At 45.1% G+C, this 57,671-nt stretch carries 48 protein-coding genes (1 of these 48 running past the window's edge); 20 read left to right on the forward strand and 28 right to left on the reverse strand.

Annotated features, from left to right (window positions below; translation table 11 throughout):
- Positions 1-167: 167 nt before the first annotated feature.
- The 3 genes from QUB35_RS09015 to QUB35_RS09025 all read right to left on the reverse strand — a co-directional run bounded on the left by QUB35_RS09015 (position 168) and on the right by QUB35_RS09025 (position 4,318).
- A complete protein-coding gene (locus QUB35_RS09015) occupies positions 168-2,264 on the reverse strand; it encodes a tetratricopeptide repeat protein (RefSeq protein WP_333141339.1) in 2,097 nt (698 codons plus the stop codon).
- Positions 2,265-2,282: 18 nt separating this feature from the next.
- Positions 2,283-3,227 (reverse strand): Rpn family recombination-promoting nuclease/putative transposase, encoded by a 945-nt coding sequence (locus QUB35_RS09020; protein ID WP_333141341.1) that lies wholly within the window; start codon positions 3,225-3,227, stop codon positions 2,283-2,285.
- Positions 3,228-3,382: 155 nt separating this feature from the next.
- On the reverse strand, positions 3,383-4,318 hold the full coding sequence (locus tag QUB35_RS09025; protein WP_333141343.1) for an NAD-dependent epimerase/dehydratase family protein: 936 nt from the start codon (positions 4,316-4,318) through the stop codon (positions 3,383-3,385).
- 261 nt (positions 4,319-4,579) lie between these two features.
- On the opposite strand from QUB35_RS09025, the gene dnaG reads away from it, so the two are divergent.
- Positions 4,580-6,607 (forward strand): DNA primase, encoded by a 2,028-nt coding sequence (gene dnaG, locus QUB35_RS09030; RefSeq protein WP_333141345.1) that lies wholly within the window; start codon positions 4,580-4,582, stop codon positions 6,605-6,607.
- A 410-nt stretch (positions 6,608-7,017) separates the two neighbouring features.
- On the opposite strand, the gene QUB35_RS09035 is transcribed toward dnaG, so the two are convergent.
- The 3 genes from QUB35_RS09035 to QUB35_RS09045 form a co-directional block, all read right to left on the reverse strand.
- On the reverse strand, positions 7,018-7,536 hold the full coding sequence (locus QUB35_RS09035; protein ID WP_333141347.1) for an SET domain-containing protein-lysine N-methyltransferase: 519 nt from the start codon (positions 7,534-7,536) through the stop codon (positions 7,018-7,020).
- A gap of 21 nt (positions 7,537-7,557) precedes the next feature.
- Positions 7,558-8,559 carry a DMT family transporter gene (locus QUB35_RS09040; protein WP_333141349.1) on the reverse strand — a complete coding sequence of 334 codons (1,002 nt, stop codon included), beginning with the start codon at positions 8,557-8,559 and terminating at the stop codon, positions 7,558-7,560.
- A gap of 295 nt (positions 8,560-8,854) precedes the next feature.
- The gene (locus QUB35_RS09045) at positions 8,855-9,370 is read right to left on the reverse strand and encodes a pentapeptide repeat-containing protein (RefSeq protein WP_333141352.1); all 516 of its coding nucleotides are present in this window, start codon (positions 9,368-9,370) and stop codon (positions 8,855-8,857) included.
- Between the two features lie 14 nt (positions 9,371-9,384).
- On the opposite strand from QUB35_RS09045, the gene QUB35_RS09050 reads away from it, so the two are divergent.
- Positions 9,385-9,978 carry a YraN family protein gene (locus tag QUB35_RS09050; RefSeq protein WP_333141353.1) on the forward strand — a complete coding sequence of 198 codons (594 nt, stop codon included), beginning with the start codon at positions 9,385-9,387 and terminating at the stop codon, positions 9,976-9,978.
- Between the two features lie 342 nt (positions 9,979-10,320).
- Here QUB35_RS09050 and QUB35_RS09055 read toward each other — a convergent pair whose 3' ends face one another.
- On the reverse strand, positions 10,321-10,710 hold the full coding sequence (locus QUB35_RS09055) for a hypothetical protein (protein ID WP_006632408.1): 390 nt from the start codon (positions 10,708-10,710) through the stop codon (positions 10,321-10,323).
- A 147-nt stretch (positions 10,711-10,857) separates the two neighbouring features.
- Between QUB35_RS09055 and queA the strand changes: the two genes are divergently transcribed.
- On the forward strand, positions 10,858-12,000 hold the full coding sequence (gene queA / locus QUB35_RS09060; protein ID WP_333141355.1) for a tRNA preQ1(34) S-adenosylmethionine ribosyltransferase-isomerase QueA: 1,143 nt from the start codon (positions 10,858-10,860) through the stop codon (positions 11,998-12,000).
- A 42-nt stretch (positions 12,001-12,042) separates the two neighbouring features.
- Here the strand turns inward: queA and rpmF are convergent, their stop codons facing one another.
- Both rpmF and QUB35_RS09070 read right to left on the reverse strand, forming a co-directional pair.
- A complete protein-coding gene (gene rpmF / locus QUB35_RS09065) occupies positions 12,043-12,216 on the reverse strand; it encodes a 50S ribosomal protein L32 (protein ID WP_006632406.1) in 174 nt (57 codons plus the stop codon).
- A gap of 176 nt (positions 12,217-12,392) precedes the next feature.
- The gene (locus QUB35_RS09070; protein ID WP_333141357.1) at positions 12,393-12,869 is read right to left on the reverse strand and encodes a TM2 domain-containing protein; all 477 of its coding nucleotides are present in this window, start codon (positions 12,867-12,869) and stop codon (positions 12,393-12,395) included.
- 479 nt (positions 12,870-13,348) lie between these two features.
- Here QUB35_RS09070 and acsF point away from each other — a divergent pair, with 479 nt between their 5' ends.
- The 5 genes from acsF to QUB35_RS09095 all read left to right on the forward strand — a co-directional run bounded on the left by acsF (position 13,349) and on the right by QUB35_RS09095 (position 17,537).
- The gene (gene acsF / locus QUB35_RS09075; RefSeq protein ID WP_190738830.1) at positions 13,349-14,425 is read left to right on the forward strand and encodes a magnesium-protoporphyrin IX monomethyl ester (oxidative) cyclase; all 1,077 of its coding nucleotides are present in this window, start codon (positions 13,349-13,351) and stop codon (positions 14,423-14,425) included.
- 105 nt (positions 14,426-14,530) lie between these two features.
- Complete coding sequence (locus QUB35_RS09080) at positions 14,531-15,118, forward strand: Uma2 family endonuclease (protein WP_333141360.1); 588 nt, start codon at positions 14,531-14,533, stop codon at positions 15,116-15,118.
- Between the two features lies 1 nt (position 15,119).
- Positions 15,120-15,542 carry a hypothetical protein gene (locus QUB35_RS09085; RefSeq protein ID WP_333141362.1) on the forward strand — a complete coding sequence of 141 codons (423 nt, stop codon included), beginning with the start codon at positions 15,120-15,122 and terminating at the stop codon, positions 15,540-15,542.
- A gap of 76 nt (positions 15,543-15,618) precedes the next feature.
- Entirely contained in the window at positions 15,619-16,143 is a 525-nt protein-coding gene (locus QUB35_RS09090) for a hypothetical protein (RefSeq protein ID WP_333141364.1), read from the forward strand.
- A gap of 14 nt (positions 16,144-16,157) precedes the next feature.
- On the forward strand, positions 16,158-17,537 hold the full coding sequence (locus QUB35_RS09095) for a site-specific DNA-methyltransferase (protein ID WP_333141366.1): 1,380 nt from the start codon (positions 16,158-16,160) through the stop codon (positions 17,535-17,537).
- Between the two features lie 121 nt (positions 17,538-17,658).
- Here the strand turns inward: QUB35_RS09095 and QUB35_RS09100 are convergent, their stop codons facing one another.
- On the reverse strand, positions 17,659-21,324 hold the full coding sequence (locus QUB35_RS09100; protein WP_333141369.1) for a CHAT domain-containing protein: 3,666 nt from the start codon (positions 21,322-21,324) through the stop codon (positions 17,659-17,661).
- A gap of 269 nt (positions 21,325-21,593) precedes the next feature.
- Here QUB35_RS09100 and QUB35_RS09105 point away from each other — a divergent pair, with 269 nt between their 5' ends.
- Positions 21,594-23,108, forward strand: coding sequence for a phospholipid carrier-dependent glycosyltransferase (locus QUB35_RS09105; protein WP_333141371.1), 1,515 nt, complete (start codon positions 21,594-21,596; stop codon positions 23,106-23,108).
- A gap of 18 nt (positions 23,109-23,126) precedes the next feature.
- On the forward strand, positions 23,127-23,588 hold the full coding sequence (locus tag QUB35_RS09110; protein WP_333141373.1) for a hypothetical protein: 462 nt from the start codon (positions 23,127-23,129) through the stop codon (positions 23,586-23,588).
- Here QUB35_RS09110 and trmB read toward each other — a convergent pair.
- The 4 genes from trmB to csaB all read right to left on the reverse strand — a co-directional run bounded on the left by trmB (position 23,539) and on the right by csaB (position 27,021).
- Positions 23,539-24,171, reverse strand: a complete 633-nt coding sequence (gene trmB, locus QUB35_RS09115) for a tRNA (guanosine(46)-N7)-methyltransferase TrmB (protein ID WP_333141375.1) — start codon at positions 24,169-24,171, stop codon at positions 23,539-23,541. The genes QUB35_RS09110 and trmB overlap by 50 nt on opposite strands.
- Before the next feature lie 159 nt (positions 24,172-24,330).
- Complete coding sequence (locus QUB35_RS09120; RefSeq protein ID WP_333141377.1) at positions 24,331-25,071, reverse strand: Uma2 family endonuclease; 741 nt, start codon at positions 25,069-25,071, stop codon at positions 24,331-24,333.
- A gap of 74 nt (positions 25,072-25,145) precedes the next feature.
- Complete coding sequence (locus QUB35_RS09125; RefSeq protein ID WP_333141379.1) at positions 25,146-25,961, reverse strand: Uma2 family endonuclease; 816 nt, start codon at positions 25,959-25,961, stop codon at positions 25,146-25,148.
- 13 nt (positions 25,962-25,974) lie between these two features.
- On the reverse strand, positions 25,975-27,021 hold the full coding sequence (gene csaB, locus QUB35_RS09130) for a polysaccharide pyruvyl transferase CsaB (protein ID WP_333141381.1): 1,047 nt from the start codon (positions 27,019-27,021) through the stop codon (positions 25,975-25,977).
- Positions 27,022-27,427: 406 nt separating this feature from the next.
- Between csaB and QUB35_RS09135 the strand changes: the two genes are divergently transcribed.
- Both QUB35_RS09135 and QUB35_RS09140 read left to right on the forward strand, forming a co-directional pair.
- Positions 27,428-27,742, forward strand: a complete 315-nt coding sequence (locus tag QUB35_RS09135) for a DUF2499 domain-containing protein (RefSeq protein ID WP_006632397.1) — start codon at positions 27,428-27,430, stop codon at positions 27,740-27,742.
- Between the two features lie 16 nt (positions 27,743-27,758).
- The gene (locus QUB35_RS09140; protein ID WP_333141384.1) at positions 27,759-28,178 is read left to right on the forward strand and encodes a lysozyme inhibitor LprI family protein; all 420 of its coding nucleotides are present in this window, start codon (positions 27,759-27,761) and stop codon (positions 28,176-28,178) included.
- A gap of 73 nt (positions 28,179-28,251) precedes the next feature.
- Here QUB35_RS09140 and QUB35_RS09145 read toward each other — a convergent pair whose 3' ends face one another.
- Entirely contained in the window at positions 28,252-29,115 is an 864-nt protein-coding gene (locus tag QUB35_RS09145) for a DUF4037 domain-containing protein (RefSeq protein ID WP_333141386.1), read from the reverse strand.
- Between the two features lie 267 nt (positions 29,116-29,382).
- On the opposite strand from QUB35_RS09145, the gene QUB35_RS09150 reads away from it, so the two are divergent.
- From QUB35_RS09150 to QUB35_RS09160, 3 genes are read left to right on the forward strand one after another with little or no spacing between them, the layout of a single operon-like run.
- Positions 29,383-32,043, forward strand: a complete 2,661-nt coding sequence (locus QUB35_RS09150) for a DNA polymerase III subunit alpha (protein ID WP_333141388.1) — start codon at positions 29,383-29,385, stop codon at positions 32,041-32,043.
- Position 32,044: 1 nt separating this feature from the next.
- Positions 32,045-32,833 carry an LAGLIDADG family homing endonuclease gene (locus QUB35_RS09155; protein WP_333141390.1) on the forward strand — a complete coding sequence of 263 codons (789 nt, stop codon included), beginning with the start codon at positions 32,045-32,047 and terminating at the stop codon, positions 32,831-32,833.
- Positions 32,817-34,415 carry a helix-hairpin-helix domain-containing protein gene (locus QUB35_RS09160; protein ID WP_333141392.1) on the forward strand — a complete coding sequence of 533 codons (1,599 nt, stop codon included), beginning with the start codon at positions 32,817-32,819 and terminating at the stop codon, positions 34,413-34,415. Before QUB35_RS09155 ends, QUB35_RS09160 begins: the two co-directional genes overlap by 17 nt.
- Here the strand turns inward: QUB35_RS09160 and QUB35_RS09165 are convergent.
- The 3 genes from QUB35_RS09165 to QUB35_RS09175 form a co-directional block, all read right to left on the reverse strand.
- Positions 34,392-36,482 carry a serine/threonine-protein kinase gene (locus QUB35_RS09165; RefSeq protein ID WP_333141394.1) on the reverse strand — a complete coding sequence of 697 codons (2,091 nt, stop codon included), beginning with the start codon at positions 36,480-36,482 and terminating at the stop codon, positions 34,392-34,394. The genes QUB35_RS09160 and QUB35_RS09165 overlap by 24 nt on opposite strands.
- 325 nt (positions 36,483-36,807) lie before the next feature.
- The gene (locus tag QUB35_RS09170) at positions 36,808-37,146 is read right to left on the reverse strand and encodes a DUF3593 domain-containing protein (RefSeq protein WP_333141396.1); all 339 of its coding nucleotides are present in this window, start codon (positions 37,144-37,146) and stop codon (positions 36,808-36,810) included.
- 297 nt (positions 37,147-37,443) lie between these two features.
- Positions 37,444-38,094: an ATP-binding protein gene (locus QUB35_RS09175; RefSeq protein ID WP_333141398.1), complete on the reverse strand. Its 651-nt coding sequence runs from the start codon at positions 38,092-38,094 to the stop codon at positions 37,444-37,446.
- A gap of 591 nt (positions 38,095-38,685) precedes the next feature.
- Between QUB35_RS09175 and QUB35_RS09180 the strand changes: the two genes are divergently transcribed.
- Complete coding sequence (locus QUB35_RS09180; protein WP_333141400.1) at positions 38,686-39,429, forward strand: pentapeptide repeat-containing protein; 744 nt, start codon at positions 38,686-38,688, stop codon at positions 39,427-39,429.
- A 104-nt stretch (positions 39,430-39,533) separates the two neighbouring features.
- On the opposite strand, the gene QUB35_RS09185 is transcribed toward QUB35_RS09180, so the two are convergent.
- Together QUB35_RS09185 and gatA are read right to left on the reverse strand one after the other, a co-directional pair.
- Complete coding sequence (locus tag QUB35_RS09185) at positions 39,534-40,748, reverse strand: alpha/beta fold hydrolase (RefSeq protein ID WP_333141401.1); 1,215 nt, start codon at positions 40,746-40,748, stop codon at positions 39,534-39,536.
- A gap of 118 nt (positions 40,749-40,866) precedes the next feature.
- The gene (gatA, locus tag QUB35_RS09190) at positions 40,867-42,327 is read right to left on the reverse strand and encodes an Asp-tRNA(Asn)/Glu-tRNA(Gln) amidotransferase subunit GatA (RefSeq protein WP_333141483.1); all 1,461 of its coding nucleotides are present in this window, start codon (positions 42,325-42,327) and stop codon (positions 40,867-40,869) included.
- A 396-nt stretch (positions 42,328-42,723) separates the two neighbouring features.
- Between gatA and QUB35_RS09195 the strand changes: the two genes are divergently transcribed.
- Positions 42,724-46,203, forward strand: coding sequence for a helicase-related protein (locus tag QUB35_RS09195; RefSeq protein WP_333141403.1), 3,480 nt, complete (start codon positions 42,724-42,726; stop codon positions 46,201-46,203).
- Between the two features lie 56 nt (positions 46,204-46,259).
- Here the strand turns inward: QUB35_RS09195 and QUB35_RS09200 are convergent, their stop codons facing one another.
- The 3 genes from QUB35_RS09200 to QUB35_RS09210 form a co-directional block, all read right to left on the reverse strand.
- Positions 46,260-47,924 carry a tetratricopeptide repeat protein gene (locus tag QUB35_RS09200; protein ID WP_333141405.1) on the reverse strand — a complete coding sequence of 555 codons (1,665 nt, stop codon included), beginning with the start codon at positions 47,922-47,924 and terminating at the stop codon, positions 46,260-46,262.
- A 155-nt stretch (positions 47,925-48,079) separates the two neighbouring features.
- Complete coding sequence (locus QUB35_RS09205) at positions 48,080-48,865, reverse strand: PP2C family serine/threonine-protein phosphatase (RefSeq protein ID WP_333141407.1); 786 nt, start codon at positions 48,863-48,865, stop codon at positions 48,080-48,082.
- A 16-nt stretch (positions 48,866-48,881) separates the two neighbouring features.
- A complete protein-coding gene (locus tag QUB35_RS09210) occupies positions 48,882-49,541 on the reverse strand; it encodes a VWA domain-containing protein (protein WP_333141409.1) in 660 nt (219 codons plus the stop codon).
- Between the two features lie 464 nt (positions 49,542-50,005).
- Between QUB35_RS09210 and QUB35_RS09215 the strand changes: the two genes are divergently transcribed.
- From QUB35_RS09215 to QUB35_RS09225, 3 genes are all read left to right on the forward strand, one after another.
- Complete coding sequence (locus QUB35_RS09215) at positions 50,006-50,461, forward strand: helix-turn-helix domain-containing protein (protein WP_333057162.1); 456 nt, start codon at positions 50,006-50,008, stop codon at positions 50,459-50,461.
- A 414-nt stretch (positions 50,462-50,875) separates the two neighbouring features.
- A complete protein-coding gene (locus tag QUB35_RS09220; RefSeq protein ID WP_333141411.1) occupies positions 50,876-52,180 on the forward strand; it encodes a serine hydrolase in 1,305 nt (434 codons plus the stop codon).
- Positions 52,181-52,236: 56 nt separating this feature from the next.
- A complete protein-coding gene (locus tag QUB35_RS09225; protein WP_333141413.1) occupies positions 52,237-53,073 on the forward strand; it encodes an alpha/beta hydrolase in 837 nt (278 codons plus the stop codon).
- 129 nt (positions 53,074-53,202) lie between these two features.
- Here QUB35_RS09225 and QUB35_RS09230 read toward each other — a convergent pair whose 3' ends face one another.
- From QUB35_RS09230 to carA, 5 genes are all read right to left on the reverse strand, one after another.
- Positions 53,203-53,481: a DUF1816 domain-containing protein gene (locus tag QUB35_RS09230; RefSeq protein WP_333141415.1), complete on the reverse strand. Its 279-nt coding sequence runs from the start codon at positions 53,479-53,481 to the stop codon at positions 53,203-53,205.
- Between the two features lie 293 nt (positions 53,482-53,774).
- Positions 53,775-55,208, reverse strand: coding sequence for a 23S rRNA (guanosine(2251)-2'-O)-methyltransferase RlmB (gene rlmB, locus QUB35_RS09235; RefSeq protein WP_333141417.1), 1,434 nt, complete (start codon positions 55,206-55,208; stop codon positions 53,775-53,777).
- A 254-nt stretch (positions 55,209-55,462) separates the two neighbouring features.
- Positions 55,463-55,918 carry a ribonuclease III domain-containing protein gene (locus QUB35_RS09240; RefSeq protein ID WP_333102974.1) on the reverse strand — a complete coding sequence of 152 codons (456 nt, stop codon included), beginning with the start codon at positions 55,916-55,918 and terminating at the stop codon, positions 55,463-55,465.
- Positions 55,919-56,302: 384 nt separating this feature from the next.
- Entirely contained in the window at positions 56,303-56,659 is a 357-nt protein-coding gene (locus QUB35_RS09245) for an STAS domain-containing protein (RefSeq protein WP_015176627.1), read from the reverse strand.
- A gap of 181 nt (positions 56,660-56,840) precedes the next feature.
- Positions 56,841-57,671, reverse strand: partial view of a glutamine-hydrolyzing carbamoyl-phosphate synthase small subunit gene (carA, locus tag QUB35_RS09250; protein ID WP_333141419.1) — the 3' portion only. Its footprint extends 327 nt past the window's final position; the window shows 831 of its 1,158 coding nt (coding positions 328-1,158); the start codon falls outside the window, past its right edge; its stop codon occupies positions 56,841-56,843.

The raw sequence follows: 57,671 nt of genomic DNA on the forward strand, positions 1-57,671 counted from the left end.
TTAATTAATTTAAAATTTTTATTGTTTTTGTGGTTTGGGCGTCCCGCCCGTCAAAAACGGCGGGGGGGGACGCCCATCCCACAAACTTGTGGAAGTTATTTAATTCTCATTCCTTAGATGCGGAATAACTTACACAAACAAAGTCCGCCCACGCGGGTTAATAACAATTATTGTTGTTGTTCGGATTCTAGCGGGCTGCTTCCTAGCTGACTTTCTGCCCGCTTTTTTGCTTCCATTGCCGCTCCGTAATCCGGTTTGTAGCGAATTGCTTTGTCATAGGAGGCGATCGCATCTTCGTATCTTTTTACCGCCACAAGCGCATTGCCGCGGCTGTACCAGGCTTCCGAGTAGTCAGGCTTGACATAGACAGCTTCATTGTAAGAGACTAGCGCATCTTCGTACCGCTTTAAATTGGACTGAGCATTGCCTCTATTGTACCACGCTTGATATTCTTTCGGGTTTAAATCTAAGGCTCTGCTGTAACACTCAATTGCTTGTTCGTACTTGCGTAATTCGTGGTATGACCAACCTAAATTATACCACGCTTGATAATAATCAGGTTTTAATTTAACAGCTTTTTCGTAAGCTTCTACCGCTTCTTCATGCCTCCGCATTTTCAGGAAAGCGATGCCTTTACTGTACCAGCCTTGATAAAACTTGGGCTGAAATCGCACGGCTTTTTCGTAGGCTTCAAAAGCTTCTTGGTTTTTGTTTAATTCTAGGAAGACATTGCCTAAATTGTACCAAGCTTCATAATTATCGAATTTGATTTCAACTGCTTTTTGATAGGATTCTACGGCTCGATCGTACTGTTTTAATTTTTGGTGAGCTTGTCCGCGATTGTACCAGGCACGGTACAAATTGGGCTGAAATTTTACGGCTTTTTCGTAGGAAGTGATGGCCTCTTCGTACCGCTGCGAATCTAAGAGAACATCGCCTCTGCCTTCCCACGCTGCAGCATAGTCGGGCTGGATTTTCAAAGCGTTATCAAAAGATGCGATCGCCTCTTGAGACTGTTGCAACTTATCCAAAGCATAACCGCGTCCCGTCCAAGCTTCCAAGTATTCCGGCTTTAATTCTATGGCTTTATCATAAGCTGACTGCGATTCTTGGTATTTTTTCAATTCGTACAAAGTTTTGGCTTTTTCCTGCCAAACTTCCGCGTAGTCCGGTCTGAGAGTTATTGCTCGCTCGTAAGCTGCCAGAGCTTCTTCAAATCGGCTTAAATTGTAAAGAGTATTACCTCGGTTGTACAGGTCAGTTGCATTGGCCGCATTAAAAGTATTTACACCATAAATAGATGCTATAATACTGATGCCAATTAAACTGGCGATCGACAATATTTTTAAATACAGTTTTTTTCGGGATTTTACCGGCCCCTTCGCAGCAGCAACCGGAGGCAATACAGGAACTGTACCGCTGAAAGAATTTTTCAATTCTTTAATAGCTTGCAGCGTTTCGCTGGCACTAGAATAACGTTGCCTAAAATCGTACTTTACCATCTTATCTAAAATCTTCGCAAATTCAGGACTGACTGATGTTTTGTCCTGCCAAATAATTTCCTCTGTATCGGGGTTCCTTGGCATTTGGTGAGGATTTATGCCAGTGAGGAACTGAATTGCGATCGCACCGACGGCATAGATATCGCTGCTGAGTTTCGGGTTGCCGTGAGCTTGTTCGCTGGGCATATAACCGGGAGTACCGATGCTGACACTCAAGCTATTCTTGGGCTGAGGAGTGGTGATTTGAGTAGTAATTTCTTTGACTGCGCCGAAGTCAATTAAAACTAATTTTCCGTCTCTATCTCTGCGGAGGATATTGCGGGGATTGACATCGCGGTGAATCACATTTTGTTGGTGTACAAAGTCTAAAATTTCTAGAAGTTCTTGCAATATACAAATGACTGCATCTTCCTGCATGACTCCCGCAGTTCCCGGAGAAGCTTGCGTAATTTCTTGACTTAAATCGTGGCCTTCTATAAATTCTTGAACAAGATAAAATTCTTGATTTTCTTCAAAGTAAGCAAAAAGTCGGGGAATGCGATCGTGATTTCCCAACTTGTACAAAACTTGTGCTTCCGTATCGAATAAACGTCTTGCTACCTTTAAAGTTTCGGGATCGGTTGCGTGAGGTTTAAGCTGCTTGACGACGCAGAGGTGATTGCCTGGTAGCTGCTTATCTTCCGCTAAATAAGTTTGAGCAAATCCGCCGCCTCCCAAGTGACGGATAATACTGTAGCGATTGCCGAGTGTTATTCCAAGCATGAGATTTACCTAATATTCCTAGTCTTTTGGAGAATTAGCTTCCAACCAAGCTGTTAAATCTTCGGCATTAGAAAAATCTAACATGGCTTCTGCAAGATTCTCTAATTTGTCGATCGGCAATTGGCTAATGCGGCTTTCAATATCCGGGTTTATTTGACCTAAACGGCGACTCAGCAAACGCATAATTAACCCTACTTGTCCTTCTTGTCTGCCTTCTTGTCTGCCTTCTTGTCTGCCTTCTTGTCTGCCTTCTTCCCGACCTAAAGCCACTGAACCCTCTTGATCTTGAGCAAAAAACTCTTGCTGTTGTAATATGTTAAATTCCTCCTGTGTCAAACTAACTTGATTGGCAATTTCAAAGGCTTTCTGAATTTCCGGGACTGTGACCATTGTTTGAGGTACTTCATCCAAAGTGCCAGTAGTTTTGATAAAGTAAATCCACTTGTCCGTAAGAGTTTCCAGTCGATCCAATTCTTTCTTAAATTTTGGCAACTCTACAAAGACTAACTCAATGTCATTTTGTAGATAATCAGACAAGCGATTTCTTTCTTTGAAGACAAAATGCGAAATCACATCTTGCTCGCCGCGAAACATTTCAAAATCAGTGATAGTCAAAGCAATCACAGGTCGCAATTGCTTGTAGAGTTCTCCCCTTGTTAATTGGAGTGCATAGGTTTTTGCTGCATTGTACAAAACTCGCTTGCCAAATGCCTGTACCTTCAAAACTTGCATTTCAATAATCACAAATGTGCCGTCATTAAGTAGCGCTTTGACATCTAAGTAACTATTTTTAGCTCCGGCTACTTGAGGGCCAAGATAAGGATCGAGGATTTCTAAGCTTTTAATGATCGATTCTTCTTCATAGAGTATGGCATTTAAGAAACTAATCAAAATCTCTGTACTTTGGCTGGAGCCAAATATTTTTTTGAAGGCAAAATCCATTTTGGGATTGATAAATCTCATGTTATTTTTCTCCTTCGAGATTTGGACTTAACACGGCTGCAAACCTTACTGTGACAGTGTGTTTGCTATGTTTCTTGTTCCCTCCCCTTACTAAGGGGAGGGTTAGGGTGGGTGCTAGATTTTTGCTATTGAGATGCTCCCACTATAACTTAACTTCAAACGGCTTTCAAAATCTCGTCATCGACTGAAAAATCTATCTCAGCTTTGTCCCGCCCCGAAACTACATAATCATGCTGAAAAGAATCTTTCAATCCAGAAACTAAGTCAAATTCCGGCTGCCAGTTAAGATCGGTGACAGCTTTATTAACTGAAGCAAAAAAGTGCTGCAATCGCATTGGGAAAGCTTTCTTTTTGCCGAAGTCAAATTGTTTCGGATCGTAGTGTACAATCTTAATAGCATCAGGGGATTTGCCTGCCGCTTGAATGCAGGCGCGGGCTAAACCGTCAAAGGTGACAAATCGATCGCCCGAAACGTTGTAAATTTGCCCGATCGCCCTTTGGTTCCCCAAAACCGCCGCCATTGCTTTAGCCAAATCCTGACAGTGCCCCAACTGCGTGAAGTGCATTCCGTTACCGGGAATCGGAATCGGTCGATCGCGCACAATGCGATCGAAAAACCAAGCCTCCAAATCGTTATAATTTTGGGGGCCGTAAATGTAAGTCGGGCGAATCGAAGTCCAAGGCAAACCGGACTCGGCCAAGTAATTTTCGGTTTCGCATTTACCCAAATGCCGGCTTTTAGGATCGGTAGCGTCCCCTTCAATATGAGGCATTTGATCCGATTTCAAATAAACCCCCGCAGAGCTCATGTAAACAAAGTGCTGCACCCGCCCTTTAAATATTTCAGCTAAAGGCTTTGTATCGCTGAGTTCACGGCCGTTGTTGTCAAAAACCGCGTCAAACTCGACCGTCGATAACTTTTCTTGCAATTGTTCAACATTTGTGCGATCGCCCTGAATCTGTTTTACGCCCGCAACCGGTACAGGCTTGTTGCCCCGGTTAAACAACACCACTTCATGCCCTTGTGCTGCTAAAATCTTAGTAAGATAAACCCCAATAAACCGAGTACCGCCCATCATTAAAATTCGCATTATTTTCGATGCTCCTTACAGTTAGTGTAAATATCTTACAATAAAGTTATGCCCTAGGGCGTGTTTTCTATCCCCGGAGATCCCCCTAAATCCCCCTTAAAAAGGGTGACTTTGACACTGATTATTTCACCTTTTTAAGGGGGCTGGGATTTTGAATCTCATGAGAAATCACTCAGACTAGATAATTCATCCGTGTATCCGTGTCCTCATCCGTGTAGTGCTTTCCTTCTCCAATAATTTCAAGTTGCCTAAAATAGCCCTATGCAAGTTCCCCGGCTGCATCCAGAAACAATCGAAGAAGTCAAACAAAGAGCCGACATAGTAGACGTTATTTCCGGTCGCGTCGTCTTGCGGAAACGCGGGAAAGAATTCGTAGGTTTGTGTCCCTTTCACGACGAAAAATCTCCCAGCTTTACAGTCAGTCCCGGCAAACAAATGTATTATTGTTTCGGCTGCGGTGCCGGCGGCAATGCTTTTAAGTTCCTCATGGAATTGGAGAAACGCCCTTTCAGCGAAGTAGTATTAGAATTAGCTAAAAATTATCAAGTCCCAGTCAAAACAGTCGAACCAGAACACCGACAAGAATTGCAGCGGCAAATTTCTCTGCGGGAACAACTCTATGAAATCTCAGCACTAACAGCCAACTTTTACGAACACGCTTTGCGACAAACTCAAGGAGAAGAACCCTTAGCATATCTCAAATCAGAGCGCCAGCTAAGCGAAGAAACTATCCAACAATTTCAATTAGGTTATGCACCCCAAGGTTGGGAAGCACTTTACAGTTATTTAGTAGAACAGAAAAACTATCCGGCGCAATTAGTAGAACAAGCTGGATTAATTGTACCCCGAAAAAATGGCGGCAGCGGTTATTACGATCGCTTCCGCAATCGCATTATGATTCCCATTCGCGATACCCAAGGCAGAGTCATCGGTTTCGGCGGCAGAGCTCTCGGCGACGAACAGCCGAAATACCTCAATTCTCCCGAAACAGAACTCTTCGATAAAGGCAAAACTTTATTCGCCTTAGATACGGCGAAAACAGCCATTAGCAAAGCCGATCGCGCAGTGGTTGTAGAGGGGTACTTTGATGCGATCGCACTTCAGGCAGCCGGCATCTCCAACGCCGTCGCTTCCCTGGGAACAGCCTTAAGTTTAAACCAAGTACGGCAGTTATTGCGGTACACTGACTCCAAACAAATTATCCTCAACTTTGACGCCGACAAAGCAGGAACTCAAGCAGCAGAACGCGCTATTGGGGAAATAGAAAAACTCGCTTATCAAGGAGAAGTGCAACTGCGGGTGCTCAACATTCCCGACGGCAAAGATGCGGACGAATATCTCAAAACATACTCCCCAGAACAATATCGAGACTTGCTGGAAAATGCTCCGTTGTGGCTCGACTGGCAACTGCAACAAATGCTCGTCAATCAAGATTTGAAGCAAGCCGATACTTCCCAGCAAGTCACAAAAAAAATTATAAAATTATTAACCAATATCACAGACGACAATCAGCTAGCACATTATTTGCAAAAAAGCGCCGAAATTCTCAGCAAAGGAGATTTTAGACTCACAAAAATGCTCGCTGAAAACTTGCTCAATCAAGTAGTCAGCGATTGGGCAAAGCGGCAGAGTCAAGACGAATCATTGACAATGCCCCTGTTAATTAGAAACAAGCTGAAGCCGACCAAACAATATAAAAAGCAGCGTGCAAGCGGCGAAAACAAAAACTCAAAATCAAGCTTATCTGCCGTAGCCCGCAGTCTTTTAGAAGAAGCAGAAGCGCAATTATTGCAGATTTATTTGCACTGTCCCGAATACCGCCAAGATGTCAGAGAGGCAATAGAAGCTAGAGACGTGCAGTTTAGCCTTTCTCACCACAGATTTTTGTGGCACCAGATTGTGAATGCAGAAATATTGCACAAAATGTCTTTACAAGTAGCGCCTTCAGAGTTAATATTGAAATTGCAAGATAGCTTCATTGAATATCCGAATCAACTCAATCAAATCTCCCATTTATTTCACTTAAATGAGTTCTCAGAAAGAAACGTTTATCGCGCCCCTCTAGTAATTAGATCTGCCCTCGCCTGTATCGAGCAAATTATCAGCATGAAGCGCCGCCGGATTGCACTCAATATGTGGGAAAAAGCCAAGGCCGCTAGCAGTGGCGAAGAGGCTATAGAATATCACCAACTATTCTGTGCCGAACAAGAATGGCTCAAGGAATTAGAGCGGCTGCGTCAAGTTAATTTTTACGATTTAACATCCGTGCCTTGGGGGGGAAATTTCTAGAATTTCAGGACTTTAGTCCCTACTACGAACCAAAATCAGCTACCAACGAAACAGCCAGAAGATGGAAATGGAAGCAAACTTAGATGGGATATGCGATCGCCATTAGCATTGTTGTTGTTCGAGGATGACGAGTAGTTAGATCCTTGGGAGTCTGGTTCGGTGGTTGTCCAGGTTTAGTTTGCTACTCCGGCGAAACGGAAAGCTTCAACAAAGCTTACTTTGGAGAAGTTTCCCGTTCAAAGTTTTCGGACCTTAGTGACTAATTTATCGACGATGCTAAAAATCGAGTGCAGCCTAAACTAGCGGGTGTTTCAGTTAGTTTCGACCTGACGATGCCAACTCCTTTACAGCAGAAAGCCTTCGATTTGCTGGCGGTTCCGCTGACATTCTAGTCATGTATCCGGCGGGGGCTAAAGCCCGATCGCCTTACTGACGGGGGCAATACTAGGAACTTTAAGAGTACGCGGGGGAAGTTCCGTTTCAGGTGCCGTTACCTTGAGGTAATCGGCGATAAACTCACCATACTTTTTCCTGATTTCGTCAGGGAGAAATTTATATCCAAGGAGCTTGGATCGACATTCGGTGGAGCCACAACAACATTTGGGAATGTCAATGAAACTGTACTCTGTTGAAGAGTAATCCCAGGTAATCTCGCTTCCAGAAGGAATATCAACCAATGCCACGAAATCGTAGGCTCCGAATTGATTATTCCGAACCCCTGTGTTTGCGCTACAAGAATGATTGATCACTGATCCCGGTTCATCTGATTCTATATGCAGGTCAAAGTCCATCTGAAAGGTGTGAGTAGTTCTTTCGGGCAAGATATCGACTCGGCGTCCAACCACCACAGTCTCACCTTTACAGAAGTCTCGGCTGGCAAAAACGCCTCTACCTTTCTCTGTTTGCTGGATGAAAATATCGAAACCCATTTTCCTCACTCTTAATACCAATTACAAATCTAATTCTACTTCCACGAGGTTACTCGGAAGCGACGCTGGAGGGTTAATGGGCTCAGTATCCGAATCTGGCAGCGCTGCAACAATCGACTCGTTAACCTGTATTTCGCCATTCTGCTCAGTGCCCTGAGATTTGCTTTCACCAAAAACCATTGCCACCACTACAAGAGCTGCGCCAATCAGACCGCGTACTCCCAGTTTCTCTCCCAGTAGTAGAAACGAGAAAATCGCTGCGGAAATCGGCTCGAAAGTATACATGAGCGCCGTGTCCTCAGCCTTAACCCATCGTTGAGCTAATACTTGAAGCACAATCGTAGCAGCAGTATCAAATAAGCCAATATATAAAAGAATACCAAGATTCGCGCCAATTGCCTCCTGTTGTGCAAGCAGATCGGGAGCGGCCCAAATTAAAGAAAATATTGTTATCACCCAAAGCTGGATCGCAGCGAGTGGCAAAATGGGGTGGCGCAACGTGGTGGACTCAAGCTTAAGAATGTAGATCGAGTAGAGAAAAGCCATGCCCAACATCAACAGATCGCCGAGCACTAGCTGTTCACTCTCCCAACACATCACTCCAATGCCAAAGATGGCAAGTCCTGCGGCGAGGAAAGTTTTTGGGAACACCTGCCTACCTAGCAGTTGCCCTAGCAGAGGAACTAGGATGACGTTGAAACTGGCAATGAATGCAGCACGATCGGCAGAAGTCGTCTCAAGGGCAAGGGTTTGGAGGACTGATGCAGGAAACAGTATGAGTGATAAGAAGACTCCATCCCGTAGCAGGGAAAAATTCAGGAAGCGCAAATAGGGGGTAAACGGCAACGCTGCTATTACGTAGCGGGTTGCAAATATTGCAGAAGGAGAAAGACTGCTGAGAGCTCCCTTGATAACCGGATAGCTTGTACCCCAGATTAGGGTGACAAGGAGCAACACTGCTATACCCCAAGCATGGAGAGTGTTTGGCGATCTTTGAGAACCACTATTTAATTCTGTAGTCATTGAGTAGCCTAATTCATTAGCAATGGAACTAAATTCCGTTAGTTAACCGTCAAGAGGTTGACTAAAGTAATAAAATTCAATATTTTAAACTCGAATGCAGCCTAAACTAGCGGGTGTTGCAGTTAGTTTCGACCTGACGCCGACTCGTTTACAGCAGAAAATCTTCGATTTGCTGGGGGTTCCGCTGATATTGCAGTCATGTATCGGGCCGTGGCTCAATCCCGATCGCCCTACTGCCAGAGAGTTTACATGGAACTTACCCCGCACGCGGGGTAAGTTTTGTTTAATTAGCCTTTTAATAATCGCAAAAAAGAGTTTCGCGAGTATCTCTACCCGTCACCGGATTAGTACCTTTTGCCACTTTACAAAGTTTTTCTATCATATCGTCTCGCAGCAGTGTCTCTGTAAAATCAGCACCGTCAATAATAGCTCCTTCCAGCCTGGTATTGTAAGCGAAAGCACCCTCAAGGATAGCATTAGTTAAATTTGCTTTCATCATGCGAGCTAAATCTAAAGTAGCACCCGTGAAATTAGCGCCTTCAAAATTTGCCTCTTCCATATTGGCCGCAAAAAAGCTGACACCCCGCAAATCTGCCTTAGTAAAATTGCTGTTGCGAAGATTAGCTTTATTAAAACTGTCGTCAGTCAGAACTTGTCCACTAAAATCAGCCCCGACTAGGATTTCTTTGTCGTGATCCAAAGCCAAAGCAGGTGCGGGATTAATGCCGATCGCCCCAGCGGCAATTACTGCTAAAATAACAAAACTCAGCAAGAAAGTATAAATATGTTGGCGAATTCGAGAAATCATCATACAAGTTCAAGCTAATGGGCAGTCGTGACAGTTCAGAATTGAATTCTACCAGAAAGAGCGTCAAGCGTAGCTATCCCGTAGGGAATCGCCCGTTAGCCACCGCTGACTCCAATTGCCCCCAATCCCCCAACTCTAGGGATATCGGCACATTGGGAGAAAACTTAGTCGCCGAGTGGTTGCAGCAGCAAGGTTGGGAAATCCTGCACCGCCAGTGGCACTGTCGCTGGGGAGAGATTGACATCATCGCACTCGGAAGAGATGAAGAAAGCGCAAAAAACCAATTTCTTCCCAATCACCACTCCCCAACATTAGCATTTGTAGAGGTAAAAACTCGCCGCCAGGGAAATTGGGATGCTGGTGGAATGCTAGCTGTTAGCACAACAAAACAAGCCAAACTGTGGCAGACAGCCGAAATATTTTTAAGCACTCACCCAGATTTAGCAAATAATTCTTGTCGCTTTGATGTCGCCTTAGTCAGGTGCGAACCTTCACAACAAAACACTAAGCGAATATTACCACCATTAACTGCAGCGAACTCTCAATCCGCCGTTGCCGGAAACTACCGACTCACCCTGCAAGAATACATTCGCTCGGCTTTTAGCATTTAAAAGTATATAATTAAAATTTAGAGGGTAAAATCTCAAAGCAAGGCCACTAGGTAATTTTTAATTGTTAACTTGCCTAGGCTGTCGCGCATTTCTCTCTTGAGCTTTAACGGAGCTGAAAAAAGCGTTAAATCTTCTCCCGCTTTCCCCTTCTCTCCCTCTCCTGTTCTGTCATATAGCGATTCTCAAGCGTGGTGAGGTATGGGGGCTTTGTCCTATGCCCTATGCCCTATGCCCTATGCCCTATGCCCTATGCCCTATGCCCTATGCCCTATGCCCTATGCCCGCCAGAGCACCTCATGTTACTGAGAAAGGCTATAAGAGTTAATTTATATGCGTAGCAATCTAGGCGAGAGTTTCCGGGCAATATCCCAGACCCTTGACAAACTGCTGGCGAAAGGCTTCAATTTCCTTACGGTCAGGGCTGCCGTGACAAACCACGGCCACCTGGTAGCGGCGCATCACGCTCAGTGGCGACTGTCCGGTTTCCAAACTCCAAAGCGCCATTTGCAAGCGAATTTCAGGATCGTAAGGAATCCCGAGTTCGTTCATAAAAGCCCGAAAATCCCCGTGCATTTCTGGAGTTAAATATTGGCTCATTTTCACCTTTACCACCCAGCCGTCAATTTGGTGAATAACAGTGATAAATTGCAAGGGAAGATGATGAGCCGTGCGTAGGTAATCCACGACTCTCAGAGTAAGGCTAGTATTGGCGATGTAGTAGAGGTATTCCATAACGATCCTTCGAGCAAAGCTGATGCTACACCTCTATCATGGCGGGCTATACCCGCTGCCACAAGGGGAAAAGCACCCGACTTTGGATGGGGGTTTTTACCCAATTTGTTACCCAGTTGACAGATCGATCGCACAGGAATTCACTCGATGACAGAGATGGACTGGTCTTTGGACGGCTACGACTACGAACTTCCGCCCTCGCGCATTGCCCAAAATCCCGTAGTGCCGAGGGACAGTTCTCGCTTGCTGGCTGTAGATTCTCCCAGCAGCCACCAACACCGGATTTTTAGGGATTTACCCGATTTGCTGCAACCGGGCGACTTGCTGGTGCTCAACAACACCCGCGTGCTGCCAGCGAGGCTCTACGGGCACAAACCCAACGGCCCGGCTGTGGAGATATTGTTGATGGAAGAACGGCAGCACAACTGTTGGCTGGCTTTGGTTAAACCGGGGAAACGCTTAAAGTTGGGAGCAAAAATTGAGTTTGATCCCATCGCCCCTGCCTGTGAGGACTCGATCACAGATCCTTGCTGTTGCCGAACCGATGCCACGATGCCCCCCCATCGTCGTCGCTTGACTGCAACAGTTATAGACAGGGACGAGGCAACAGGGGGACGGCTGTTGGAGTTTGACATCCCCACAGATGAGAATCTGGCGAAGTTTTTGGACGAATACGGCCACGTACCCCTGCCGCCCTACATCGAAAATTCCCAAGCTTCAGCCGAACAGTACCAAACTGTTTATGCCGATCGACCCGGGGCGGTGGCGGCCCCCACAGCAGGCCTGCACTTCACCGAAGAATTGTTCAGCCGCTTGGAACAGCGGGGAATCGAAAAAACTTTTGTCACCTTACACGTCGGAGTAGGGACGTTTCGCCCGGTGGAGGTGGCAGACGTGACGGCTCACAAAATGCACGGCGAATGGGTGGAAGTACCCGCCGCCACCGTCGAGAAAATCCGGGAAACTCAAGCCAGAGGCGGGCGGATCATTGCGGTGGGTACAACAGCAGTGCGAGCTTTAGAGGGAGCAGCCGCCGCGAGTGGCGATTTTTCCTTGCAACCTTTTTGCGGCCCGACCAATTTGTTTATCTACCCTGGTTACAAGTGGCGGGTTGTAGAGGGGATGATTACCAATTTTCACTTGCCCCGCTCTACTTTGATGATGATGATAAGTGCGATGATTGGAAGGCCTCGGCTGTTGGATTTGTACCGAGAAGCGATCGAGCATCAGTACCGCTTTTATTCCTTTGGCGATGCCATGCTGATTTTACCAGCAGCAAAAAAGGATTGATCGATCGGGCATCGGGTTCGCCCCATGCCCGGTATGCCGTTTCTATTCTTCCTCCTCTTCTTCATTGCCGGGATACACGAAGCTGTTGGAACGCCCAGTCAGAACAGATTTGCCCAGAGACAGAGCTTTCTGAGCTGCCACTACAGCTTTGCGCTTCCATGTGGCCTTACGCATATTCTTCTTGGATTTGGAGGTTTTCTTCTTAGGGACTGCCATGACGCTAAATACTTTCTGCTTATATAGACAAACAAACATTCTAGCCGATTTTGTCGGCAATGCTTACTCGAAAAACCGCAACAACTGCTCGCTCAGCAATATCAAGTAGTAGGGTGCGTCAGCGATTAGCTTCTGGAAAAATAGACAAAATCCCCTAGGCAACGCACCCGCAGCAGCTAAAGTTCGTGAAAGTGGTAGATCACGACGCCAGTGACGGGATCGTTCTCGATACTCACATAACCGGTTTTGAGCAGTGCCGTGAAAGCCTCTTCCACTTCGGCAAAAGTAGCGCCGGTTGCCATCACCCCTTGGGTGACAGATAATCTTCCGTTCTTGGTATAAGCTGCCTTCAGGAGTTTAACCCCTAACTGGTCTGGAGTTGGCTTGGGGTATGTCGCGGCGATCGCCCCGCTGCTGGGATATAGGGGTATACCTTCGCGAGATACGCCGAGTTTGCCCCTGAGACTGGCATTGTGTTCGTCCACCATGTTCGGCAGCAACAGCAAATCAAACAATTGCCCAAACCCAAACAAACCAAAGGTAAACAGCCACAGCAAACCCGTACCAATCTTGCCGTTGTAGAGGCGGTGGAGTCCGAATGGGCCGAAAAAACAAGCTGCCCATAAAAGGTAACTAACACCTAAATTGCTCATTTTCTGACCGTCCTGCCTGATTATTCTAAGAATTGGAGTCCCTCTATACATTTTGTACTTTCTATCTCGTGTTTAAACAGCTTGACACCAGCAGATATTTGTGTATTGTCCGAAGTTATTGGTTATTTACTACCAATTCCCCAATTCCCCATGCCCCATGCCCATGCCCCATGCCCCATGCCCCATGCCCCATGCCCCATGCCCCATGCCCCAGGCCCCATGCCCCATGCCCCAGGCCCCATGCCCATGCCCAGTGAGTAATTTTGCGTAGCAATTCTTAACGCCAGCAACATATTTGCGCGGGCGAGAGCTTGGTAAACTGGAGGGCGTGGAAATTACAGCAGCTTAGACTTAGATTCCACACGGAGCGCCAAACCAAGCGCGCCGCCAGCGCTGGCCGGAAATACACGAGCGCGATCGCCCGCAGTACCCGACAATGGAAACAAGCGAGTAGTTATAAGCAGAAATCCAATAAAAATATGGTAGATTCCCTCAAAAAACCCACTTTTGAAGAACTGCGGCCGGGAGTGAAAGCCCCAGCCAAAGAAACTATTCTCACGCCGAGATTTTACACAACCGACTTTGACGAGATGGCCAAAATGGACATCTCGGTAAATGAAGCCGAACTAGAAGCAATTATCCAAGAGTTCCGCGTTGACTACAACAAAAACCACTTCGTGCGGGATGAGGAGTTCGCTCAATCTTGGGATCACATTGACGGCGAAAAACGCCAGTTGTTCATTGAGTTTCTAGAACGTTCATGCACCGCTGAGTTTTCTGGGTTCTTGCTTTACAAAGAATTGGGACGCAGGCTCAAAGACAAAAATCCAGTGCTCGCCGAGGGTTTCAACCTGATGTCCCGCGACGAAGCGCGGCACGCCGGATTCCTCAACAAAGCGCTGTCCGACTTTAATTTGTCCCTGGATTTGGGTTTCTTGACAAAGAGCCGCAGTTACACATTCTTTAAGCCGAAGTTTATTTTCTACGCGACTTACTTGTCGGAAAAAATCGGTTATTGGCGCTACATCACGATTTATCAGCACTTAAAAGCCCATCCTGAAGACCAGATTTATCCGATTTTCCGATTCTTTGAAAATTGGTGCCAGGATGAAAACCGCCACGGAGATTTCTTCGATGCGGTGATGAGAGCTCAGCCTCAGATGTTGAATGATTGGCGCGCTAAGCTTTGGTGCCGTTTCTTCTTGCTGTCAGTGTTCGCGACAATGTATCTCAATGATATCCAGCGCGCCGGTTTTTATCGATCGCTCGGACTCGATGCTCGCGAATACGACATCGAAGTGATTAAAAAGACCAACGAAACAGCAGGCCGCGTATTCCCTGTCATGCTTGACGTGAACAATCCAGAATTTTATGAACGCCTGGATATTTGCCTCAAGAACAATCAGCAGTTGACTGCAATTGTTGCTTCTAATACTCCGAAATTCTTGCAGTTCTTCCAAAAATTGCCTTTGTATCTGTCGAACGGCTGGCAATTAGTGAAGCTGTACTTCATGAAAACAATTGAATCACCTTCAGTACAGGGTGCTGTGCGTTAAGTTTTGATTTTTCATCCTCTGTGACGGCGGTTCTGCGACAAGCGGAGCCGCTTTTTTTGGATATAATGTTAGATTAGTCTTGATGGGCGTCGCTCTGAGGATATTATGGTTGTACAAACAGAAAAACGCTACTGCACTCCCGAAGAATATCTGCAATTAGAGGAAGCTGCGGAGTTTAAAAGTGAATACCGCGATGGAGAAATAGTGCCAATGACAGGTGGAACAACCAATCACAATGAAATCGCAGGTAATTTTTATGCCCGCTTTAAATTGACTTTGGGAATGCCGAACTATCGCGTGTATATGGGTGACGTGCGTTTGTGGATGTCGCAATATCGCCTTTACACTTATCCCGATGTCATGGTGATTTCTGGAGAGCCTGCTTATGAGGGCAGCGGTACGACTACGGTAACTAATCCGGTGCTGGTTGTTGAGGTTTTGTCAAATTCAACCAAAGATTATGACCGAGGCGATAAATTTCAGTATTATCGATCTATCTCCAGTCTTCGAGAATATATTATGATTGACCAATATAAATTTTATGTTGAACAATTTGCTAAGAATTCAGAAAATAAATGGGTATTAACAGAATATACAACGGCGGATGAAGTTATGACATTAAGTGCGATCGAGTTTCAAATTCAATTAAGCGAACTTTACCAAGGAGTTAATTTTGAGATGAAGGGTGAGTAATATGATATCGGGAAGACGCAACTCTTTTGCAGACTACAAAGCAGATGGACACAACTGGATCACCTTGACTGCCGGAGAATACTATCCCGATATATTGCAGGAGGCTTGCCAACTTTACGAACCTGTTCTAGTAATGTTTGGGCAATTACTCAGGACTTCTGAATCATCAGTGCGTCTATTTATACAGATTTCAGAGGTTCCCAGCACATGGATGCGAGTTCAACTTTTTAGGGTGTTTCGCAAGTATGTTAGCCCTGAGATTCCAGTTGAAATGCTCAGAAGGAAAAAAAAGACAGCGGATATTTGCAATCAGTTTGGAGCACGTTTTAGGTCTGTTCAAGAAGTTCAAGCTGCTTATATGACCAAGAATTTCAAAGGTGGTACCCGCCACGTGATTTATCCGTGGAATCAATCCAAAATCTAAAATCTAAAATCCTCAAGAAAGAGCATTTATCTCGCGCAAGTCAATCTAAAATCTAAAATCTAAAATCTAAAATCGATTGACTCGTCCAATTCCCGATGAGGCAATGTCGGCTCTATTGTGGGAATACAAAAGTCGCGGAAAAAAGGGATACGACTTAACTGAAAGATTTTTCTCCTTATTCCGCTTACACTTTCCCTACTTGGCAATCAGAGGGCCAGAGCGAGCTGGAAAAGATATCCTGATGGGAAATGTCTTCGTCAACTATCCCAACCCAAAACGTCCTGTTGATTTTGTGATTTACGATATTAATGAAAATGACTTGCTGGCAATAGGATTGGCAAGATATGATTCAGATAGAGGCGGTGCACAAGAAGACGACCGAACAGGTGGTTATCGTAGCTGCGCTGATGAAATCCTCAGTTATACACAAAATCATAACTTAAGAACTAAAGTAATTTTCCTGAATGATGGGCCTGGTCTCTTACTCGGATCGATGTGGGATGACTACGCAAATATTGAAAATAGCTGGCCAGATAAGATTATTGTATTGACACTGCGTATGGTTCCAGATCGGATTACAGTGGAATGGCTGCGTTCTTGAAAATAGGAGTGACAATGGCTACGGGTATTTCAAAAAAACAATCGCAGGGTGAAGCTGCATCTAATTTTAGTGAAAGCCCATTAAATAATAGCTTGGATGCGTGCTTTTCATATCCAGGAAAAGTGCCTGCAAGTGAAGTTTTAGACACTCATCAAGCTGAATGTGTAAAACTGTGGTCTAGCAATGAACAGCTATGTCTGGCAAATGAAAACCGTCTTTACTATGGAGATAATTTACCAATTTTAGCATCTTTACTTAAAGATAGTTCAGTAAAAGGTAAAGTAAGATTAATTTATATAGATCCGCCTTTTGCAACTAAAAGTGTGTTTCAATCACGTTCTCAGACTGAGGCTTATTCTGACTTATTAGGAGGGAACAGCTATATTGAATTTATTCGTCAGAGGTTGATACTCTTGAGAGAGTTATTAGCTGATGACGGCTCAATATATGTCCATCTTGATGATAAAATGGCCTTTTATATCAAGGTGATTATGGATGAAATTTTTGGTCAACGTAATTTTAGAAATTGGATTACTCGGAAAAAATGTAATCCAAAGAACTACACAAAAAAGACTTACGGCAATGTTTCAGATTTTATCCTGTTTTATAGTAAATCAGATACTTATGTCTGGAATCGTCCTGTTGAAGAATGGACAGATAAGCGCGCCAACAAAGAATATGAATACATTGAAAAGGAAACTGGACGGCGATATAAAAAGGTTCCGATTCATGCGCCTGGAGTGCGAAATGGCGAAACTGGAAAGTCTTGGCGAGGGATGAATCCGCCACCAGGAAAGCATTGGCAATTTCCACCTCAAACACTAGATGAAATGGATGCTAGAGGGGAAATATATTGGTCTGCAACAGGAAATCCCCGTCGCAAGATATATTTGGATAGCAGTAGCGGGATTCCCGTACAAGATATTTGGCTAGAGTTTCGCGATGCTCACAATCAGAATATTAAAATTACAGGTTATCCAACTGAGAAAAACCGCGATCTAGTTAGTAGAATTATTCGAGCTTCATCAAATCCTGATGATTTAGTGCTCGATTGCTTTGCCGGTTCGGGTACGACTTTGAGTGTTGCTTCGGAGTTTGGGAGGGGATGGATAGGAATTGATAATAGTTCTGAGGCGATCGCAACTACTTTGCGCCGTTTTGCTAAGGGTTGCGAACGGATGGGCGATTTTGTCAGCCAGCAAACATCCCTACACCAAAATCCATCGGATGACGAGTCTCGCCAATTATCGCTTTTTAACTTAGATGAATCTATATTTCAAGCTGAGTCTCCCTTAGAAAAAAGCGAGATGATTAATAACTTTGATCTTTATGCAACTGATTCGTTTGCTGGGGAACTAGAAAATATTGTGAGGCAATGGATAGAATGGCAGTAGCAGCGTACAAAAACAATCACAAAAAGCATTCTGCCACATCGCAAAAATTTGCTCGACTATTACCATATAAGATTTATCAGCAATTAACCTGACTTGATATCATAACTGTTTTCCCTAAAATTTATCGCCATTCCCCCTGAAGCGTAAAAGCCGCCCAATAATAAGGAGAACGCCACTCTTCCTGCTTCAACATTTCCAGTTGCGCCGCCCTCAAGGCTGCCGCTGGCGTTAACCCTTTTTGCAGCATTCCCTGATAGAAACTCGACATTAAGTTAGCCGTTCCTTCATCATCCACATTCCATAAACTCACCACAACTCGCTTCGCCCCAGCATACATAAATCCCCGCGTTAATCCTACCATGCCCTCGCCTTGAATGTTCTGCCCTAATCCTGTTTGACAGGCACTTAACACTACTAAATCTGCTGCTAATTTGAGATTGAAAATATCAGTCAGTCGCAGGAATCCGTTTAAAGGGTTGCCCTTTTCATCTATCAGCGACAAGATGATTCCTGATAGTTCCGGGTTAGTGCTATTCGCTAAACCGTGAGTGGCAAAATGAATGATTTTATATTGGCTTAAGTTCTGACTGGTTGCTGCGGCGCGGCTGGCTGCAAAATCCAAGGATTGGGTGCGAGAATTAGCTGGTACTAACGCTTGAATGATTTGAGCTTCTTGGCGAGTGAATTTTAAACGGTCAAACTGTACGTTATTGTCCCCTCTGGAGCGACTTAAACCGAGATTTGCTGATTCTACCGCTTGCTGAGTGGTGGCTGAAGAAGAATTTTTAACTCGTTCATCGTTAGGACTAAAAACTGGATCGGCGAGCATTGCTAAAGTCCGAGTTGGGGGTTGTCTGTCATTGTAGTTTTGTCTTAAGATTCCCAAGGTGGAAGCGGAAGGCAGCAGCACGATTTCATGGTCTACAATTAAAGGCGGATTCGGATTTTTACCGGGTGTTTCGGGGAGCGAGAGGGCGGCAAAGGGGAGGTAATTGAGAATGCCATCGCCAACAATCAGCAGGCGCTTTTGAGCGAGTTGTGCTGCTACGGGCTGTAAAATAATTTGACTAAGCGTGTTGTTAGCTTCAGCAACTCGATCGGGAATGTTTCGGTAGCGCGGGTTAGTCACAGCATTGCGGAAATTGCGGACGGCTTTTTCGATGTCAACCTGTTTGGGCAATTCATAACTGGTGATACTGGTTTTAGTCACAGCCCAGAGATAGCTACGATGTTTCCCTAAAGAATACTGGAGTAAAATGGTATTGTCATCGAGGATTTGTTGTTGAATCTGTGCCAGCGTTAGAGGTTGCGGTTGGGTGAGGGTGGCGTACCGGGGACTGGTGGAGCGGATTTGGGCTTGAATGTCCTGATATTGTCCTAGTAAAGTTTGCCGTTTTTGGTCTAATTCTACTTTTTCTGCGGGGGTATGATTGGGGCGGCTTAGAGTTTCGATTCGGCGTGTTTCTAAGGCATCGAGTTGCTGTTGTAAATTGCGTTCTTGCTGCAATAATTCCGGGGCGACACCTTGCCGAATATCGGCGTTTGCTTCTTGAAGAAGTTCGAGAAGGCTGCGGGCACGGGAACTTTCGCTGGCTTCTAAGGCTTTGCGATCGTAACCAGAGTTGGGATTGGTTTTGTGCAGTTCCATTAACAGGTCAATGTATAACTGGTAATAGTGTTGTACCGTGGCAAAGTATGAGATACGGAGTTCGTGGTTGGTAATTTTGGTGCGGAGGTTTTCGATGATTTTGATGGAGGTTTCAATGTCAGTGAGGGCTGCGATTAAATTGCCTCGATCGCCTTTGAGAATAGCCCTATTGTAGAGGGTGAGGGCTTCCCCAGGACGATCGCCCACAGTGCGAAACAGCGGCAGGGCTTGGTTGAAATATTCTTCTGCTTTCTCCAGTTTTCCCAATTCTGAGTAAGTATTACCTACATTGTTGAGGCTGTTGGCTTCTCCACGCCTATCGCCCGCTTTTTGTCTCAAATCGAGGGCTTGTTTGTAGTAGTCGAGGGCTGTTTGTTTTTCTCCCAAATCATAGTAGACTATGCCAATATTGTTGAGGATAGTGGCTTCCTTAGTCCGATCGCCCATAGCCCGGAATAAGGGAAGGGCTTGGTTAAGATACTCTTTTGCTTTCTGTTTTTCTCCCAAATCGTTGTAGGCTAAGCCGATGTTGTTGAGTGTGGTGGCTTCCGCAGTGCGATTGACCAAAGATCTATCGCTGTTTGCGGGTAGGTTCGAGATGTTGCTGAGGTTGATACTTGCTTCAGGGCGATCGCCCATTTCCCGAATTAAGGAAAGGACTTGGTTATAGTAGTCGATGGCTTGCTGTTTCTCTCCCAAAGCATAGTAGACGGCCCCAATGTTGTTGAGGATGAGGGCTTGCACAGGGCGATCGCGTATAGTCTGATGCCAAGAAAGAGCTTGCTTGTAGTAGTTCAGGGCTTGCTGTCTGTCTCCTAATCTATTAATAATGAAGCCGATTTGATTCAGCGTGTAAGCTTCGTCCTCCCAATTTCTAAGCATTCGATAAAGCGAACGCGCTGCATCAAACTTTTGCAAGGCATCCTGGTAAGATGCTGCTGTTTCCTGAGCCAATAGTCGCTTAGCTTCCTGAAGCAATCGCTCGGCTTCATCTGTTTTTTGATTTAATAGTTGTTGGTTTTTCTGAATTAATCGATCGGCTTCTCCATCCGGGATTTGATTTCTACTGAGATCGAGGGTTGTCAGATATACCAATCCCGCTAAAGGTTTGATATCTGCGATTTGATTTCTACTGAGGTCTAGGTTAGTTAGATTTGTCAATCCCGCTAAAGGTGTGGCATCTGCGATTTGATTTCTACTGAGGTCTAGGGTGGGCAGATTTGTCAATCCCGCTAAAGGTTTCACATCTGCGATTTGATTTGATGCGAGGAAAAGCACTATCAGATTTGTCAATCCCGATAATGGTTTCACATCTGCAATTTTATTGCCACTCAAATAAAGAAAGTTTAACTCAGTCATTCTCGATAAAGGTGTCACATCTACAATTTGATTAGATGCGAGGGACAGCCCTGTTAGATTAGTCAATCCCGCTAAAGGTTTTACATCTACGATTTGATTAGCTTCGAGGAAAAGCTCTGTCAGATTAGTCAGTCCCGATAATGGTTTCACGTCTGAGATTTGATTGAAATTGAGGACGAGATATCTCAGATTAGTCAGTCCCGATAAGGGTTGCACATCTGTTATTTGATTTCTACTGAGGTTGAGCCTTCTCAGATTGGTGAATTTTGATAATGGTTTGATATCGACTATTTGATTGTCAGCTAGGTAAAGTAGTGTGAGATTAGTCAGTCCCGATAATGGTTTCACGTCAGAGATTTGATTGGAAGTGAGGGTGAGAAATCTCAGATTAGTCAGTCCCGATAAGGGTTGCACATCTGTTATTTGATTTCTACTGAGGTTGAGTTCTCTCAGATTGGTTAATTTTGATAATGGTTTGATATCGACTATTTGATTGCGAATTAGGGAAAGTTCTGTGAGATTAGTCAGGGTTTTTTGAGCGCGATCGCACTCTTGTGTTTTTGCTTTTGATAGCAACACCTCCACCGTATGTCTGGCTTCAGGGGTCAAATTCTCTTTGTGGGTACAGAAATCAGCAAAACTTTCAAATGTCTGGGGAGTTGGCGCGGCGGCAGATCCCATCAGGATAGTCGCACCTACAGCTAACCCCCAACGCCCCCAAGTCGAAAGTATGGGATTCATAAGCACTCGCTCAAAAAAGACATGATTAGCTGCTATCATAATCTATCGCACCTTGTGATGCACCCTTTTCCTTCCTGCTTGCCAATTAGATCGGGAGCATTTGGTGAAACAATAGTCGCTACTGCTTCTCGCTGCACTCTCCAAGCATTATTAGAAGCCGGGTTTAAGAAACTGGGTATTTCAAAAAAACCCGGTTTCTCCTCAAAAATTCGGTTTCTGCAAAAGTCCTATTTTACGTTACTCTATACTCAGGAATTTTAAATTAGCGATCGCCCTCAAATTTAGGATCTATTATTTGCTGCTGTTTTATGAAAATCAAAAAACAACAATTTAACAAATCGAATGTTATTTTCTCCCTAGCCATGCTCGCTGTGTTCCTCCTATCCTTAACTCTCCGCTTTTGGGAACTAGAGCGATTTAACACTTTAGTATTTGACGAGGTTTATTACGCTAAATTTGCCAACGATTATCTCACAAAAACTCCTTTTTTCAACGCTCACCCACCTCTGAGCCAGTACATAATTGCGATCGGCATTTGGATCGGCACTCACCTTCCCTTCGGCAAAACTGCCGTCAACAGTATGGCTGGCTCCCTGCTTTCCCCTTGGGATTACCGCTGGCTGAATGCTCTCACAGGTTCCTTTATTCCCCTAGTTGTGGGAGCCCTAGCTTATCAGCTAGTTCGGCGCCGCACCTTTGCTTTTATTGCTGCTTTATTGATGGCCTGCGACGGTTTGTTTTTAGTTGAGTCTCGCTACGCGCTGAACAACATTTATCTGGTTTTATTTGGGATTTTAGGTCAGTTATTTATTTTAAAATCCGTAGAAGCAGAAGGGAAAAAGCGCTGGCTTTGGCTGGTACTAGCCGGGATAGGCTTCGGCGCATCTGCGGCTATCAAATGGAACGGATTGTGGTTTCTTTTCGGTACTTATCTAATTTTAATCTGTGCTTGGGCAGTTCGTTTCATCCAGGGTAACAGAGGAAATGAAGAACAAAGCCGCGAGGGAGATTCACCTCTAATTCCTGCCGAAAGTCCAGTACAAAAACTGACTCAACTCAATTTTATAGAACTCGGCTTGAGTCTAGCTATTATTCCTATTCTAGTTTACAGCATCTCTTGGATTCCTCACCTGCACTTTAATCCAACTCCCAATTTCTGGCAGATGCAAACGGAAATTTTGACTTATCACCAGCGGATTAAAAGTGGCCCAGATGTACATCCTTACTGTTCCACGTGGTACAGTTGGCCTTTGATGCTACGCCCCATAGTTTACTTCTACAAAACTGCTAGCAGCAATGCCCAACCAGATCCGGTTTTGCCGCCTTTACCTGAAGGTGCAAATCAGGCAATTTTTGACGTTCACGCGATGGGAAATCCCTTCCTTTGGTGGCTATCAACCTTAGCTTTACTGCTAGTAATAGGAGTTTTAGTTCACCGGATTTTGGTGTGGCTGCAAACGCGCAGCGAGGCTTCTGTTGACACGATAGAACAGCAGTGGCCGATTTTGTTTCCGCCGACTGCTGAAATGTGGCTGGCGTTATATTTAATAGTTAATTGGGCTGCTAATTTGCTGCCTTGGGTGAAGGTGACTCGCTGCATATTTTTGTACCATTATATGGGCTGTTCTGTGTTTTCAGGCTTAGCACTTGCTTGGTGGGTTGACAGGTGGCTGCACAGCCCTCAAACTCGACTCCGAGGGATGGGGGTAACAATTATTTTTCTGGTTTTGGGTGCTTTTATTTTCTGGATGCCTATCTATTTGGGACTGCCTTTGTCGCAAATGGAATGGAAAATTCGGATGTGGCTGCCGTCTTGGGTTTAAGTTAAAAATAATTCCTTTATGAACGGGCAAGATGCCCGTTCCACAAGAAAATTAAGTTTTGTGGAACAGGCCGGAAAGCCGTTTCACAAGAAAATTAAGTTTTGTGGAACAGGCATCTTGCCTGTTCCTAACGGACAAGATGCCCGTTTCACAAGAAAATTAAGTTTTGTGGAACAGGCATCTTGCCTGTTCCTAACGGGCTCTCCGGCCCGTTCCACAAGAAAAGTAAGTTTTGTGGAAAAGGCCGGAAAGCGGTTTCACAAGAAAATTAAGTTTTGTGGAACAGGCATCTTGCCTGTTCCTAACGGACAAGATGCCCGTTCCACAAGAAAATTAAGTTTTGTGGAACAGGCATCTTGCCTGTTCCTAACCAAGGTGCAAGATGTAAGTTATAACATTTATGACAAAGGTGAGTTTACCAAAGCAAGCATTATTTTTGATAGAGTGCTCGATAAACTGGTTCGCCCCGTTTCAAAGTAGCAATTTCTCTTTCTGTAGCAACAGGCAGGGGATTTTCGGTTAACCATTCGCCATCATTTTGACGTTTAAAACTGGGGTGAGATGAAAAGCGATCGCACATTTCTCTTTCTACTTCCTCAATATCTGACTGGATAAAAACTTCACCGCCAATTGCCAGATAAGTTGCCAATTCATTAACTAATTCCTGCTGCACCACCCGCCGTTTGTGGTGCTTTTTCTTGAACCACGGATCGGGAAATTGAATGCTAACGTGCTGCAAAATACCTGCGGGTAAAGTTTCTAAAATGGGCTTCAGGGAACTATTCGCATTGCAAAACAAATAGTGCAAATTTGTCAAGCCTTTTTCGTCGCGCCAAAGATTCGCCTCTTCTACCAGAGGTTCGCGAATTTCTAATCCGAGAAAGTTCCAGTCTGTTTGGATTTGCGCCATGTGCCACAAAAACCGTCCTCTGCCGCAGCCAATATCTAAATGCAGCGGTAAATTTAAGTCGGAATAGATTTTAGTCCAATCCGGGGGACTTGCAGATGCTTGATATTTAATTGATAGGGGATTGACGTGTTCCCGCACTCTTACTCTTGCCAATTTTGCTGTCTCCTGAATGTAATTTTTAACCGCAGATGAAGGCAGATGAACGTGGATTAACGCAGATAAATATTGATTTTTGCGAGGTGGTTCAATACTTTTTAATTAATGAGCAATATTAAATTGCAGAGGGACAATTTTAAATTGCTCATTATTGCATTAGGCTTCGGGTTCAATGCCTGCTGCTCTTAATTGCGCGGCTAGTCGATCGGCTCGCTGTTGAACATTTGCTTTTTCCTGCCGTTCCCTTTCTACCATTTCTGCTCCCCACAATAACATCTCTCCGCTTTCATTCCACCACCGCAACCAATATCCCGTTCTTTCGGCTTTTGTTCCCTGCCAAACACCCAGAAATAACCCAAGTCCGGCAATCCAATAACGATTGTTTGCATCGGCTTGCTGTTTTTCATACTGTGCTGATGAATTCAAATGATATACTATTAAATCTCCGATCGCAGGTTCAAAAATTACATAGATTGGAGCTTGTAATATTTGTTCGTAAAAATGCCATTTTCCGGGTAGATAAGTTTGTTTTGCAGAATATTCATCCTGATAACTAGGAGGATTCTCTGGCAAAAACTCCATGACAATTGCCGGAATGTCTCCTTCTAGGTTGGGGGTATAACTGCGACGAATTTCTCGATCGGGAAGGGGGTGTACGTTGGTGGCATAAAACAGATCGGGAGTTTTTATAACTAGCTTATCGTTGAAATTTACACAAATCGCCAGATGAGGCGCAACTAATGTTCCCTCCAAAATTAGCCCCGCAATTTCTAAGCTTTCCCGTAAGGCGGCGGCGAGCAAAGGCTGGTCGATATCTTGCTGGGGGTGCTCGTCTAAAATGAAATCTTTTGGCAATTTTTCCCAGGATATTTTGAATTGAATTGGATTGAATGTCATGGTATTTTACCTCTTACTAAGAATGCGGTAGAACTGCTGGCAATGATTTTCGCTAGAATAGCCTCGCCTATTTTTTAAGCTTCTGGTTCAATGCCTAATGCTCTTAATTGTGCGGCCAATATGGACGATCGTTCTCGTTCTTGTTCGGCCCGTTCCCTTTCTTGTTCGGCTTGTTGTTGAGCGATAGCCCTTTCCTGCCGTTCTTGTTCGGCTTGTTGTTGAGCGATAGCCCTTTCCTGCCGTTCTCTTTCTACCATTTCTGCACCCCACAATAACATCTCTGAACTTTCATCCCACCACCGCAACCAATATCCGGTTCTTTCGGCTTTTGTGCCATACCAAACACCTATAAATAATCCAACTCCAGAAATCCAATAACGGCCGAAAGCATCGGGTGGTTGTACTTCATACTTTCCTGATGAATCCAAATGGTAGACTTCTAACACTCCGGCGGCTGGTTCAAAAAGTGCATAGACTGGCACTCGCAATATTTGCTCGTAAAAAAACCATTTGCCGGGGGGATAAGTTTTTTTGCGAGAATATTCATCGTTGGCAGTAGCTGATAAAAATTCCATCACGATCGCCGGAATTTCCCCTTCTAAGTTGGGAGTGTAACTGCGGCGAATTTCTTGATTTTCCAGCGGCTGGACGTTGCGGGCATAAAACCAATCTGGAGCTTTGATAACTAGCTTGCTGTCTACTGTCGCACAAATTCCCATGTTTGGGGCAACTAATATTCCTGTTACAATTAGCCCTGCGATTTCTAAGATTTCCCGCAACGCTGCAGCGAGCAAGGGCTGGTCGATATTTGCCACAGGTTCCTCATCTAAAATGAAGTCGTCTGGCAATTTTTCCCAGGTAATTTTTAAGTCGGCTGTACTGGCTGTCACGGTATTTTACCTCTTACGGAGACTGCTGGAGCGCGGCTCGCAATACTTCGCGGTGAAAGAGCGATCGCTCTACTATAAATTTTATCCTGTCTGGCGATAAGGCGTCGCCGTTAGCATAGTGTTCGATCCAGGTTTTGCTGATTAAATAAGGATCTTCTGGCAATTCTGATAATAAGTATCCCGGCATTTCTAACTCATCCATCAATTGACTGACTTTGGGATCGTAGCTGAGAGCAAAACAGCGGCATTCTTCGGATGCTGCCATAATTAAGCTGTGGTAGCGCATCCCGATCGCCATTTCGACTCCCCGGAACACTCCTTTCAATTTTCTGGGGTCTTCTAAACTGAGAATGCGGCTCGTTTTGGGCAGGGCTTCGTGCAAATGTTTCGCGATTTCTAAGTCGTAAGACGCTTGAAAAGGCAGCAGCAAAATTAAGGTGCGTGTTGCTTTTTGAAAGTCAACTAAAGCTTGAGTTAAGATTGACAAACGGGCGGGAGTTAGTGTAGAGTGAGAACGCAAACAAACAGCCACTCTGGGCGCAGGTAAATCCCACAAACCCGACACGGGGGAATTCTCCAAAGCCCACACGGGATCGGGCGCTAAAGTAAAGGGAATTTGCCAATCTGCAAGTAAAGTAGCTGAACCTTTATCCCGCACGCTGACGCCGGTGCATCCAGCAAAACAGCGCTGAGATAACTTGCGAGTCATTTCGCGCTTCAAAGGCCCAATTCCCTGGGCCCAAGCAACAGTTTTTAAGCCCATCTGCTGCGCTAATCCCATTAAACCCCCATAATAGAAAGGGCTCACAATGCTAGTAGCGTCTTGGATTAAACTACCGCCGCCCCAGATTAGGGCGTCGGAGGTGCGGAGTGCTTCGATAACTTGAAAGGCATTCATGCGATCGCGCGCAGCTACCCCGTACCGCTGATTGGTCTCGACAGGATTGCCAGACAGGACGATCGGCGTCACGCCATCTGGTAACATTTGCAGTAGCGATGCCAACAGCGCCTCGTCGCCGCCGTTGCCTTTACCGTAATAGCCGCACAAAATTGCTCGCATTTCTACTCTTTTATTTGTTTGTGATGGGGAATCTAACGATTTTAGATTTTAGATTTTAGATTTTAGATTTTTTTGAGATTTGAGATTTGCTCCTACTACCAAAAAAATGCTACTGTCATCAAGCTTCAAGGCTTTACGTCATCAGTCAGCTCAAATCGCAAATCTAATAAAATCTCGAATCGCTAATCTAAAATTATATGACCAGCCCAAAAACAGGTACAAGCCCCGACTTAAGTCGTGGATGCTCCTAAAATTTTAGACCAAAGCTCAAGCTCCAAGATTCATCTGTGGAGTAGATCTAAAATCTAAAATCTAAAATCTAAAATCGACTGACTCATCATATTTTATATGACAGTTGCGTAAGTCCCGATCGATAAATCTTTCATCTTCCTTCACCATACAAAAAATGCACGCTTTGTCAATTCCCACCTGGATTATTCACGTCTCTAGCGTCGTCGAGTGGATTGCCGCCATCTGGTTAATTTGGACTTACGGCGAAGTCACTCAAAACCGAGCTTGGTGGGCCCTTTCCGCCGCAATGCTGCCCGCTCTCGTCAGCGCTATGTGTGCCTGTACATGGCACTATTTTGACAACTCTCCCGCCCTAGAATGGATCGTTACCCTGCAAGCCGCGATGACTCTCATCGGCAATTTTACTTTGTGGGCGGCAGCTTGGTGGATTTGGCGATCGGCTCAGCCAGCAGAGAAAATTAAAGATTAAAAAAAGGAGAAACTAAGTGAAAAATAGCACTATTTGGGTAAAATTTGTCGCAAGTTTGCTGTTGTTGACAGCCGGATTATTGCTTCCCAGCCAAGCGAGCAACATTCCCGTACAAGTCGCCCAACAACCTAACTGCAAAAGTCCTCAAACCACGCTAGACATGAATATGTGTTCTAGTCAAGAGTTTGAGGCGGCCGACAAAAAGCTCAATCAAGTCTATCAGCAACTGCAAGCAAAAATCAGCAGTAGACAAAAGCAGAGGTTGACTGCGGCACAGCGTACTTGGATTAAATTTCGAGATGAAAATTGTGAGTATGCAAAAGGGCAGTTTGAAGGCGGTAGTTTGGCGGCTTCTACCTACGGTTATTGCAGGGCCAGAGTGACGCAAGAACGGATTAAAGATTTGGAAGGTTATTTGAAACAAGCAAATTTGTAAAAGCTCGATCGATATTTAGGGGTCTACACAGTGCTAACCCTAGGATATGGAACTATGGTTTTTTTGCACTTACCTAGTTAGCGAAAGAATTAGTAGCAATTAAACCTGCCTCAATCAACAATCCATCGAGACTGTCCACCAGTCCATCAAGACAATGTAAAATTTGCCGATCGCCTGCAGGTAACGAAATAGAATTAGTTAGACTGTGAATCTGCCTCTCCAAATCTTCCGGCAATTTTGAACACAAAGCTGTTGCCCTTTCTACCAGACGCTTTTCGCCCGGATGAGGGATAGAATTAACAGCAAAAACAATATCAAAATAACTGCCTAAAAAAGCTGCTGTTCGATGGATAATACTTACTGAATCGCGGCGCAAAACAGCGGATTCTAGCTGGTGGCGAAATGAAAAAATCTGGTGGCGCAAAATCGGATAATTTTTGGCAATTATTGCTTGACGGAGTTGTTCGGGATAAGGTCGATCCACATTGGCTTGCAATTGCTGAAACCAACCGTCTCTGTCATACAATGATAATGAGGTGAGAACGTTCCACCAAAAACAGGTTGAATAACCTACTGATGCTTGATGTTTGACCAGGATGCGATCGAGTTCTTCTTCGATCCATTCGGGCTTGCGGTACATAATATCTATACCGCAACCAGTGTTAATATCTATCCACTCGTCACCGGGTTCCCAAAATTGATTGTTGATGGCGATGCGATCGGAAAATTGTCTCGCTATCGCCTCCCGTATGTCAACAGAAATTTCATCTTTAACATACACGTAAAAATCAAAATCAGACGACTCATCCGTAACTATAGTTGTTCGAGAACCTGCTAAAACGACGGCTACAACTTGAGGCAAACTGCTAAACTGCTGCCCAATAGTTTGAGCCAGTGGGGGAATTTCTTCGAGAGCTAATTGATAATTGTGCAGCATTTAATTACCTTGCTTGGCACTTAAAAAATTCCAGCTAATGCTTAACTCTAGCACTCAATATTTTAACGCATAACTGTGAACTCGTAACTCAACAATTGATAATTGTTAACAAATACGGCGGAGGCGAACTGATGCGTTGCGACATCGTATCCCCACCAAAATTATCTCAAAAGTAACATAAAACTTTGTTTTTTTATTTTACCCTTTGACACGCGGATAGTGTAGAATCTAAAATCTAAAATCTAAAATCTAAAATCTAAAATCCCTATGTCCTTCGTTGGTTTGCACATTCACAGCGATTATAGCTTACTAGATGGGGCTTCTCAGCTACAGCAGCTCGCAGAACGGGCGGTGGAATTGGGGATGCCCGCGATCGCCCTTACTGACCACGGGGTGATGTACGGGGCGATCGAGCTAATCAAAGTTTGCCGAAATAAAAATATCAAGCCGATTATTGGCAATGAAATGTATGTCGTCAACGGCGACATTGAAGTAAAAGTTCGAGGTAGAAGAAAATACCATCAAGTTGTTTTAGCTAAAAATACCCAAGGTTATAAAAACCTCGTCAAACTAACCACAATTTCCCATTTAAAGGGAATGCCTGAAAGAGGTATTTTTGCCCGACCTTGCATCAACAAGGAACTGCTAAAACAATACTCCGAAGGTTTAATTGTTACCAGTGCTTGTTTGGGTGGCGAAGTTCCCCAAAACATTCTGCAAAACAAGCTAGATAAGGCCCGCGAAGTCGCCAAAGAGTATCAAGAAATATTTGGGGAAGATTACTATTTAGAAATTCAAGACCACGGTTCCCCGGAAGACCGGATTGTTAATGTTGAAATCGTTAAAATTGCCCGCGAACTCAAGATTAAAATAATTGCCACCAATGATTCTCACTATATTTCCTGCAACGACGTAGAAGCACACGATGCTTTGCTGTGCATTAACACCAACAAACTGATTGAAGAAGACAAGCGGATGCGCTACAGCGGTACTGAATATCTTAAGTCCGCAGAGGAGATGGCGCAACTGTTTCGAGATCATTTGGATGATGAAACAATCAAAGAGGCGATCGAAAATACCCTAGAAGTCGCAAATAAAGTATCGAGATACGAGCTCACAGGAGAAGCTCGGATTCCCACAATTCCAATTCCCCCCGAACATACAGCCGATACTTATGTAGAAGAAATATCCTGGCTGGGACTGTTAGAACGCCTCAAAGCCCGCACCAGAAATGAAATCCCCCCAGTCTACAAACAAAGACTAGAATACGAACTGAAAATGCTTCAGCAGATGGGCTTTTCAGAATACTTTTTAGTAGTTTGGGACTACATAAAATATGCGAGAGACAACGATATTCCAGTAGGGCCGGGACGCGGTTCGGCCGCAGGTTCTCTAGTGGCCTACGTCCTCAAAATCACCAATATAGACCCCGTACATCACGGACTACTATTCGAGCGATTTCTCAATCCCGAACGGAAATCCATGCCAGATATTGATAGCGATTTCTGCATAGAAAGGCGGGACGACATGATTAAATACGTTACTGAAAAATATGGTAGCGACCGCGTAGCGCAAATTATTACTTTCAACAGAATGACATCAAAAGCTGTCTTGAAAGATGTTGCCAGGGTGTTAGGTATTCCCTACAAAAAAGCCGACGAAATGGCAAAATTAATTCCCGTGTCCAGGGGAAAACCGGAAAAACTTAAAGTGATGATTTCCAATGAAACACCTGCACAGGAATTTAAAGACAACTATGAAAATACAATTTGCATAAATGCAGAAACAGGTACTGAAGTCCCAGTTCGTCAGTGGATTGACATGGCAATTCGTATTGAGGGAACTAACAAAACCTATGGTGTTCACGCGGCAGGTGTGGTAATTTCTTCCGAGCCGTTGGATGAACTTGTACCGCTGCAAAAGAATAATGAGGGGGCTGTGATTACCCAATATTTCATGGAAGATTTGGAATTTTTGGGGCTGCTGAAAATGGACTTTTTGGGATTGAAAAATTTAACAACGCTCCAGAAAACTGTTGATTATATTAAGCAAACCCAAAATCTAATTGTAGATCCAGAAATGTTACCTTCTGATATAGAGCGCAGAGCTCAAGAGACTTTTGGCCGAATCAAAAAGTTACCCGATGATGTAGATAAAACCTATAGACTTTTAGAAAGAGGAGATTTAGAAGGTATTTTTCAGCTAGAATCATCGGGAATGCTGGATGTAGTGAAAAAACTCAAACCTTCCTGTCTGGATGATATTTCTTCTATTTTGGCACTTTACCGACCTGGGCCGCTGGATGCAGGTTTGATTCCTCAGTTTATTGACTGCAAGCACGGTAAAACAGTTGAGTACGATCATCCGCTATTAGAGCCGATTTTAAAAGAGACTTACGGAACGCTTTGCTTTCAAGAGCAAATTATGCGGATGGCTCAAGATTTGGCGGGATATTCTTTGGGGCAAGCTGACTTGCTGCGGCGGGCAATGGGCAAGAAGAAAGCTGATGAAATGCAGAAGCAAAAAGAAACGTTTATCGACGGCGCAACTAAGAATGGAGTCAGTCAAAGAATAGCTGATAAACTGTTCGCACAGATGCTGCAATTCGCGGAATATTGCTTGAGCTATGACACGAAGATATTGACTGTGGAATATGGGCCGATGGCTATTGGCAAAATTGTTGAGGAAAAAATTGAATGTACTGTTTATAGTGTTGATAGCAACGGTTATATTTATACACAGTCAATTGCACAGTGGCATCGCCGGGGGCAGCAGGAGGTCTTTGAGTATTGCCTGGAAGATGGCTCGATAATTCGCGCCACAAAAGATCACAAGTTTATGACTGTTGGCGGTCAAATGCTGCCCATTGACGAAATCTTTGAACAAGGATTAGACTTAAAACAAATCAACTCTAGCTCAGATATATAAAATGTATCTCGACTATAGGCAGCTAAAATCGGAACACAAGGAACAAATCATTTCTGCTTTTAATCACGGCATGGAGTGTCGAGACATTCCTAACTACCTTGGTGTGAGCGAAAGAGCAGTTTCAAGGGTTTTAAAAGAAGCCGACATTAATACTAAGCGGCGAAACCGCTATACTTTAAATGAGAGCTATTTTGATGTAATTGACTCTCAAGCTAAAGCTTATTTATTAGGATTGATAGCTGCTGATGGCTGCGTTACTCAAACTAATTATGTAGCTTTTGAATCTATTGACAAAGAACTTACAGAAATGCTCAGCATAGAGCTACAATACTCTGGTGAAATTAGAGTTATTCAGCCTCAAAATTATGCTCCTCACTACCGAATAAATTTTTCTTCTGAAAAGCTGGCCAGCTCTTTACAGGGCTACGGCATCATAACAGGAAGAACTTTTTCGGAAGTTACCTATTTCCCTAACTTAAAATATTTAGGGTCTTATGTGTTAGGCTATTTTGACGGTGACGGTTGTGCTTATGCAAACAAAGGTAGAAGTGGCGGTTTAGTCTGCATTGTTGGTTCCTTTGAATTTGCCCGCGAACTAGCAATGCACCTAGGGATGGGTTCTGTACAAGAGCATCAATTAAAAAAAGTTTATTATTGGAGAATCTTTAGTCGAAAAAATATACAAGCATTCTATGATTTTGTGTATCAATATCCCCGCTTGGGATTGCAACGAAAGAAAACTAAAATAGAGGCTATTCTCAGGAGTTACAAACATGGTAAAAATTATTAGTCGAAAATCCCTAGGAACTCAAGAAGTCTATGACATAGGCGTTGAACGAGAACATAACTTTATCCTAGAAAATAGTTTGGTGGCATCTAACTGTTTTAATAAATCCCATTCAATGGCCTATGCCTATATCACGTATCAAACTGCCTATTTAAAGGCGAATTATCCTCTAGAATACATGGCTGCGCTGCTGACTGCTAACAGGGGCGATCAGGATAAAGTACAGAAATATATTGCCAATTGTCTCAAGCTGGGTATTGAGGTGGAGCCGCCCGATGTTAATAGTTCGGAACTTACTTTTACACCGATGCCGAAACAGATGACTGGCGCTGCAAAAGATAAAATTTTGTTTGGAATTTCGGCTGTTAAAAATGTGGGAGAATCGGCAATTGAAAATATTTTGGCGGCGCGGCAGGAAGGAGGTAAGTTTAAATCGTTGGCTGATTTGTGCGATCGCGTAAATCTCCATTCTGTCAACCGCCGCGCTTTAGAAGCATTAATTCAATGCGGTGCTTTTGATAAAATTGAAAACAACCGCAAGCAATTAGTAAACGACCTCGAAGGAGTGATGAAATGGGCGCAAGAGCGCAAAAGAGACCGAGAAAGCGGCCAAGGCAATCTTTTTGACTTGTTAGGTGCGAATAGCTTCGGGAAGTCAGTCAATACCTATGAGTCCGCGCCCAAATCTAAATTAATAAAAGATTATGAAAAACAGGAGAAATTGCGTTTAGAAAAAGAACTGCTTGGCTTTTATGTGTCAGAACATCCCCTAAAGTTTCTCATGCAAGTAAACGAAGACCCCGATGTTGTGACTCTCGAACAGTTAGCAGATAAAAAGGGGAAAGTATCAGTTATTGTCATGCTCAGCGCTATCAAAATGGTAGTGACAAAAAAAGGCGAGGCGATGGCAATTTTGCAATTAGAAGATTTGACCGCTCAAATAAAAGCTGTGGTGTTCCCCAAGGCTTACGAACAAGTGAAACCTTACATTGTAGAGAATGCTATCTTACTGATTAGTGGAAAAATAGAGAAAGATGGCGAGGAAATTCAGATAATTGTAGACACTGCAAAGCCCGTTGAAACAGTACAGGTTGAAGAGGAAATCGAGAAGGCGGAACCGGAAATAAATAACCATTGGCCGGCGGAACCAGTCAACGTTGTACGATCGACAAAACCTGTGGAAGTTTTAGAAATGGTGATTGTCAAGCTTACACTGCAGCAAGTACAAGACGGCGAAAAACTCAATGACCTCAAAGCCCTTTTGGAAGAACTTTCCTATGGGGGAGAAGATGCTAGCGTTTCTGTGGGGGGAATTGTTGTCGGTGAATATTCGTGTCAACCCTTTCGCATTAACCGTCAATTGTGGGTGCAAGATGGCGAGGGAACTGTTAGCCGTCTCAAGTCGGCTAAATTTGATGCTTGGGTTTTTCCTCTAGACAATCGCGGGGAGGCTGCGGTGTTTCGAGAAATGCGATCGCAACTTAATGTATATTCTTGGGCCAGTCGTTTACTTGACACTGACACCGATCGCCTTCACAAGTATGTCACTTATCTCGCCCAACTAAACAGACGCCCGCCAAACTAACACTTCGCCGCCATCCCCACCGGTGACTAAAGTTTGACCGTCTGGACTAAAAGCCACCGGATTGCACCCAGCAAGAGAGCACAAACATTCTCCTGTTTCCAGGTTCCAGAGTTTAACTGTACCGTCTCGGCTGCCACTAGCCATAGTTTCGCGATCTGGACTCATCGCCACCGAAATCACCGCATCAGAATGCCCCCTCAAAGTATTAATCAATTCCCCTGTATCGGCATTCCACAATTTAACAGTAGCGTCGGCACTTCCACTGACAATCGTCTTTCCATCTTGACTAAATGCGATCGCATAAACCCAATCTGAATGACCGACAAAAGTCCGTACACTCTCCCCAATACCTACCAGCCACATCTTGATAGTTGTGTCAGCACTACCACTGGCAAGCATCATACTTTGAGGGCGAAAACTAACAGATAAAACCTTGTCAGAATGTCCCGAAAGTTTTTGAACCAATTCTCCGTTGCGCTGATTCCACAATTTAATACTCTTGTCGCCGCTGGCACTCGCGATCGCTCCAGAGTCGCAACTAAAAGCCACCGAGTACACGGGGCCGTATCGGTGACTGTACGGCGAACCAAAATCGCTGTAAAATTCGCGAATCATCGCCTTTTTATCCAGCTTCCACTCAATGACTTTTCTGTCAAAACTGCCGCTAACCATCATTCTCCCGTCTGGGCTGATTGCCACAGCATCAACCGTTGCGGAATGGCCGAAAAAAGTATGGATGAATTCACCTGTTTCCAGGTTCCACAGCTTAATTGTTTTATCATCGCTGGCGCTAGCGAGAATATTGCCTTGAGGATTAATAACCACAGCATTAACCGAGGCTGAATGACCGTGGAGAATGCGATCGCACCGCCAGTTATTAGACGACAAAAATGTCGGATTGCCAGCGGATGGCGCAACATGAATCTTGGCGGGCGGCGCGGCTGAGACGGCGGTTGCTTTATGGGGCTGCGAGTTAGTTACTGGCGAATTAATAGCTATTTTCGTGGGCGAATTATAACTGATTTGAGAGCGGGGATATTGCCCAACATTTACCAAGTCTTGCAAGACTTCAGCAGCGGATTGATATCGCTCTCTTACCGAATCTTTGAGCAATTTATTCAAAATAGTTGCTAATTTTTTGCTGACTTTTATGCCTTTTTGCGCCAGGTGCGATCGCCAAATCCATTTGCATTCCAAAGCATCGAACAAATCCTTCAGTACCGCCCCTGTTAGCAGGTGAATGCAGGTAACGCCCAAACTGTAAAGGTCGCTCGCCGGATACGCCTTGCCGCTGCGAATTTGTTCGATGGGCGCATAGCCAGCAGTTCCAGTTATCGTTCCAGTTTGCGCCTCAGAAAGGCCGGTAATGTGCTTAGCAACTCCAAAATCTACGAGCACAAACTGACCCCCCCTGGCCTTGCCCTCTACAGCAGGAGATTCAGCGACAATTATCCCTTTCATACCACCAGAAGATGGAGGTAAATTTGCCCCTCCTTTTCCTTTACCAGGAGTTGAGGTGCCATATCCCGCCGCCGCCCACAAGGTTTGGGGAGTTCTTCGCAGAATATTTTCCGGCTTAATATCCCGATGAATCACCTGCTGCTCGTGAACAAATTGCAAAACAGGCAACAAATTGATCAACAATTCCCAAATCTGTTCCTCGCTAAAAGCTCCCCGCTGCTGCAACTCCTGAAACAAATTATTTCCATCGATTAACTCTTCCACAAGATACAGACGTTTGGCTTGTTCAAAAGAAGCCAGCAAACTTGGAATTTGCGGGTGTTCTCCGAGTTCGTGTAGTCGGTGAGCTTCTTGTTTGAACAGTGCAGTTGCCTTTTCTAATTCAGCTTTTTCTTGTACTTGGGGGAAAAATTGTTTGATGGCGCAGGGAGTTTTCAACCTATCTTCATCGACAGCTAAAAAAGTTCTGCCAAATGTTCCTTCACCGATAGGTTGAATGGCGCGATAACGCTCTTTCAGTAGCAATTTAGAGCCGCACGCCAGACAAAACTTGGTTGAGTCAGGATTCTGCGGCTTTTGGCAATGGGGATTGAGACAATAGCTCATCTTTTTTTCTGCCTGGAGATTCCCACCACTGCTAAACTTAGCAACATGGTAGTCTGTTTCCACTCACGCCCAGAGCACCATTCTCGATAATACCTGAGAAACTCGCTTTCTTAACCCAAAATCTCGGCTCTCAGGTTGAGCCCGTGGCAAGAAACCAAGGTGACGACACTAAAAGTGCTTGATGTGAGTTTCCATATATTGTAGTGCTTTCCTAAAATTTTGCAGGTTGGCGGAGCACAAACTGATAGGTCAACACTTAACTGTTAACTACGGCTATTCTGGAGCATTTCTGCAGAGAGCAAATACCAAACTGAGGTGATCCCGGCTATTCTCCCCCATCTAAAAGACACTCTTGCTCCTCGTCGCCCTTCTGTGACGATGCTTTGGCTTTAATCACCGCTTCTCTAAAGCCTAAAACTAATAAAATATTGGCAAGTGTTAAGAATAGTTCCGCAGAACCGTGCAGCCAATCGACATTTGCTAGTGACTCGTTGTAGGCAACTTTTGCGTAAATAGCGGCGGGAATCGTCACCGCTACAAAAACGAGAGTCCCGTAAAATCCCATCAGAGCTAAACGGGGTGTTTTTCCCGATCGAGTCAAAAACCAGAGAAATCCCAAGTAGGGAAATAGAGAGAGAACAAATAAAGTTTCTTTGGAAATCATTAGTAATGGGTGAGCGACCAGATACTATGATAAATTAAAAGCTCAAAAATTAGTGTGAATAATTTTTAACTTTTAATGTTTAGTTTTTTATATTTAATTAGACAGATGCACCCGTTTCTCTCGAACCGCTATAGAATCACCCAATACCATAGCTCTTAACCCAAGCCGCAGCAGGTTTGCCGTATTCAAAACCCCTCACCCACGCGGAGACAAAACCCGTAACTTTTCCCCTAACACCGTTTTTACCATAACACATTTTTCACCGTGCCAGTCTGTTAATTGTCCCTCACCCCAAAGCTACCCAGCAATTAGGAATAGAGACGGTTCCAAAGTTTTTTGTCTGCTAGGCATCAAGCAAGCATCGTTCAAAACTTCTAAATCCAAGCCGTTATTTCTATCTGCTGCCCTAATTTCCTTTAGCTTAGCATCAAAATCAAAACACGGCCCGCAATCCCAAACTTTGAGTTCCAACCGTCCGTTAAACACCATAATTTCCAGTTGAACAGGAGTTTCTACTGGCAACTTTTTGTGAGCGTGGCGAACTGCATTAGTGAAACCTTCAGCCAACGCCAACTGAAACTTACACCAAACCTCATTGGGGAGCGATAAATATTTCAACTGCTCAAACCACAACAAAACTTGAGTTAAAGCATTGACATCTGTGTTGACTTGCAGGCTAATATGTTGAACACAAGTTTCATACAGCTCTTCTTCCTGCTCTGTTTCAGTCTGCCAATCCCAGGTGTTTAATAAATTCATTAACCCATCTAAAACGCTAGCATTTTTTATATTTTGCGATCGAGTGCGATCTTCTACTTCGTAACTTTTACTCAGCCACAAACAATTTCGATTGTCGAGAGTCCGGGTGTAACTGAGATCGTCTGCAATCTGCCACATGAGTTTGATCCCCCTCCCGCCTTCTGCAAGTTGATCTATGCTGTTCGACATCTATTTTCCTCGTCTGAAAGTATTAGCTGTACCCAATTTTCCCACCCGCCGAGACATTTGGTATTTTTTTTATACTTGCTTGCTCGGTATTATTTCGGGGATCACACAAAAATGCTATCTTTTTTAGAGAAGGCAGCGCATCAGCAATATGTCTTAAGAGTCTAAGCCAATTGGCTTATTTACCGATCGCCTGTACGGAGAACGATCGCCCTCGGCAGCAAAATCCAACTGCATCTATTACAAATACTTATCCGTTGTCGGAGTCGGTCACTTGCCGCAGCCGTCGCCAGCTCCAGAATCCCTGGTATTCAGCGCCTTGTGACGGCCGTTGGAAGCTGTTCGGGAGCCGGGAAGTGGGCGCTGCGATCCCAAAGGCGTAAGTAATATCCGCGAGGGTGAGGGCGAGCGAACCTTACACCGTCGAGTCGCGTCCATCCACTAGACTAGGACTTACGCAAACAACCCTGTTTCTGCTCAGAATATTGGGTTGGGCAGCGAGGAATTAACGAGGAAACCGGGTTTTTGGTCCCCCGCGCGTAAGTCCCGCAGACAAATCGTTGATGAAAGGCAGTTACAGAACTTACCCCGACTATGACCAAAATCCAACTGAAAATTCTGACTGCAGCGATAATGCTACTCCCATTTTGCGCCGCACTTCCCTTACAAGCTCAAAATCTGTCTCTAGTCAAGCGGCTGCTAGAAACCAGAGGATGTCCCGGATGCGACTTATTTGGCGCTTCCTTGAGCCGTGCAGATTTGTTTGGCGCTTCCTTGAGCCGCGCCACTCTCAACAGGGCCGACTTAGTTGATGCCGACTTGACTGCGGCTGACTTAATGGAAGCTAATTTAAACAACGCCAACATGAGAAACGCCTTTTTGGCTGACGCCGACCTCAGCAAAGCCGACATGAGCAGGGCAGACATCAGGGGAGCCAACTTAGAAAATGCCAACCTCAGCGAGAGTTTTCTGCGAGACGCATCGCTCCAGTTGGCTAATTTAAAATGCAGTAATTTGAGCGCCGCCAAACTAAATAGAACCGACCTGAGAAATGCCGATTTAAGCGGTGCAAATCTCAGGGGTGCCGACCTCCAAGAAGCCGATTTAAGCGGTGCAAATCTCAGCGGTGCAGACCTGAGAAATGCCGACTTGAGGGATGCGAGATTGAACAAAACTAATCTCACAGATGCCAATCTTTGCGGTGCCCGGATGCCAGACCAAAAAACATCTCGGCGAGGCTGCGAAGTTAAGAAAGAACAAGCTATAAGCACGAACAATTACTGTAATTACTGCTATGCCTTAAATGACTGGTGGCTGAATGTATTAAGGTTGTACTAAGCGGTATCATCGGGATAACTGCTCCGCTTTAGATATGTACAGTTAGAAGGGCGAGCAGGCGGTACAGATATTAAACTTAACCTGTTACCGCCAATAGCTTTTATCTACTGTGAAGAACCTAAAAATTGGCTCAGTATTTGCAGATATTCTGCGCCCCCGATCTGTGCCACATTAGTGTGACCTCCATCAGGAACTATGTACAACTGTTTGGGCTCAGGTGCTGCATCAAACAGTTTTTTGGTCATTTCCACTGGAACTACATTGTCCGCAGCCCCGTGAATAAACAGCACAGGCATTTGCAGGCGATCGACTTTTGAAAGAGAATCAAACCGCTGTGTCAGCAAAACATCGATCGGAAACATCCAAAACAGCCCTTTTTGGAAATTCACCATCGCCCGCGTCGAAGTAAAAGTGCCTTCTACAATTACCCCTGCCGCCTCCGGGTGACGCACGGCTAGATCGATCGCGATCGCCCCTCCCAAAGAATGACCGTAGATATAAATTAGATTCGGGTTAATCCCCCGCTGTTTCACCAAATAATCCCAAGCAAGCTGAGCATCCTCATAAACCTGAGATTCACTCGGAAAATCGCCCTGGCTTTTTCCATAACCACGATAATCCATCACAAATACCGACAAACCTAACCCATGAAATCGATAAGCGTGTTCGACATTTGCTCCCACATTTGAAGCATTACCGTGCAGGTACAAAACTACCCCCCCTAACCCCAGGGCGGTTTCATTCTTGGTAGGGGCCGTGCCCCCGTGCCGGCCCTTTTGGGCTGAAACCCCCATTCGATGGTTGGTGGCGGGGGTAGGCACGGGGGCACTACCCCTACAAAAACCTCGTTTTTGGTGAGAATCAAACAGCCCTGCCCCTAACCCCCCCTTGTTAAGGGGGGGAACCGGAGCGACTGCCGGTCTCTCACTTTGCGGGGACGTTCCGACTCCTCTAGCTCCCCCCCTTGGCAAGGGGGGGCTGGGGGGGGTATCCGAGTCTCCGGTGTTAACAGAGGGAACAGCCTCCCCCTTTCTTGCTCTACCCCTAGCTTCGGGGGGGCTGGGGGGATTTTCCGATGCAGGAATCCACCACCCGTGCACGCTTTCCACCGCGCCTGTTTTAGTTGAAATTGGCAACCAAACATCTTGATATTGCAACTGAAAATCATCTGGCGTAGTTTCGATCGCGCGCGCGGGAAAAAAGATAAACTTACCTTGCGCTACAAAGAGGAATACACAAGCAGCAGAATAAGCAACGGCCAAAACTATCCCAAAAGCTATTAGCGATTTAGACAAAAGGAATACTAGCAGATTGTTCATAGATAGAGCACGCGGGAAATTAGATATCGCTCAAAAGCTAATGGCAAATTATTAATTCAGACAATTAGCCAAGATCGATTACTAACTTCCGCCACCGTATTCCGCCGATTTTCAGAAATTAATGCAATTCCGGGTGGTGTAAGTGCCAATTCGTAGACTGTTCGTAAGCGTGAGCCACCTGAAACAGCCGAGATTCTTGCAAAACATTACCAATCAGTTGTATACCCACGGGCAGTCCTTTATCATCAAATCCGCAGGGCAAACTCAAAGCTGGCAAACCAGCAAGATTCACGGGAATAGTCATCAAATCTGACAAATACATACTCAGAGGGTCATTGAATTTTTCGCCTGCCTTAAATGCTGTAGTAGGAGCAGTGGGACAGACTAAAACATCAACTTGAGAAAAAGCTTTTTCAAAGTCTTCTTTAATCAAAGTCCGAACTTTTTGAGCTTTTAGATAATAGGCATCGTAATATCCAGCCGACAATACGTAAGTGCCGATCGCAATCCGGCGTTTAACTTCCGCACCGAACCCTTGAGAGCGGGTTTTGGCATACATATCCAAAAGATTATCGGAGTCTGGAGACCGGAAACCGTACTTAACTCCATCATATCGCGCCAAATTTGCCGAAGCTTCCGAGGGAGCAATAATGTAGTAAGTGGGCAAACCGTAGCGGAACCGGGGACAAGAAATGACTTGAATTTCGGCGCCCAATTGTTGAAATTGCTCGATCGCCTTAGTAACAGCGTCTTTAACCCCGGAGTCCAGCCCTACACCAAAAGTTTCTTTAATTACACCAATTCTAATCTGACCCTTCGGTCGCAAACTGGGTCTTAAAGCTTGAGCGTAGTCAGGAATTGGGACATTAAGACTCGTGGAATCTTTCGGATCGTAACCGGCGATCGCTCCCAACAAAATCGCCGAATCCTCAACAGTCCGGCCAAAGGGCCCGATTTGATCGAGAGAAGAAGCATAGGCCACCAAACCGTAGCGAGAAACCAACCCATAAGTCGGTTTCAGCCCCACCAAACCGCAAAAAGCAGCAGGTTGGCGGATCGAGCCCCCTGTATCCGAACCCAAACTCACGACGCATTCTCCCGATGCCACTGCTGCGGCAGAACCGCCAGAAGACCCTCCGGGCACGCGCTCCAAGTCCCAAGGATTCGCGGTAACTTGATAAGCAGAAGTTTCCGTCGAGCTCCCCATTGCAAACTCGTCCATATTCGCTTTACCCACAATCACCGCACCGGCTGCTTGGAGTTTCGAGACGACGGTGGCATCGTAGGGAGGCACAAAATTCTCCAAAATCCGAGAGGCGCAGGTTGTGGGAACGCCCTCGGTGCACATATTATCTTTAACGGCGATCGGGATACCGGCCAACAGGCCAATTTGCTCTCCGGCTGCGATTTGGGCATCCACTTTATGGGCCTGCGCCAATGCGCTGTCTGCCGTCACGCACAGAAAGCTTTTCAACTTCGGCTCTAGCTGGGTAATTCGGTCTAATGCTTCTTGAGTAATTTCCACAGCAGAGCGTTCTTTATTGACCAGTTGTCGGTGCAACTCGCGGATGGATGCCATGCTCGTACCTTTATCATTTCTACTTTGAGACAATACAGTTAATATAGCTGGCAATTGTACCTGCTTACAGCCCGAAGGCAAAGTCGGCTATTTTTGTGGCGAAAGTTCGATCGGGCGATCTGCTTTTTCGGTCGAACGTATTAAATGCTAAAATCAGACATTAAAAACCCCTATTTATTACTCCCAAATCACCTATGCAATTAGAAGAGTATTTTAATTTCATATACCTTTTGAAGTGGATTGAGGAGTGCCGCTGCAACAATGATCTTTTGTGGCTGTGCATGGCCCAGTGCAAATCCGGTATCCACTAGACTTTTTGTGACGCTGGAGTATCCTTAACCACATAAATTTATTTACAAACTTTTCACAATTCATAAGGGACTGATCGCACTCATCATGGCTAAACTTGAGGAATTAAGGGAAGGGGTTAAGCTTAAAGGAATTCTACCGAACACCACAGTCACAGTAGAACGTGTCTCCAAGTGTGGAGCCGATGCTGTCACACTAATATATCGAGCTGATGACAGCGGTAATCTAGGAGATCGCGTCCTGTATCGTTCAGACGAGGCACAATTAGAACTTATCACTCAAAAATATTCTTGGCGATTCGATGCTGATGGGGCTTTATTTCGCCTAGTTTCGGAAGCCCTCCGAATTGACTTTGCCCATCTATTCGATCGATTCTTGGCTATTCATACCTCACAAGTCGAGCCGTATCCCCACCAAATCACGGCAGTTTATGAAGAAATGCTACCGCGTCAACCTTTGCGCTTCTTGCTGGCTGACGATCCAGGGGCAGGCAAAACCATCATGGCCGGGTTGTTGATTAAAGAGCTAATGATGCGCGGTGATTTGCAGCGTTGTTTAATTGTTGTTCCTGGCAACTTAGCAATCCAGTGGAAAGAAGAACTCAAGGGTAAATTTGAGCTATATTTTGAAATTCTTAGTAACGACATCAAGACCACACTCACAGAAAACGTTTTTGAAAAGATGCCCTTGGTCATTGCTAGGGTAGATAAATTAAAAAGAGATAAATCGAGTCAAGAGAAAAAACTTCAAGAAAATATCAAGTCAATTGAATGGGACTTAATTATCTGCGATGAAGCTCACAAAATGTCTGCCTCTTTCTCCGGGCGTGAAGTGAAAGAAACTAAACGTTACAAGCTTGGCAAGATCCTATCAGATAGTAAAACTACCCGCCATTTTTTATTGATGACTGCTACGCCTCATAACGGCAAAGAAGAAGATTTTCAACTGTTCATGAGGCTGCTAGACGGCGATCGCTTCGAGGGCAAGTTTCGTAATGGCGTCCATTATGCAGACACCTCTGACATGATGCGACGGATGCTAAAAGAAGACTTAGTAGATTTGGAAGGCAAGCCTCTGTTGCCAGAACGTCTATCTTACTCTTTAGCTTATCATCTATCACATTTGGAAGCGCTGCTTTATAAAGAAGTGACTGAATATGTAGAAAAAGAATTCAATAGGGCTGATAAACTAGAGAAGGGACGCAAGACGAGCATCGGTTTTGCCCTAACAATTTTACAGCGACGACTGGCATCATCCCCAGAAGCAATTTACCAGTCTTTGCAAGGGCGACGGGAGCGATTGGAAAAGAAATCGCGTCAAAAAGAAGAAGATTTACTGAAGATACCCACCTGTCCCAAATCAGAGAATTTAGAAGATTTACCAGTTGTTGAAATAGAAAATCTGGAAGATGAATTTGTAGATCAAGCTACGGCAGCTTCAACTATTGCGGAACTTCGAGCTGAAATTGATAAGCTAGAAAAATTGGTACAATTGGCACAAGAAGTACGAAAAAGCGGTACTGATACAAAATGGGAAGAGCTTTCTAAGCTATTTAAAAATAATCCAGAAATGTTTAATTCTCAGGGACAAAGGCGCAAAATTATTGTGTTTACTGAACATCGCGCTACCTTGGACTATTTGGTACTCCGTGTCAGGGAAATCATAGGCGAAAAAGCAGTTGCTACCATTCATGGCGGTATCAAACAAGAGGATCGCCAGAACATACAGAAGGACTTTAATCAAAATCCTACGGTGCAAGTTTTAGTGGCTAATGATGCTGCGGGTGAAGGGATCAACCTCCATGAATCTTGCCATTTAATGATTAATTATGATTTGCCCTGGAATCCCAATCGACTAGAACAGCGATTTGGACGCATTCACCGGATTGGTCAAACAGAAATCTGCCATCTCTGGAATTTGGTAGCAGTGGATACACGAGAGGGAAAAGTGTTCCAAAGGGTGCTGGAAAAATTAGAAGTGGCGCGAAAAGCATTAGGAGGTAAAGTTTTTGATGTCTTAGGAGAGGCGATCAACGGTAAACAACTAGGGGAACTTTTAATTGATGCTATTCGCTATGGTGATAGGCCCGACAAGCAAGCGCAACTAGAGCAAGATATTGAGGACAAACTTAATCTAGAGCACCTTCAAAAGATCCTAGAAAAACGGTCACTTTATCATAATTTAATGGACACTTCTAAGCTGCGTCAAATTTATGAAAATATTGAACGCGCAGAAGTGCATAAGCTACAACCCCACTTTATAATAGACTTTTTTATAGCAGCCTTTCGGCTGCTTGGTGGTAACATACAGGGAGGTGAATCGGGATGTTATGAAGTGACTTTTATTCCAGTTAGTCTCCGCAACCGATTACGTGAGCGTTACCGTCACATTTGTTTTGAAAAAGCTCAAGCTCATCTTCGGGGTAAATCACGCGCTGAGTTTATCTATCCCGGTCATCCACTCTTAAATCACACAATAGATTTAATTTTGGAACCCTATCGTGATTTATTAAAACAAGGCTGTATCCTTGTGGATGAGAATGACTTGACTGAACAAGTTCGCATTTTAGTGTACCTAGAACATTCTATTCAAGATGCTCGTAAGGACAAATCTGGCAATTTCAGAGTTGTCTCTAGGCAGATGCAGTATGTTGAGATTGACTCAGAAGGTCACGCTAAAAATGCAGGTTACGCACCCTATTTAGATTACCGACCTTTGCTGCAATCCGAACAATCTTTGCTACCCCAGATATTAAATAATCAATCTTCCATCCTACAGAAAGGGATTGAGGAACAAGCGCGAGATTATGCCATTCAACACCTAGTTTTGCGGCATAAAGGGCAAGTGCAAAAGCAGCGGACGGAGCGGATTAATAAGACAATAGAAGCTGTAAAAGAGCGACTGACTAGAGAAATTAACTACTGGGAGAATCAAGCCGAAATTTTTAGGCAAAAAATTGGGGTACAGACGAATGCACAACTCAATTACGATAATTATCGTCGGAGAGCAGAAGAACTAAAAGCACGTCGGGAAAAGCGACTGGCAGAGTTAGAGCAAGAGCGTAATATATCAGCTAAATCGCCAGTGGTTTTGGGCGGTGCATTGATTGTACCTGTGGCTTTGATCCAGCATTTGAAAGGGGAAACTCAACAAACTTCAGGTAATTTCGCTCAAGAAAAACAGCAAGTAGAAAAACTGGCTATGGAAGCAGTGATGGCGGCGGAACGAAAACTAGGTTTTCAGCCAAGGGATGTAAGTGCTGACAAGTGCGGTTACGATATTGAATCGCGCATCCCCGGCACGAATCGGCTGCGTTTTATTGAAGTCAAAGGTCGAATTCGGGGTGCGAGTACGGTGACAGTCACGAGAAATGAAATTATTGCAGCTTTGAATAAACCTGATAGTTATATATTGGCTTTGGTGGAAGTTTCTGATTCAGCACAGTTATCTCTGAATAATTGTACTGTGCGTTATGTTGAGCGTCCATTTCACCAAAAGCCAGATTTTGCAGTGACCAGCGTGAATTATAGCTGGTCGGAACTTTGGGTGCAAGGAAAAGTTATGTAGACTAATACTGTAAAGTTGAATATATTTCTAGTAATTATCAACAAGTCCCGAAATATTCATAAGATTTTCAGATACTTAAGAGTAACACTAAGGTTGTATTCAGCTTTCTTGTCGCTAGGATCTAAGTGCAAAGCTTTCCTATAATCTATCTGAGCACTCTGATAGTCTTGGATATAAAAATAAGCATTTCCCCGACTGCGATAAAAGTCGGACATATTAGGATTAATATTCAAAGCTTGATTATAACATCCAATAGCAGCATGATGATAATTTTGAGCAGTAAACTCGATTCCCTGTTTATAATAGTTCATAGCCATTAACTCCCTTTGTGAATATTTATTGTATATAACTTTTTTGGGTTTAACTTTTGCAGATGGTTGAGAAGCAAATTGAGTAGGTTTTACTGGAGAAGGTTGTTGAGTGAAAACTTGTCCAAGTAACTTTTTACCTTCACTCTCAGCGAGTAACTCTAGTTGATCAGGATCTTCTAATGTAACTTGAGTAAAGCAACGTTTTTTAGCTTGATAAATATCCAAAATACCAGTAACTTTTATAAATTGACTTTTCCAACTTTTTAATTCTTCTGGTTTTATTCCTTGAATTTGGGCTAAATTATCCAAACCTTGGCCCGAAATTACTATCCTAAAACTACCATCTTTGCAGCTTGAAGATGTAGGATTATCAAAATTAATAGAAAAAGACTGAAGATGATTATTTTGAATATTATGAATCGTGCTGAATGCTCGACCTACAACGGTAATTATTTTTCCTTTTTGCTTCAGCAACTCTGGTACATTATCGGCTGCAAAAACTTTTGATGGTGAGGGTGGTACAGTAGCGGTAGGCTGTATTTTGACCCTGGGAACACCCGGAAAAATATCGAGTCCGAGTTGGGCTGCCCGATCGCACCAATAGCATTTACCATAACTTTTGCTGTAGTAATGGTTGGTAATCTGGTCACACTCGGTTAAATCAGCGATCGCAACTTCCAGTGCTTTCTTCCACTCCCTAGCAGTTGGTCGCAAATGTGGTTTTGTATGCCCATCATTAAAGCATCTGAGAAAGCATCGCTGAATCTCAGGATGCACAATATCAAGGGGAATTGTCACGGGTCCCGACTGGATCAAACTGTTTGGGGCATAAGGCCAAAATCCTTGGCGGATTAGTTCACTCGGTTCCGGCGAATCTCCTTCCCCTACCCATATTCCTTTAAACGGTTCAGCGCCAAACAGCAGTAAGTAAACAATTACTGCCAACCGAAAACGGTCATGGATTTCTGTTTGATCTGTAGTATGAAAATCTTTCTCCAACAGTTCTACAGGTGTGAAGCCTTCTGTACCCACTAAGCAGCGATACACCTCACCTGTATTAGGATGGCGAACCTGAAAAGAATCTGTATCAATAATCGAAGGTAAAGTACGATTATTAACCAGAATATTTTGTGGTTTAATGTCACCTAAGACATAGCCTTTGGCATGAATTAATTGAATAAATGCGGCGATATTTAGCGCTGTCGTGTGGAGAAAATACCAATTAACCTCAAGATTCAGCTTCTTACGACGCTGTGGATTATACACATCTAGTAATTCTTTTGCATCTTTGATCTCTGGCATTAAAAAGCCTAACACCGAACCATTCCGATCTGTCAGTAGTTCCTGGGGCCAAGCAAAAGAAATATGATTGAGATGTGAGTTACGCTCTGTGGGTGGGTTCGCTACCATGACTTCCAGCTTCTTAACCCGCTCGTGGTGTGAAGAATGATAAATCTTGGCTAGATAGCCATTGCGATCTGTTTTCCAAACGGTTCCTTCACCACTGCTGGCTATCTGTTCTACTAGGGCGATCGGTTGACCTGTACTGGCACAAATAAGAACTGTCATTTCACTTTACTATCGTCATAGAGGCACAAAAGCAAGGTTTTATCGTCGTCCGTTTTAGCATTTAGCCTTTCAGAGTCAAGGAAATTTTTAATATATTCGTCTTCCTGCTCTGGATGACTGGTTTCTATCATATATTCTTCTAGTGGCTGGAAAAAAGGCGGAAAAGGTGTCCAGTCACTCATCCGAATTGCTACTCGCTCCAGTCCATCTGTTGATGCACAAATGAACTTTTGCTGACCTGGTAGAACACGCACTTGCATCTCGTTTAAGGCATTTGCCGATGTAACAAATGTTGTCTCATTGATGAATTCACCTTTATCTGGGGGGAAAAGTAGTTGATGTTCTCCTTCCCGAAGACGCGCCACAATAATTCCATCCCCAACCTGCATGGCAGCAACCCAATTCGGAGTAGCCAAGAATACTAATAGAGTACAAGCCAAGTCATTAACTGAGTAATCGTTACTAGCTGCTTGTTCTTGCAAAGTTTTTACTACTTTATTCAAAGTATTGGTAAAGATTGTTCTAGCTTGTTCATCAGGGAGAGGTAGAGGGGAATAATGCAAATAGAGGGTGTACTCCCCAAGCTGCAAGAGTTCATTAAGTGCTGTCTCGACCGTCAACTTAGCACCAACATCAGAATATTTGGCGCTGCCAGCTCCATCCGCAACTGCCCCCAAGATTACATTGTGGCAGATGATAAATTGTCCGTAATCTTGGCAGGGTAGCTGCTGTTTTTTGTGGCTCGTTCCTGTTGCGGAACGTGCGATCGCTTTCCAATCCACGAAATATCCTCAGCATCTAGCTAGTAATTTGACCCCATCCGACAGGTGGCAACGCCACAGCCACCCCTATCTTCTCACTCGAAACCCGTTTCATCGAGGTACTCAACCACACAAACAGAGAACGAAAATCCAGGCCATTCAGGGACAGAGGTGGACGTTCATGTGGAGCTATTTGCTTGAGAGTATTCATATCTGCGCCCTTGACGCCAACGGCAAAGAAACAAAGCCGACGCTTTGCCTCCTCCTCCCGCACGCGCTGCGCTGCCAATGGCCAGCATTCGTCAGTCGGTGCTCCATCTGTAATTAAGAACACCCAAGGGCGATAATACTGAATACCATTGGCTTTGTAAGTCTCCTTGCGGGCTTCAAGTCGATCCAAAGCGCAATCAATAGCCTCACCTATTGGAGTTTTGCCACTAGCATCCAGTTGTGGCGGTGTGAAGCGGTCAATGGTTGTGAAGTCTTGGATCAGGCGCACTGGGCCGAAGGTGATCATTGCTACCTCGACACTCAGGGAGGCTTTCGTATCTTTCAGTACGTCCTCCTTAAAAGCTGCAATCCCTCGATTCAACTCCTTAATTGGCTCTCCTGCCATAGAGCCAGATGTATCGAGCAACAGGAGGACTGGACAGCGATTTTCCGGGTTCTCAACAAATTCAGGCAATCCTACAGGCATCCACTACCCCCACTAGAGCAAAATTAGTGATAGTTTCATTCTACAGGAAGAAGACATCGGGTAATAACCTGCTATGTATCTAATTTGACAGTCAATTTGTATGAGATTCTTGTGGCAAGGGCAGGATGCCCATCTCTAGTATTCGATTTATATGCGATTCAGCTTATCTACCCCTCTAAGCTAGGAGTACGTCCATCGACTAGAGTTTCCAAGAAAGTTCTAGTTTATACCACCTAAACATATTACCAGCCCACAAAAATAGAACAGCCACAGTGCCTATCCCCACCCCGGTCGGGGTGGGGATAGGCACTGTTAATATTTGTCAATCCGCGTCCAGCCGCCGACCTCTGTGGCAAAAAAAGCTAGGTATTTGCCGCCACGATCCCCAGGAAAATAATTTCATCCGGAATTATCCCCAAAACCAAAGATATATGGTAAGAAGTTCCCGATGCCCCGTTGGAGGAATGCCACCTAAAGCTCACTTAGAATCCCACCTGACGGCAGAGGAACTCAAAATTCGCTACCGGCAGGCACAAAACACCACAGAGTCGCGCCGCTGGCACTTGCTGCTGTTAGTGTCCCGAAATTGGACTATCAAACAAGCAGCCCAAGTCGTAGGCCTCAACTACGACTACGCCAAAGAAATTGTCCAGCGCTATAACCGAGAAGGGCCTAACTCTGTCAGAAACCGCAGCGGAGACCGCCAGCCCCCTCCTGCAAAATCCTTGCTGAATCCTGAACAGCAAGAAGAACTGCGACAAGCCCTGCTAGGCCCTGCCCCCGACGGCGGAGACTGGACAGGCCCCAAAGTCGCTCGCTGGATTGCCGAAAAGATCGGTAGCGATCATGTCTGGCCCCAACGCGGCTGGGATTACCTCAAGCGGTTGGGTGCTGACTGGCGACGGCGGCGCAGAAAGTAGATAGTTCCCAATATTTAGAGGGGGTTGATTGCCTTCGTGCGATCGCTCCCTTTATTTTGGCAGAAGTCATTAGTCAGCAGTCATTAGTCAATAGCAGTATTCGTAGGGTGTGTCGCCATTAAAAATCCCTAAATTAAATCGACTATTTTGTGGCGACGCACCTTCTATCATTTATCAACAAGCTTGCTACCACAAAAATGTTGGGCGGAGTGAAACGGAGGGTTGTTGCCGGGGTTCATTAAAATAAAAGGTGCGTCGCTATGAGATGGTCGCTCTTTTTTGAGGATTTAAGGGTGGCGACGCACCCTACGGCTACGGCTAAAATCCCAAATCTCAAATCTCCAATCTAAAACCGTTTGACTGATGTAACGATAGCTGCTTATATAGAATTTGGTTGTGTTGAGGATGTTAAATATGCGAGGGATCAGGCGTTTTTTGTCGATCGCCAACAAGATGGCGGCAGTAGTAGCCGGCATTGGACTGGTTCAGATGTTAACCATCGCAAGTTCATTCTCTCAATCATCTAACCCGCGTTCCCTAGACGAACTCTACAAAATTCGCGATGGGCTAATTGCCGAATTAGAACAACCCTCATCTCCCTCCCCAGAACCAAGCATCCTTTCCGGCTTAGTTCCCTTCGCAGCCGCCAATCCTCAAGAACAACTGCTACAGCAGTTGCAAGCGGTGGAAGCTCAAATATTAGTAGAAAAGAGGGCTAACGACAACTTACAGCAAGCAGTCCGTTTAGCCAACCGAGCCGTAGAAACTAAAGGGCAGCAAAATAAGTCGATCGCATCTTCGCAGCAAACTCAATTTTTCTGGCATCAAGCCCTCAACAACTTGCAGGAAGTTCCTCAAAGTTCATTTTTAGCTTCCGTCACTGCCTCAAAAACTCAAGAATACCGGGAAAATTTAACAGCAGCAACCTTTCAAGTGCAGCAAGCAAAATCGGATGTTTTGGGTGCGCTTGCGCGAGAAAGCGGTTTGTCGGCTCAAGCTTCGATCGGCATTTGCAACCTTTCTAGAGAATGCGTAAACCTGCGGGGCGATGTACCTCCTATCAGTCCAGCCAGCTTAATTAAACTGCCGATTGCTGTCGCCCTGATGCAAAAAGTCGAAAAAGAAAAAATTAGTCTGAACCAGGAAGTATTAGTCACTCGCGGTAATTTCACCGAAGACGCATCGGCAAAGATTACGTCCAATCGCAATTACCCGCTACAGCTACTGTTAGAAGAAATGATCTATCGCAGCAGCAATATCGCCACCAATCAACTAATCGATTATTTAGGTTCGGATTACATCAATCAATATTTAGATAATAGTGGCTACGAAGTCACCCGCGTCAACTTCAAATTGATGGGGGAAAGAATTATGCCATCCAACCCCGGTTCGGGTCGCAACCGTGTGACTGCAAACGAACTCACCGAAATGATGGTGCAAATTTACAACGGCGAAACACCCGGTGCTAAACTATTAATAGAAACTCTCAACCGCCAGTACGATCACGCTCTGGGATTTGCCGCCTTGCAAGGAACTCAAGCTCAGTGGTTAGGGGAAAAAACAGGCCAAAATTCCTGGGTGCTCGGCACAACTTTGGCGATGAGCATTGACGGCGAAGCCTATGTAATGACTGTGATTGACAGCCGCAGCGGCGAGCTACAAATGCGCCAGTCTATTTCTAAAATTGCCGATTACCTTGTCCGAAACCCCAGCTTTTAACGGCTGGAATATACAATTTATAGCGCGGGACAGCGCACCGCCCAAACAGTTAAAAAATGCCGCATCAAAAACTCAGTGTTTCCGTCAAAGGCAAAGGGTTTCCGATTCTCTGCTTGCACGGCCATCCCGGTTCCGGCGATTGTATGTCGGTATTCACAGAACACTTATCAAAGCGGTTCCAGACGATCGCCCCAGACTTGCGCGGATACGGCAACAGCCGCACCTCAACTTTCTTTGAAATGACCGATCATCTGGTCGATTTAGAAGCACTATTAGACAGATTAGGAGTCGATCGGTGTTTGGTGATCGGATGGTCTTTGGGAGGGATTTTAGCCCTGGAATTAGCCATGAAATATCCCCAGCGAGTCACCGGTTTGATTTTACTTGCATCCGCAGCAAAACCGCGAGGAAGTCACCCTCCCATCTCTTGGCAAGATAACCTTTACACCGGTTTAGCGGGAATTATAAATTGGGTGATACCGGGTTGGCAGTGGAATATTGATACTTTTGCGAGGCGATCGCTCTTTCGCTACTTGATACAGCAGCATACAGCCACTCCTTACCGCTACTTAGCACAGGCAGGTACCCCCGCCTACCTCAAGACTTCCAACACGGCCACCAAGGCGTTAAATACCGCTCTGAGGGCTGGATACGATCGACTGATGCACCTCGGCGACATTCATTGTCCCAGCTTGGTGTTGGCCGGAGAGGGCGATCGGCACATCACCTCAGCATCCAGTTTAGAAACTGCCCGCCACCTCCACGACTGTCAGTGGCAGTGTTATCCAAATACAGCGCACTTGTTCCCTTGGGAAATTCCCGATCGGGTAATCGCAGACATCGATCGTTGGATTGAGAGTCACCCCGAAGCAGTTGGCAATTGCGACTGTTGAGTTTTGAGTTTGTCACAAGCAATTTATCACCCAACACTCAAGAGTTTTGAAGTTATAACTCACAACTCAAAACCGCACAGCGTTGCGAGGGAAGCGTAGCCCTCTCAAAACTCAAAATTCCCCCTGCTTCTACTGACTGCTCAAAACCGGCCACAGCCCTCCATCACCAAGCTTTCCCAAATCTTCTGCAACTGTCAAAGTAATTGGTTTGCAGCGGTGAATCGAAACACTAACACCTTCTGCCCCTTCATTTTCTATGTCTTCTACATATCCTGCTTTTGCAGTTGCCGCCTCTCCCTGGGTTAAGAACGGGCCAAAATAGTAAATGCACCGCGGCGCTGAAGTTTTAACTTCAACCCACCAAGCCAATCCGAAAAAATTGAGCAAGCTAATCAAGAATTCTTTCATGTGCTTTTCTAATGTATTTGACGGTGTTTTCAGGGTGCTGCGAACACGCCTAGGCTTTTGGTATTTACACGAGGCTGACTGCTACCAAGAACCGATCCAAACCTATTTAAATATATCTAAATAGATTGGTGTCGAATTCCTGTTTGAACCTAGGGGGCTGGCCCCTTCTACTTTCGCCTGAACAAGTAACGACAGTCGATCGGCTATCCTTACTTGTTCCGGGTGTGGTGCTGCTCAATTCTGGGCAGCATTCACAATAAACTACTCTGTTGTGCTCTTTTTTTCAAGCACCTTTACGATCCGTGTACGTGAAACTTTTTGGGCCCGCGCTGACGGTAAATTTCGTATAAAGCCATCCCCGTTGCTACCGAGACATTCAGGCTAGGAGTATGGCCCCTTAAAGGAATTGAAACTAATCCGTCACATCCGCGCTGTATCAAAAGGCTCAAACCGTCAGCTTCACCACCCACCACTAAAACAGTGGGCCCGGAGAACTTGACTGTCTCTATAGATTGACCGACGCCTGCTGCAGTGCCATAAATCCAGAATCCAGCCTCTTTGAGTTCTTCCAGCGCCCGGTTAAGATTGACAACCCTCGCCACGGGCAGGCTTTCCAATGCCCCTGCTGCCACTTTTCTCACTGCTGAGGTAATCCCAACAGCCCGTCGCTGCGGAATCACCATGCCCTGAGATCCCAATGCTTCTGCGGTGCGAATAATCGCCCCTAGATTGTGCGGGTCGTTGAGTCCTTCTGCTACCACAATTACTGGATCTTCGCAAGCCGACTTAGCCTTTGCGATCAGTTCGCTCAAATCCAGGTATTCGTAGGCTGATACTTGAGCAGCTACGCCTTGGTGGTTTGCTTTGCGCGTGATGTAGTCGAGGCGCAAATCGTCAACTTCGTCAATGATGCTGCCGTTGGCTTTGGCTTCGGTTAGCAAGCTGTGAAAGCGGGGATCGTAGCGCAGGTGGGGAACAACCCAGATCCGGTTGAGGACTTGGTTTGTTTCTAAAGCTGCTTGCACCGCATGGCGGCCGTAAATCATGTCGTCTGTGTCTGCGTCTGGTTGCACGACTGTATTTGAGGCAGTGTCAACAGGGCGAGTGTCTCTGTCTTTGTCTCTGTCTCTGAAATGGTTGCCCCGGAATTCCTGCGGGCTATTGTCTTTGTCTCTGTCTTTGTAATAATTGCCCCTCGATTCCTGCGGACTGCTGTCTCTGTTTCTGTCTCGGAAATTGTTGCGGGCCGGCTGCGGGCTGCTGTCTCTGTCTCTGTCTCGGAAATTGTTGCGGACCGGCTGCGGGCTGCTGTCTCTGTCTCTGTCTCGGAAATTGTTGCGGGCCGGCTGCGGGCTGCTGTCTCTGTCTCTGTCTCGGAAATTGTTGCGGGCCGGCTGCGGGCTGCTATCTCTGTCTCTGTCTTGGTAATAATTGCCGCGGGATTCCTGCGGGCTGCTGTCTCTGTCTTTGAAATGATTATTTCTGCGAATTTCCGGTTGGCTGTCGGAATCGACTCTCCGTTTGAAAATTGCTCGCACGGGCATTTCTCGCGATTGCGGGGCGAAGGTCGATCGCTTTTGAGGGGCGTCTACTCCGCGAGTATCGGGACGGGGCTTGCGTTCAAAGCGGGGAGAGGATGGTTGTGAGTCCTGACGGCGGCCTTCGCTTTTGAATGGCTTGCTGTCGGAATTCGATCGCGAAAAGTTGGGTTTGGTAAATTTTCTCATTGGTTTCTTGTGGTCAAAAGGTTTTGGCTGAAGGCTAGTCGATTGTAGATTGTAGATGTGAGATTCTTGATTGAGGGAGCAATCTTTGGGCTTTGAGATTTGAGATAGTCTAGCGAGGGAGCAAGGATTTTGCTGTGTTCAAATAGCTAGTTAATAACTGATAAATCTTGTTTTGCCGATCGAGATTTTTGCGGTTTTATGTTAGCCGTGCCAGGATGGTTAATTCATCCCTCCCCATTCCCAACTCTTAACTGCTAAATCATTTCATTCTCAAGTTCTAAAAGTGCCAGAATCTCGGTCAATCTTTCGGGATCGGTGAGATACAAATATCCGATCAAAGTTTCTAAGCTGCTGGCTTGTTGGTATATCTCTGGATCTGCTCGCTTAGAACGGCCTGCAGCAGCATTGCGGCCGCGCTTGACAATTGCTAATTCTGTACTGTTCAAGTAAGGAGAGAGCGATCGCAAGTGACGCGCTTGAGTTTCGGCTCGTACTTGCCCCACCACCAATTCGTGATAAGCTTGCAATCTTCTGGGCGGGACTAAGTACGAACTCCGAATGTAGAGTTCGTACACTGCATCTCCCAAATATGCCCAGGCTGCGGGCGAAATTCTTTCTATTTCTGCTGGTGTAGCCCTCGCAGGATGCACTCGATTTAAACTGATATCCGTCAGACTCAGTTTGAGTCCGTCATCTGCGATCGGCGACATACTTTTTTAAATAAAACTTCCGCACAGCTTGGTTTTTCTAGTCACTTACTTATTGCGTCTTTCACTACTTCAGCAATTATAGCTTTTACAGGAGTGTTCGCTGTCCGATCGCGAAACGAGATATATAGGCAAAGCTTGGCGCGACGATCGCACTCCTAAAAAAGGCTTTTTACAATCATCGGGATGCTCTACTTCTTATACCATTTTTTCGCGTGTTTGCCACACATATTTTACTGCCCATCCACCGAAACTCTAGGAATCGGGGAAATAGCCGCTGGCGCGTGTCGCAGCTTCTGGGAAAATCGGTATTGTTTTACCCGCACAAAAATAAAAATTTGCTATCCAGCGTTGAGAACCGGATAGCTAATTTAATTCACTTTGGCGTCAAGCATCCTTGACGTTTTTTACCGCCTCATCAACCGAAGGCTGCAAAGACAAAAATTTCTCTAAGCGAACCAGTTTAACAGTCTGAGTTACGCGGGGATTTGAGACAATTTGCAATGTCCCTTCCAAGGTTTGGGCTTTTTTGACAAGCTGCACAAGTGCGCCCAAGCCTGAACTATCCACAAAGTCTATCTGAGACAAGTCCAAAATTACGTGTTTTGGGCCCTCGTCAATACATTTGCTTATTACCTTCCGAAAAGTGGCCTCAGAAAAAGCGTCCAGCAGGCCCGTCAGGCGAAATAACTGACAGTTATTCCTGACTTCGCGAGTGCCTCTGAGGCTAACGGTCAGGGTCAATGACTCAGAAATGACACCCTCCTAGCTAGATATTGCTTAAAGTCGAGGCTTCATTATAGGAGTTTTTTGGTATTTTGTCTACAGTTTTTTAGTCATTAGTCATTAGTCATTAGTCATTAGTCAGAAGCGATCGACACAAACAGCCTCTGAGGACTACTGACTAATGACTGCTGACTGCTGACTACTTACTGCTGGCTACTTTCTGATTGTCTCGCATGGACTGCACGAATCGATCGAATAAATAATCGGCGTCGTGCGGGCCCGGACTGGCTTCTGGGTGGTACTGCACTGAGAACAGCGGCAGAGTTTTATGCTTCAATCCGGCTACGGTGCGATCGTTCAAATTGAGATGAGTAATCTCTACTTCGGGGGCTAAGGAATCGGGGTCGATCGCAAAACCATGATTTTGGCTAGTAATTTCTACTTGCTCAGTTAAACCCGCTGGATGATTCAATCCCCGATGGCCGAACTTCAGTTTAAAAGTTTCTGCACCCAAGGAAAGTCCCAAAATTTGGTGTCCCATGCAGATGCCGAATACGGGTTTGTCCGACTTTAACAAAGCTTTCGCAGTCGCGATCCCTTCCGTTACCGCCGCCGGATCTCCGGGGCCGTTGGACAGAAAAATGCCGTCCGGGTTGTATTTGAGGATTTCCTCCGGCGACGTGTCAGCCGGGACAACGATGACCCGACACCCGTAACTCGCCAGACGCCGCAGGATGTTGCGCTTGATCCCAAAGTCTAGCGCTACCACCGTCCACATTTGGCCGTTAGCAGGTTTGACTGTAGGACTGAACTCCCAAACCGAGTCCGTGGCTTCAGACCACTCGTAAACCTCGCGAGTGGTGACTTCCTGCACCAGATTCAGCCCGTCCATGCTGGGGGCATCTTGCACTAGCTCCAAAAGCTCTGCCTGGTCGAGAATCGTCGTCGAAATGCCGCCGTTGATCGCTCCCACCGTGCGAATCTTGCGAGTCAGGGCGCGGGTGTCGATCCCGTAAATTCCGGGGATATC

Source organism: Microcoleus sp. B13-B6 (genome assembly GCF_036705405.1).
In the GTDB taxonomy this organism is placed as follows: Bacteria; Cyanobacteriota; Cyanobacteriia; order Cyanobacteriales; family Microcoleaceae; genus Microcoleus.

Excerpts from the sequence above, each read along its gene's own strand:
- QUB35_RS09135 (WP_006632397.1), top strand. The coding sequence starts at position 27,428 with ATGCACGCTTTGTCAATTCCCACCTGGATTATTCACGTCTCTAGCGTC.
- gatA (WP_333141483.1), bottom strand. The coding sequence starts at position 42,327 with ATGGCATCCATCCGCGAGTTGCACCGACAACTGGTCAATAAAGAACGC.
- QUB35_RS09120 (WP_333141377.1), bottom strand. The coding sequence starts at position 25,071 with ATGACATTCAATCCAATTCAATTCAAAATATCCTGGGAAAAATTGCCA.
- queA (WP_333141355.1), top strand. The coding sequence starts at position 10,858 with ATGACAGAGATGGACTGGTCTTTGGACGGCTACGACTACGAACTTCCG.
- QUB35_RS09070 (WP_333141357.1), bottom strand. The coding sequence starts at position 12,869 with ATGAGCAATTTAGGTGTTAGTTACCTTTTATGGGCAGCTTGTTTTTTC.
- QUB35_RS09040 (WP_333141349.1), bottom strand. The coding sequence starts at position 8,559 with ATGACTACAGAATTAAATAGTGGTTCTCAAAGATCGCCAAACACTCTC.
- QUB35_RS09145 (WP_333141386.1), bottom strand. The coding sequence starts at position 29,115 with ATGCTGCACAATTATCAATTAGCTCTCGAAGAAATTCCCCCACTGGCT.
- QUB35_RS09050 (WP_333141353.1), top strand. The coding sequence starts at position 9,385 with ATGGGCAGTCGTGACAGTTCAGAATTGAATTCTACCAGAAAGAGCGTC.
- QUB35_RS09045 (WP_333141352.1), bottom strand. The coding sequence starts at position 9,370 with ATGATGATTTCTCGAATTCGCCAACATATTTATACTTTCTTGCTGAGT.
- QUB35_RS09195 (WP_333141403.1), top strand. The coding sequence starts at position 42,724 with ATGGCTAAACTTGAGGAATTAAGGGAAGGGGTTAAGCTTAAAGGAATT.
- QUB35_RS09080 (WP_333141360.1), top strand. The coding sequence starts at position 14,531 with ATGGTTGTACAAACAGAAAAACGCTACTGCACTCCCGAAGAATATCTG.
- csaB (WP_333141381.1), bottom strand. The coding sequence starts at position 27,021 with ATGCGAGCAATTTTGTGCGGCTATTACGGTAAAGGCAACGGCGGCGAC.
- QUB35_RS09100 (WP_333141369.1), bottom strand. The coding sequence starts at position 21,324 with ATGATAGCAGCTAATCATGTCTTTTTTGAGCGAGTGCTTATGAATCCC.
- QUB35_RS09225 (WP_333141413.1), top strand. The coding sequence starts at position 52,237 with ATGCCGCATCAAAAACTCAGTGTTTCCGTCAAAGGCAAAGGGTTTCCG.
- QUB35_RS09230 (WP_333141415.1), bottom strand. The coding sequence starts at position 53,481 with ATGAAAGAATTCTTGATTAGCTTGCTCAATTTTTTCGGATTGGCTTGG.
- QUB35_RS09175 (WP_333141398.1), bottom strand. The coding sequence starts at position 38,094 with ATGTCGAACAGCATAGATCAACTTGCAGAAGGCGGGAGGGGGATCAAA.
- QUB35_RS09170 (WP_333141396.1), bottom strand. The coding sequence starts at position 37,146 with ATGATTTCCAAAGAAACTTTATTTGTTCTCTCTCTATTTCCCTACTTG.
- acsF (WP_190738830.1), top strand. The coding sequence starts at position 13,349 with ATGGTAGATTCCCTCAAAAAACCCACTTTTGAAGAACTGCGGCCGGGA.
- QUB35_RS09200 (WP_333141405.1), bottom strand. The coding sequence starts at position 47,924 with ATGGTAGCGAACCCACCCACAGAGCGTAACTCACATCTCAATCATATT.
- QUB35_RS09180 (WP_333141400.1), top strand. The coding sequence starts at position 38,686 with ATGACCAAAATCCAACTGAAAATTCTGACTGCAGCGATAATGCTACTC.
- QUB35_RS09055 (WP_006632408.1), bottom strand. The coding sequence starts at position 10,710 with ATGGAATACCTCTACTACATCGCCAATACTAGCCTTACTCTGAGAGTC.
- QUB35_RS09240 (WP_333102974.1), bottom strand. The coding sequence starts at position 55,918 with ATGTCGCCGATCGCAGATGACGGACTCAAACTGAGTCTGACGGATATC.
- QUB35_RS09085 (WP_333141362.1), top strand. The coding sequence starts at position 15,120 with ATGATATCGGGAAGACGCAACTCTTTTGCAGACTACAAAGCAGATGGA.
- QUB35_RS09035 (WP_333141347.1), bottom strand. The coding sequence starts at position 7,536 with ATGGGTTTCGATATTTTCATCCAGCAAACAGAGAAAGGTAGAGGCGTT.
- QUB35_RS09210 (WP_333141409.1), bottom strand. The coding sequence starts at position 49,541 with ATGCCTGTAGGATTGCCTGAATTTGTTGAGAACCCGGAAAATCGCTGT.
- QUB35_RS09155 (WP_333141390.1), top strand. The coding sequence starts at position 32,045 with ATGTATCTCGACTATAGGCAGCTAAAATCGGAACACAAGGAACAAATC.
- QUB35_RS09110 (WP_333141373.1), top strand. The coding sequence starts at position 23,127 with ATGAACGGGCAAGATGCCCGTTCCACAAGAAAATTAAGTTTTGTGGAA.
- dnaG (WP_333141345.1), top strand. The coding sequence starts at position 4,580 with ATGCAAGTTCCCCGGCTGCATCCAGAAACAATCGAAGAAGTCAAACAA.
- QUB35_RS09025 (WP_333141343.1), bottom strand. The coding sequence starts at position 4,318 with ATGCGAATTTTAATGATGGGCGGTACTCGGTTTATTGGGGTTTATCTT.
- QUB35_RS09215 (WP_333057162.1), top strand. The coding sequence starts at position 50,006 with ATGCCACCTAAAGCTCACTTAGAATCCCACCTGACGGCAGAGGAACTC.
- rlmB (WP_333141417.1), bottom strand. The coding sequence starts at position 55,208 with ATGAGAAAATTTACCAAACCCAACTTTTCGCGATCGAATTCCGACAGC.
- rpmF (WP_006632406.1), bottom strand. The coding sequence starts at position 12,216 with ATGGCAGTCCCTAAGAAGAAAACCTCCAAATCCAAGAAGAATATGCGT.
- QUB35_RS09020 (WP_333141341.1), bottom strand. The coding sequence starts at position 3,227 with ATGAGATTTATCAATCCCAAAATGGATTTTGCCTTCAAAAAAATATTT.
- QUB35_RS09150 (WP_333141388.1), top strand. The coding sequence starts at position 29,383 with ATGTCCTTCGTTGGTTTGCACATTCACAGCGATTATAGCTTACTAGAT.
- QUB35_RS09105 (WP_333141371.1), top strand. The coding sequence starts at position 21,594 with ATGAAAATCAAAAAACAACAATTTAACAAATCGAATGTTATTTTCTCC.
- QUB35_RS09165 (WP_333141394.1), bottom strand. The coding sequence starts at position 36,482 with ATGAGCTATTGTCTCAATCCCCATTGCCAAAAGCCGCAGAATCCTGAC.
- QUB35_RS09220 (WP_333141411.1), top strand. The coding sequence starts at position 50,876 with ATGCGAGGGATCAGGCGTTTTTTGTCGATCGCCAACAAGATGGCGGCA.
- QUB35_RS09095 (WP_333141366.1), top strand. The coding sequence starts at position 16,158 with ATGGCTACGGGTATTTCAAAAAAACAATCGCAGGGTGAAGCTGCATCT.
- QUB35_RS09160 (WP_333141392.1), top strand. The coding sequence starts at position 32,817 with ATGGTAAAAATTATTAGTCGAAAATCCCTAGGAACTCAAGAAGTCTAT.
- QUB35_RS09015 (WP_333141339.1), bottom strand. The coding sequence starts at position 2,264 with ATGCTTGGAATAACACTCGGCAATCGCTACAGTATTATCCGTCACTTG.
- QUB35_RS09185 (WP_333141401.1), bottom strand. The coding sequence starts at position 40,748 with ATGAACAATCTGCTAGTATTCCTTTTGTCTAAATCGCTAATAGCTTTT.